The sequence below is a fragment of the Xanthomonas sp. DAR33341 genome, from assembly GCF_003992815.1.
Taxonomy (GTDB): Bacteria; Pseudomonadota; Gammaproteobacteria; order Xanthomonadales; family Xanthomonadaceae; genus Xanthomonas; species Xanthomonas cissicola.
The window spans coordinates 165,621-223,291 of the sequence record NZ_QEYV01000025.1; the positions used below are offsets into that span (position 1 = coordinate 165,621).

The 57,671-nt window shown below is 64.6% G+C and carries 41 protein-coding genes, 3 tRNA genes and 4 pseudogenes (2 of these 48 cut by a window edge); 28 read left to right on the forward strand and 20 right to left on the reverse strand.

All coding sequences use genetic code 11. From position 1 onward, the window contains the following. Nucleotides 1–158: the 3' end of a DedA family protein/thiosulfate sulfurtransferase GlpE gene (locus tag EO156_RS10790; RefSeq protein ID WP_016849894.1), read on the forward strand. The gene continues 835 nt to the left of window position 1, outside the view; only the last 158 of its 993 coding nucleotides appear in the window; the start codon falls outside the window, past its left edge; the stop codon is at nucleotides 156–158. A gap of 168 nt (nucleotides 159–326) precedes the next feature. Here EO156_RS10790 and EO156_RS10795 read toward each other — a convergent pair. The 10 genes and pseudogenes from EO156_RS10795 to EO156_RS10840 all read right to left on the reverse strand — a co-directional run bounded on the left by EO156_RS10795 (nucleotide 327) and on the right by EO156_RS10840 (nucleotide 6,487). Next, nucleotides 327–403 (reverse strand) — tRNA-Arg (locus tag EO156_RS10795). Between the two features lie 94 nt (nucleotides 404–497). After that, a tRNA-Arg gene (locus EO156_RS10800) sits at nucleotides 498–574 on the reverse strand. 40 nt (nucleotides 575–614) lie between these two features. Continuing rightward, a pseudogene (locus EO156_RS10805) lies at nucleotides 615–1,496 on the reverse strand (alpha/beta fold hydrolase). Continuing rightward, entirely contained in the window at nucleotides 1,493–2,302 is an 810-nt protein-coding gene (thiD, locus tag EO156_RS10810; protein WP_003481896.1) for a bifunctional hydroxymethylpyrimidine kinase/phosphomethylpyrimidine kinase, read from the reverse strand. The pseudogene EO156_RS10805 and the gene thiD overlap by 4 nt, the downstream one beginning before the upstream one ends. A 37-nt stretch (nucleotides 2,303–2,339) precedes the next feature. After that, the gene (locus tag EO156_RS10815; protein WP_016849893.1) at nucleotides 2,340–3,011 is read right to left on the reverse strand and encodes a YoaK family protein; all 672 of its coding nucleotides are present in this window, start codon (nucleotides 3,009–3,011) and stop codon (nucleotides 2,340–2,342) included. A 6-nt stretch (nucleotides 3,012–3,017) separates the two neighbouring features. Further along, the gene (locus EO156_RS10820) at nucleotides 3,018–3,500 is read right to left on the reverse strand and encodes a hypothetical protein (protein ID WP_016849892.1); all 483 of its coding nucleotides are present in this window, start codon (nucleotides 3,498–3,500) and stop codon (nucleotides 3,018–3,020) included. Continuing rightward, nucleotides 3,500–4,897: a PhoH family protein gene (locus EO156_RS10825; protein ID WP_003481904.1), complete on the reverse strand. Its 1,398-nt coding sequence runs from the start codon at nucleotides 4,895–4,897 to the stop codon at nucleotides 3,500–3,502. Before EO156_RS10825 ends, EO156_RS10820 begins: the two co-directional genes overlap by 1 nt. An 82-nt stretch (nucleotides 4,898–4,979) precedes the next feature. After that, a complete protein-coding gene (locus tag EO156_RS10830) occupies nucleotides 4,980–5,462 on the reverse strand; it encodes a peroxiredoxin (protein WP_005916564.1) in 483 nt (160 codons plus the stop codon). Nucleotides 5,463–5,499: 37 nt separating this feature from the next. After that, on the reverse strand, nucleotides 5,500–5,850 hold the full coding sequence (locus EO156_RS10835; RefSeq protein WP_016849891.1) for a ribonuclease E inhibitor RraB: 351 nt from the start codon (nucleotides 5,848–5,850) through the stop codon (nucleotides 5,500–5,502). Between the two features lie 10 nt (nucleotides 5,851–5,860). Then, nucleotides 5,861–6,487 (reverse strand): glycine cleavage system protein R, encoded by a 627-nt coding sequence (locus EO156_RS10840; protein WP_002813792.1) that lies wholly within the window; start codon nucleotides 6,485–6,487, stop codon nucleotides 5,861–5,863. Nucleotides 6,488–6,580: 93 nt separating this feature from the next. On the opposite strand from EO156_RS10840, the gene dapA reads away from it, so the two are divergent. Then, nucleotides 6,581–7,489, forward strand: coding sequence for a 4-hydroxy-tetrahydrodipicolinate synthase (gene dapA / locus EO156_RS10845; RefSeq protein WP_016849890.1), 909 nt, complete (start codon nucleotides 6,581–6,583; stop codon nucleotides 7,487–7,489). A gap of 16 nt (nucleotides 7,490–7,505) precedes the next feature. Continuing rightward, nucleotides 7,506–8,024 carry a hypothetical protein gene (locus EO156_RS10850; protein ID WP_005916570.1) on the forward strand — a complete coding sequence of 173 codons (519 nt, stop codon included), beginning with the start codon at nucleotides 7,506–7,508 and terminating at the stop codon, nucleotides 8,022–8,024. A 130-nt stretch (nucleotides 8,025–8,154) separates the two neighbouring features. On the opposite strand, the gene fdxA is transcribed toward EO156_RS10850, so the two are convergent. From fdxA to EO156_RS10875, 5 genes are all read right to left on the reverse strand, one after another. After that, on the reverse strand, nucleotides 8,155–8,478 hold the full coding sequence (fdxA, locus tag EO156_RS10855; protein ID WP_016849889.1) for a ferredoxin FdxA: 324 nt from the start codon (nucleotides 8,476–8,478) through the stop codon (nucleotides 8,155–8,157). An 83-nt stretch (nucleotides 8,479–8,561) separates the two neighbouring features. After that, on the reverse strand, nucleotides 8,562–9,440 hold the full coding sequence (locus EO156_RS10860) for a 2-dehydro-3-deoxygalactonokinase (RefSeq protein WP_016849888.1): 879 nt from the start codon (nucleotides 9,438–9,440) through the stop codon (nucleotides 8,562–8,564). Further along, entirely contained in the window at nucleotides 9,437–10,348 is a 912-nt protein-coding gene (locus tag EO156_RS10865; protein ID WP_033482654.1) for an SMP-30/gluconolactonase/LRE family protein, read from the reverse strand. Before EO156_RS10865 ends, EO156_RS10860 begins: the two co-directional genes overlap by 4 nt. Next, nucleotides 10,342–11,490: a galactonate dehydratase gene (gene dgoD, locus EO156_RS10870; protein WP_003481922.1), complete on the reverse strand. Its 1,149-nt coding sequence runs from the start codon at nucleotides 11,488–11,490 to the stop codon at nucleotides 10,342–10,344. The genes EO156_RS10865 and dgoD overlap by 7 nt, the downstream gene beginning before the upstream one ends. Next, a complete protein-coding gene (locus tag EO156_RS10875) occupies nucleotides 11,487–12,119 on the reverse strand; it encodes a 2-dehydro-3-deoxy-6-phosphogalactonate aldolase (protein WP_016849886.1) in 633 nt (210 codons plus the stop codon). Before EO156_RS10875 ends, dgoD begins: the two co-directional genes overlap by 4 nt. A 415-nt stretch (nucleotides 12,120–12,534) precedes the next feature. Here EO156_RS10875 and EO156_RS10885 point away from each other — a divergent pair, with 415 nt between their 5' ends. The 12 genes and pseudogenes from EO156_RS10885 (at nucleotide 12,535) to EO156_RS10940 (ending at nucleotide 36,923) form a co-directional block, all read left to right on the forward strand. Further along, nucleotides 12,535–13,506, forward strand: coding sequence for a LysR family transcriptional regulator (locus tag EO156_RS10885; RefSeq protein WP_003481928.1), 972 nt, complete (start codon nucleotides 12,535–12,537; stop codon nucleotides 13,504–13,506). Between the two features lie 253 nt (nucleotides 13,507–13,759). Continuing rightward, nucleotides 13,760–16,696 carry a TonB-dependent receptor gene (locus tag EO156_RS10890; RefSeq protein ID WP_016849743.1) on the forward strand — a complete coding sequence of 979 codons (2,937 nt, stop codon included), beginning with the start codon at nucleotides 13,760–13,762 and terminating at the stop codon, nucleotides 16,694–16,696. A gap of 338 nt (nucleotides 16,697–17,034) precedes the next feature. Further along, nucleotides 17,035–19,060, forward strand: a pseudogene (locus tag EO156_RS10895) (TonB-dependent receptor). Nucleotides 19,061–19,171: 111 nt separating this feature from the next. Further along, the gene (locus EO156_RS10900; RefSeq protein WP_016849742.1) at nucleotides 19,172–21,427 is read left to right on the forward strand and encodes a hypothetical protein; all 2,256 of its coding nucleotides are present in this window, start codon (nucleotides 19,172–19,174) and stop codon (nucleotides 21,425–21,427) included. Nucleotides 21,428–21,515: 88 nt separating this feature from the next. After that, nucleotides 21,516–23,432: a sialate O-acetylesterase gene (locus EO156_RS10905; RefSeq protein WP_026006959.1), complete on the forward strand. Its 1,917-nt coding sequence runs from the start codon at nucleotides 21,516–21,518 to the stop codon at nucleotides 23,430–23,432. 11 nt (nucleotides 23,433–23,443) lie between these two features. Then, nucleotides 23,444–25,186: a GH35 family beta-galactosidase GalD gene (gene galD / locus EO156_RS10910; RefSeq protein ID WP_016849740.1), complete on the forward strand. Its 1,743-nt coding sequence runs from the start codon at nucleotides 23,444–23,446 to the stop codon at nucleotides 25,184–25,186. Between the two features lie 104 nt (nucleotides 25,187–25,290). Next, a complete protein-coding gene (locus EO156_RS10915) occupies nucleotides 25,291–28,194 on the forward strand; it encodes a TIM-barrel domain-containing protein (RefSeq protein ID WP_016849739.1) in 2,904 nt (967 codons plus the stop codon). A 91-nt stretch (nucleotides 28,195–28,285) separates the two neighbouring features. Then, complete coding sequence (locus EO156_RS10920; RefSeq protein ID WP_016849738.1) at nucleotides 28,286–30,658, forward strand: glycoside hydrolase family 95 protein; 2,373 nt, start codon at nucleotides 28,286–28,288, stop codon at nucleotides 30,656–30,658. Continuing rightward, nucleotides 30,655–32,148, forward strand: coding sequence for a xylulokinase (xylB, locus tag EO156_RS10925; protein ID WP_016849737.1), 1,494 nt, complete (start codon nucleotides 30,655–30,657; stop codon nucleotides 32,146–32,148). Before EO156_RS10920 ends, xylB begins: the two co-directional genes overlap by 4 nt. Before the next feature lie 47 nt (nucleotides 32,149–32,195). Continuing rightward, a pseudogene (xylA, locus tag EO156_RS10930) lies at nucleotides 32,196–33,478 on the forward strand (xylose isomerase). Between the two features lie 85 nt (nucleotides 33,479–33,563). After that, the gene (locus tag EO156_RS10935; protein ID WP_005924402.1) at nucleotides 33,564–34,991 is read left to right on the forward strand and encodes a sugar porter family MFS transporter; all 1,428 of its coding nucleotides are present in this window, start codon (nucleotides 33,564–33,566) and stop codon (nucleotides 34,989–34,991) included. 393 nt (nucleotides 34,992–35,384) lie between these two features. Continuing rightward, nucleotides 35,385–36,923, forward strand: a complete 1,539-nt coding sequence (locus tag EO156_RS10940; RefSeq protein WP_005916219.1) for an MASE1 domain-containing protein — start codon at nucleotides 35,385–35,387, stop codon at nucleotides 36,921–36,923. Here the strand turns inward: EO156_RS10940 and EO156_RS10945 are convergent. Both EO156_RS10945 and EO156_RS10950 read right to left on the reverse strand, forming a co-directional pair. After that, a complete protein-coding gene (locus EO156_RS10945; RefSeq protein ID WP_078514877.1) occupies nucleotides 36,877–37,344 on the reverse strand; it encodes a hypothetical protein in 468 nt (155 codons plus the stop codon). The two genes, EO156_RS10940 and EO156_RS10945, sit on opposite strands and share 47 nt — an antisense overlap. A gap of 228 nt (nucleotides 37,345–37,572) precedes the next feature. Continuing rightward, nucleotides 37,573–37,766, reverse strand: a pseudogene (locus tag EO156_RS10950) (hypothetical protein); the annotation flags it as partial. A 222-nt stretch (nucleotides 37,767–37,988) separates the two neighbouring features. On the opposite strand from EO156_RS10950, the gene EO156_RS10955 reads away from it, so the two are divergent. Then, nucleotides 37,989–39,146 (forward strand): N-acetylmuramoyl-L-alanine amidase, encoded by a 1,158-nt coding sequence (locus EO156_RS10955; protein ID WP_016850395.1) that lies wholly within the window; start codon nucleotides 37,989–37,991, stop codon nucleotides 39,144–39,146. A 36-nt stretch (nucleotides 39,147–39,182) separates the two neighbouring features. After that, on the forward strand, nucleotides 39,183–40,100 hold the full coding sequence (gene folE2 / locus EO156_RS10960) for a GTP cyclohydrolase FolE2 (RefSeq protein WP_015472260.1): 918 nt from the start codon (nucleotides 39,183–39,185) through the stop codon (nucleotides 40,098–40,100). Nucleotides 40,101–40,584: 484 nt separating this feature from the next. Here the strand turns inward: folE2 and EO156_RS10965 are convergent. Beyond that, nucleotides 40,585–40,659, reverse strand: a tRNA-Glu gene (locus EO156_RS10965). Nucleotides 40,660–40,708: 49 nt separating this feature from the next. On the opposite strand from EO156_RS10965, the gene pcnB reads away from it, so the two are divergent. From pcnB to EO156_RS11005, 8 genes are all read left to right on the forward strand, one after another. After that, the gene (gene pcnB, locus EO156_RS10970) at nucleotides 40,709–42,076 is read left to right on the forward strand and encodes a polynucleotide adenylyltransferase PcnB (RefSeq protein ID WP_003481956.1); all 1,368 of its coding nucleotides are present in this window, start codon (nucleotides 40,709–40,711) and stop codon (nucleotides 42,074–42,076) included. Nucleotides 42,077–42,079: 3 nt separating this feature from the next. Continuing rightward, nucleotides 42,080–42,565: a 2-amino-4-hydroxy-6-hydroxymethyldihydropteridine diphosphokinase gene (folK, locus tag EO156_RS10975; protein WP_029828870.1), complete on the forward strand. Its 486-nt coding sequence runs from the start codon at nucleotides 42,080–42,082 to the stop codon at nucleotides 42,563–42,565. 35 nt (nucleotides 42,566–42,600) lie between these two features. After that, a complete protein-coding gene (gene panB / locus EO156_RS10980; protein WP_016850600.1) occupies nucleotides 42,601–43,416 on the forward strand; it encodes a 3-methyl-2-oxobutanoate hydroxymethyltransferase in 816 nt (271 codons plus the stop codon). Next, a complete protein-coding gene (gene panC, locus EO156_RS10985; RefSeq protein ID WP_016850599.1) occupies nucleotides 43,413–44,255 on the forward strand; it encodes a pantoate--beta-alanine ligase in 843 nt (280 codons plus the stop codon). Before panB ends, panC begins: the two co-directional genes overlap by 4 nt. Nucleotides 44,256–44,421: 166 nt before the next feature. Then, nucleotides 44,422–44,802, forward strand: coding sequence for an aspartate 1-decarboxylase (panD, locus tag EO156_RS10990; protein ID WP_016850598.1), 381 nt, complete (start codon nucleotides 44,422–44,424; stop codon nucleotides 44,800–44,802). Beyond that, entirely contained in the window at nucleotides 44,799–46,313 is a 1,515-nt protein-coding gene (gene pgi, locus EO156_RS10995; protein ID WP_003481972.1) for a glucose-6-phosphate isomerase, read from the forward strand. The genes panD and pgi overlap by 4 nt, the downstream gene beginning before the upstream one ends. A gap of 155 nt (nucleotides 46,314–46,468) precedes the next feature. After that, nucleotides 46,469–46,810, forward strand: a complete 342-nt coding sequence (locus tag EO156_RS11000; protein WP_003481973.1) for a type II toxin-antitoxin system prevent-host-death family antitoxin — start codon at nucleotides 46,469–46,471, stop codon at nucleotides 46,808–46,810. Between the two features lie 3 nt (nucleotides 46,811–46,813). Then, nucleotides 46,814–47,437 (forward strand): hypothetical protein, encoded by a 624-nt coding sequence (locus EO156_RS11005; RefSeq protein ID WP_016850597.1) that lies wholly within the window; start codon nucleotides 46,814–46,816, stop codon nucleotides 47,435–47,437. 560 nt (nucleotides 47,438–47,997) lie between these two features. Here EO156_RS11005 and EO156_RS11015 read toward each other — a convergent pair. Continuing rightward, a complete protein-coding gene (locus EO156_RS11015) occupies nucleotides 47,998–49,953 on the reverse strand; it encodes an alkaline phosphatase PhoX (protein WP_016851280.1) in 1,956 nt (651 codons plus the stop codon). Nucleotides 49,954–50,387: 434 nt separating this feature from the next. On the opposite strand from EO156_RS11015, the gene EO156_RS11020 reads away from it, so the two are divergent. After that, nucleotides 50,388–53,000, forward strand: coding sequence for an exo 1,3/1,4-beta-D-glucan glucohydrolase (locus tag EO156_RS11020; protein ID WP_016851279.1), 2,613 nt, complete (start codon nucleotides 50,388–50,390; stop codon nucleotides 52,998–53,000). 256 nt (nucleotides 53,001–53,256) lie between these two features. Beyond that, entirely contained in the window at nucleotides 53,257–54,819 is a 1,563-nt protein-coding gene (locus EO156_RS11030) for a sodium/sugar symporter (RefSeq protein WP_005923413.1), read from the forward strand. A gap of 141 nt (nucleotides 54,820–54,960) precedes the next feature. Here EO156_RS11030 and EO156_RS11035 read toward each other — a convergent pair whose 3' ends face one another. Then, nucleotides 54,961–56,817, reverse strand: a complete 1,857-nt coding sequence (locus tag EO156_RS11035; RefSeq protein ID WP_016851277.1) for an EAL domain-containing protein — start codon at nucleotides 56,815–56,817, stop codon at nucleotides 54,961–54,963. Between the two features lie 446 nt (nucleotides 56,818–57,263). Between EO156_RS11035 and EO156_RS11040 the strand changes: the two genes are divergently transcribed. Then, nucleotides 57,264–57,671, forward strand: partial view of a cellulase family glycosylhydrolase gene (locus tag EO156_RS11040; protein WP_003481985.1) — the start only. The gene runs 579 nt beyond the window's last position; 408 of the gene's 987 nt are visible here — the first part of the coding sequence; its start codon is at nucleotides 57,264–57,266; the stop codon falls past the right edge of the window.

Consider the following 57,671-nt stretch of genomic DNA (forward strand, 5'->3'; position numbering starts at 1 on the left):
CAGCATGGCTGGCTGCGCGGATGCGCGAGCGCGGGTACCGCGATGTGCGGCCACTGCTGGGTGGTCTGGACGCATGGCGCGATGCCGGGCACCCGGTGACATCGCTGGTGCCAGTGGCGGTGGTTGCCGACGCGAACGCTGCTGCTGCCACGGCCTGATTGCGCGTGAGGCGGTGCGTGCGGTGACGGCGGCGCGCGTTCTGCTGAGAGATCGGCATCGCCCGACGGAACGGCGCACTGCAATGCAACGCACTGCGCACCAGCGTTTGCTTCGGCAGAAACGACGGGTAAAAAAAAGACCAGCAAGCTGGTCGTTTTCTTCGAGATTGGTGCGCCCGGAGAGATTCGAACTCCCGACCGCCTGGTTCGTAGCCAGGTACTCTATCCAACTGAGCTACGGGCGCATATCTTGTTTTGACTTGCAGATCTGACGCGGGGCGATCGGATCTTTTAACTTAAAAACAGCGCGTGAGTGCTGTCTTCTTCTTGTTCTGAGGATGGTGCGCCCGGAGAGATTCGAACTCCCGACCGCCTGGTTCGTAGCCAGGTACTCTATCCAACTGAGCTACGGGCGCCTCGTCAGGAGCGGAATTATGCGGATGAGCGACGGGTCCGTCAATCCCTTTGTGAAATTCCAGCGTCGTTGCGGTCGTGGTCAGGCGCGCGACGCAGCGCAGCGACCACGGCCGCAGGCGTTTTCATCCAGGCGAAATGATCGCTGCGTGCGCCGAGTTGCACATCGTCCAATCGCACATGGTGTGGGTGTGTTTGCGGCATCTTGTCGAGTAATGCGCGCAGCGCATCTGCTGGGCCCCACGTGTCGCGCGCAAGGGTCACTGCGCGAATCGGCACGCGCAGTTGGCCCAGCGCCTGTTCCAGATCCCATGGCGCGCCTGCCGCGCGATAGCGATTGCTGCGGCCGACCTGTGCCCAATCGGCAATCAGACTGCGTGCTTCGGTGCCGCCAAAACCGAGCTTGCGCCCGTTCAGTACGCCCTGCCTGCGCGCCAGCCATGGCAACAACCGAAACGCCAAGGGCAGGCCGTAACGCATGGGGACGGGAAAATTGCGCCAGTACGGCGAGCCGCTGGCCACCAGCCAGAGCTGGGAGAATTGCACCGGATGCAGCGCGGCGTAGCAGCACGCGAGCTGACCGCCAAGGCTGTGTCCACCGATCATGCGCGGCAGCTGCGGGTCGTGGATATCGAGTAGGGCGTGGCTGGCGGGGAGATCGTCTGCAAGCAGCGTGCGATAGCCTCAATCGTGCTCACGCGACGGGCGCAGCGTGCTGCTGCCATTGCCGCGCCATTCGTGCACATACACCGCAACCCCGGTGGACGCGAGCGCTTGTGCGAACGGTTGGTAATGCCGCGCTGCCACGCCCAATGCCGGCAGCCACAGCAGCGTTGTGGTCGGGTGCGGCGGCGCGCAACGGATGATTTGCCAGCGGTGCCCATCTGCAGCGCTGGCGAGCAGGGTATCGGTCTGCACGCTCATGCGCCGGGCGCGGCGCCGAAGTGGTCGAGCACCAGCACATCGCTCTGGCCGGGGCGTTGGCCGATGCGAATGGCGCGGGCAACGTAATCGATCGCCGCTTCGCAGGCATTGAGCAGCGACAGGCCCTGGCACAGCTGCGCGGCGATGGCTGCCGACAGGCTGCAGCCGGTGCCGTGCGCATCGACCTGCAGGCGCGGATGCATGAACACGTCCTGGGTCACGCCGTCATCGAAGCGGTCGAGCACGCGTGCGCCCTCGTGCAGATGTCCGCCCTTGAGCAACACCGCGTTGGCCCCCAGGTCGAGCAAGGCGGCGGTGGCATGTTCGGCGGCGTCGGCGCTGTCGATGCGGCGGCCTGTCAGTAGCTCGGCTTCGGGCGTATTGGGGGTCACCAGGGTGGCCAGCGGCAGCAAGCGCGTGCGCAGCGCATCCAATGCCGCATCTTCGAGCAGGCGCGCGCCGCTGGTGGACACCATCACCGGGTCGAGCACCACGAACGGCGGGCGATACCGCTCAAGCAGGTCGGCCACGCAATGAATGATGTCGGCATTGGCCAGCATGCCGAGTTTGACCGCCTGGATCTCGAAATCGGCGAAGCATGCATCCACCTGCGCCTGCAGAAAGGGCAGTGGTGGAAGATGCACGGCGGTGACGGCGCGGGTGTGTTGCGCGGTCAATGCGGTAATCGCCGACAACCCGTGCACGCGGTGCGCGGCGAAGGTCTTGAGGTCGGCCTGGATGCCGGCGCCCCCGCCGGAGTCGGAGCCGGCGATGCTCAATGCAGACAGCGTACTGGGCGTAGTCATGTGGCGATTCTGCACTGCTGGCTGGAGGATGTGCGCATCATCCTGTGCGCCAGCGACGCCATTGCAGATAGGCGACATAGCCAGCGCCGGTCGATCCGGTGAGGCTGGCGGGCAGGTAGAGCGCGTCGTACTGCCAGCGCTGGAACAGCAAGGTACCGAGGATGCTGCCGCCCAGAAAGCCGCTGATGATCAGCGCGCTCAGCGTGAGGCGGCGCACCTGCAGCGGGCGCCCGCGCAGCAGGTGTCCCAGGCCGATGCCCAGGTCGGTGAACATGCCGCTCAGATGCGTGGTGCGGACCGCGGCGCCGCTGAGGCTGGTCGCCATCGCATTCTGCAGGCCGCAGGCGCCAGCGGCGCACAGGACGCCGCCGACATGATGCAACTTGAACAGCGCAGTCGCGCCCAGCAACAGCAGCGCCTCGATCATCAGCGCGGCGCCGTAGCGCTGTCCAAGCCGCAAGACATCGTCTTCGATGATCAGTCCGCTGAGCATGGCGCCTGCGCAGAAGGCGATGAGGACGCCGCAGAGAAAGCCGATGTCCGGTGCGGTGTTTTGCGCCAGGGCAACGCCAAGCAGACTGGTCGTGCCGGTGAGGTGGCTGACCACCTGGTGCTCGGAGCCCAGGTAGCCCACCACATTGACCATGCCGGCCACGGCCGACAATGCCACCGCGCCAATCCAGACCCAGCGCGGCAGCAGGATTCCCATCTCGGGTCAGGGGCTACCGTTGATTGCAATCTGCGAGAACGCGCCGGTCTGCGGGTCGTACAGCGCGCCCCAGAACATGCTGCCGCCGTCGCAGACCTGGATCGCTTCCCTCGCCGGTTTCACCGGCGGGTCGTTGGGGAGCTTGAACGCGTTGATGTAGATCAACTGCTGGCCCTGGATCACCACACCCACGTATTGGCGGTCGAACTCGCGCGGCTCGGCAATGGTGGGCGTCAACGCATCCTGCCGCGCTTCGAGCTGTTCGACCTGCTGATGGCTTGGCGCCCAATAGCCGCTGATCCGGCCTGGATGCCGCGCCGGGCTGTCGCGCGAGCAGGTCTGCAACACCTGTTCGGCCACGCTCTGCCGGGTGATGATCCAGGACTGTCCGTTCTTGAGATTGGTCGGCACGCTGGATGGCCCCTGCGTGCTGGCGCAACCGGCCAGCGCGATCGCGGCGAGCGCCGCCGCGCCGCGATATGCGCGCATCACAACACCTCCGAAGCGAAGTCGGCCAGACGCGAGCGCTCGCCGCGACGCAGCGTGATGTGCGCGCTATGCGGCCACGCCTTGAAGCGATCCACCGCGTAGGTCAGCCCCGAAGTGGTTTCGGTGAGGTAGGGGGTGTCGATCTGTTCGACGTTGCCGAGGCACACGATCTTGGTGCCGGGGCCGGCACGGGTGATCAGCGTCTTCATCTGCTTGGGCGTGAGGTTTTGCGCCTCGTCCAGGATCAGATACCGCGACAGGAAGGTGCGGCCGCGCATGAAGTTCATCGAGCGGATCTTGATGCGACTGGCGAGCAGGTCGTTGGTGGCCGCTCGGCCCCACGAGCCACCCTCCTGGTTGTGCGTGAGCACTTCCAGATTGTCGGTCAGTGCGCCCATCCACGGCGTCATCTTTTCTTCTTCGGTACCGGGCAGGAAGCCGATATCTTCGCCCACGCTGACGGTGGCGCGGGTCATGATGATTTCCCGGTAACGCTGCTGGTCCATGGTCTGCGCCAGGCCTGCAGCCAGTGCGAGCAAGGTCTTGCCGGTGCCGGCGGTACCGAGCAGGGTGACGAAGTCGATCTCCGGGTCCATCAGCGCGTTGAGCGCGAAATTCTGCTCGCGGTTGCGCGCCACGATGCCCCAGACCGCATGCTGACCGCTGCGGAAATCGTCGACCAGGCACAGGGTGGCCTTGCCGCCGCCAACCTTGGCCACGCGCAGCTCCACCTCGTCTTCGCCGGGCAGGTACAGGTACTGGTTCGGATACCAGTCTTCGTCCTCGGCCAGGACGATTTCGTAATGGGTGCGGCCGCGTTCGTTCCAGCTGCGCAGATCTTCGTTGTGCTTCTGCCAGAAATCTTCCGGCAGCTCGATGGCGCCGGTGAACAGCAGGCTGAAATCGTCCAGCGCACGGTCGTTTTGGTAGTCCTCGGCGACCAGGCCGCTGATGTAGGCCTTGATGCGCAGGTTGATGTCCTTGGACACCAGGATGACCGGCACATCCGGATTTTCTTCGCGCAGCGCCAGCACCGAGGCCAGGATCTTGTTGTCCGGCAGCATTTCGCCGAAGGTCCGGCCCGGATCGATCGGCTTGATCTGGAAAAACAGCCGGCCGATCGCGGCCTGGCCTTTAAGCTGGATGCCCTGCGGATGGCTGAGCAGGATGCCGGCCTGGATTTGCTCGGCGTTGGTGTTTTCCAGCAATTCGTCCAGGAAACGGCTGACCTGGCGTGCATTGCGGCTGACTTCGGAGGTGCCCTTCTTGGCGTTGTCGAGCTCCTCGATCACCTGCATCGGCAGGAACACATCGTGTTCCTCGAACTTGAACAGCGCGGTGGGATCGTGCATCAGCACGTTGGTGTCCAGCACGTAGATGCGCTTGCCTCGGGTCATTGGGTCTTCCAAGTGATGGAGCAGGGGCGAGCCATCACGCCTGCAGCTGCAGGGTGATGGAGGACGCGGGAAGCGAGGGATGTCACTGTTTGGCGTGCGCCTTTACTGCGGCCAGCACGGCCTCGGCATGGCCGGCGACCTTGACCTTGCGCCATTCCAGCACGACATGCCCTTCGGGCGACAGCAAGAAGGTGCTGCGCTCGATGCCGAGCACCTGTTTGCCGTACATGTTCTTTTCCTTGATCACGTCGAAGGCGCGGCACAGCGCTTCATCGCTGTCGCTGATCAACGGGAAGGTGAAGCCTTGCTTGGCGCAGAAGTTGTCGTGCGACTTCACCGAATCGCGCGAGACGCCCAGCACCATCGCACCTGCTTTTTTGAACTGCGGCAGCAAGGCGTTGAAGTCCAGGCCTTCGGTGGTGCAGCCGGGCGTGCTGTCTTTCGGATAGAAGTACAGCACCAGCCATTTGCCGGCATAGTCGCGCAGGGTGGTCTGGGTGCCGCCGGACAGCGCCAGCGGCAGGTCGAAGGTTGCAGCAGGGAGTTCGAATACAGCGTCGGTCATCGTTGCTCAGCCCAAAGTGGAGGGGCGTACGGCGCGGTCATGCCGGGCCGACGTCCATCCCATCATAAGCAGCCACATGGAAGCGTTTGGCAAGTGCGTCGAACTGCGCATTGCGCTGATTCAGCGGCTCGATGGTGTGGTGTTCTTTCTTGTCCACATGCAGGAAGTACGACTCTTCGTCGTCGCCATCGTCTTCGTCGCGTTCGCCGAGGAAGATGTCGATGACGCGATAGCCGTCCTGGGTCAGTTGCTCGGCGAGTTTCTGCAGCGGCTCCTGCGCGGGATCGGCGAAGAAGTACTCCCAGCGCAGCGGACCGTCGAGATTCCAATCGGTCTCCGAGCGGATGTGGTCGAACATCTGTTTTAGCGCAGAGATCGCGATGGCCATGGTTGGTGCCTTAGAACTTCATCGGGTCCATGATCGCGTCGAGATTGAGGTGATCACAGAATTCCAGGAAATCATCGCGCAAGGCGGCGATGTGCATGTTGGCCGGCACGCCGATCGTCACCTGCGCCGAAAACATCTCCGCGCCGGTCTGCATGGCGCGGTAGCGGGTGCTTTGCAGGTTTTCGATGGTGATGCCCTGGCGGTCGAAGAAATCGGCGAGCTGGAACAGGATGCCCGGCTTGTCGGCGGCGATCACTTCGACGATGTAGGGCAGTAGGTTGGACTGGGTCTGCTTGGGGCCGGTGCGATACCAGACCAGCTTGAGACCTTCCTCGCGTTCGAGCCGGGTCAGCATGGCTTCGAGCTTGGCGACCGAATCCCAGGAGCCGGTTGCCAGTGCGGTGACCGAGACGTCGCGCCCCACCGTGGCCAGACGGGCGTCCACGAGATTGCAGCCGCTGTCGGCGATGCGGCGAGTGACGGGCAACAGGGGGGACTCCGGATGCGTCGTGTAGGCGTTGATCAGGAGGTGATTTTCGGTCGGCGAAGGCCGGGGTGTAGAGTCGGTCAAAGGGGCTTCCGGCATTGCATCAGGCTGAATGGCCGCCCGGGCAGGCGCCCTGGCGGTGACCAGCATACTTGCCCGTGGTTTCGCGCCGCAAGTAACATGCAGGCGGTCGCAACCCGCGCGTGCGCGGGCCTTTTCCTGTCACGTAAGAGCAGCAGAATCTTGTCCCTTTCCGGCATCATCACCGCGCTGGCGACCCCCTTCGGTCCCGATGGCGCACTCGACCTGGATGCCTGGCGGCGGCTGCTGGAGCAGCAGTTGCACGGTGGCGTGCAGGGACTCGTGGTTGCCGGCTCCACCGGCGAAGCGGCGGCATTGAGCGACGACGAATACGACACCCTACTGCGCGCTGCCGCGGCGCAGGTGGCCGGTCGCGTGCCGGTGCTGGCCGGCACCGGCTTGTCCGGGACGGCAAAGACCATTGCGCAGACCCGTCGCGCTGCAGCGCTGGGCGCGCAGTACGCGCTGGTGGTGACGCCGCCCTACGTGCGTCCGACCCAGGCCGGGTTGAAGGCACACTTTCTGGCGGTGGCCGATGAAGGTGGCCTGCCGGTGGTGCTGTACAACGTGCCGGGCCGCACCGGCTGCGACCTGCTGCCGGAGACGGTGGCCGAGCTGGTGGGCCATCCGAACATCGTCGGTATCAAGGAAGCGCGTAGCGAACCCGAGCGCGTCGCCGCGTTGGTGGCCTTGCGCAGCGACAGTTTTGCGGTGCTCAGCGGCGACGACGGCAGCGCGGCGCACGCGATGCTGTCCGGCGCTGCCGGGCTGATCTCGGTCGCCTCCAACGCCTTGCCGGCGGCGTACCGGCGCCTGTGCGATCTGGCCCGCGATGGCCAGCGCGATGCTGCCGCTGCCTGGGACGCGCGGCTGAGGGAATACCACAGCTTCTGCGGAATCGAATCCAATCCCATCCCGGTCAAGGCGCTGCTGCAGCGCGCCGGGATCGGCCACGGCCTGCGCTTGCCGCTGCTGCCTCTTTCTGCGGCGCACCAGCCTGCCGCCGACCGCCTTGCCGCCGACGCCATTGCGTTGGAAGCGCTTTCCAGCCGCGAAATGCTCGCGGCCTGACCCAGGAGATCTATCGATGCGTCATTCCGTTTCCCCCGTCCGCGTGCTGTCGCTCGCGTTGCTGGCGACCGCCACCGTCGCTGCCACGAGCGGTTGCAGCTGGTTTCACAAGGGCGCGCGCGGCGACTATGCGCTGGCGCCGGAAGCCCGCCCACTGGAAGTCCCGCCGGATCTGAACCTGCCCGACACCTCCGGTGCGATGAAGGTGCCGACGCTGGCTTCGACCACCCAGCAGCAGACCAACACGCCGCCGTCGGCAAGCGCCAATAGCGGGTTTACCGTGCCGGGCGAGCGCGACGAGGTGTTCGGCAAGGTGGGCGCGGCATTGGCCGACATCCCCGGCCTGACCATCGCCAGCAAGGCGCAGATGCTCGGTTCCTATGACGTGAGCTACGAGGGTTCCAGCTTCCTGGTGCGCGTGGTCAAGGTCGACGCCGGCAGTTACGTGTCGGCCGTGGACCCACGTGGCATGCCGGCGACGGCGGCAGCGCCGGTGGCGGTGATCGCTGCGCTCAAGGGCAAGCTGGGCGGCTGAGGCCGGTGCGGTTTGCTGGATAGCAAAACGGGCGCCTTGGGCGCCCGTTTTGCGTTAGTGCGGAGTTGATGGCAACTGCATTGTGAGGTGCGGCAGCGGTGCGGCTCCGGGCCGCGCCCGGTCGTGCAGCTCAGCGCTGCAGCAGCGGCAATTTGTTGGGCTTGCCATCCCATTCGGCGGCATCCGGTGCCGGCTCCAGACGCACGGTCAGCACCGGCCAGGCCTTGGCGAGCTCGGCGTTGAGCGCCACGAAGGCTTCCTGGCCCGCTGGCACGTCGTCTTCGGGATAGATCGCGTTGGCCGGGCATTCCGGCTCGCACAGGGTGCAGTCGATGCACTCGTCCGGGTCGATGACCAGGAAGTTCGGCCCGACGTGGAAGCAATCCACCGGACAAACCTCGACGCAGTCGGTGTATTTGCACTTGATGCAGTTTTCGGTGACAACAAAAGGCATGGCGGAATCCGGCGTTTAGCCTTCCAATTCTAAAGCAGTCGCGTGATGGGTGTGGAGTTGTCGGCGTTTTTGCTGCTGGCCTGTCAGGCCAGCCCGCGCTGCCTGGCCAGCGCGAACAACCCTGCCGCAGCCAGATCTTCCGGATGCAGCCGGCTTTCGACGCCCAGGTGCTGCAGCGCCAGTGCGTAGCGCTGGGCCAGGGCGGGGCTGCCGACCAGATGCACGGTGGCGTGACCGCCGCGGTGCTCGCGAAGTTCGTGGCCGATCAGCACGCCCGAGAGGTAGGACGGCAGCGCCGCCGAGGACAGGCGTTCGAACAGGCCGAGCGTGCGGGTGCCGAACAGGTGGTGGCTGAGGCCGCCAGGGTCGTTGCTGCGATCGACACCTTGGAGGAATGCGTCAGCGTCCAGCGCAGCGTGGTCGTCATCCATCAGCTTGCCGAGGATGCTGTGCCGACGCAGCACGGCGTACAACTCGCCGGTCATGACCGTGGCGAAACCTGTGAGCTGGCCGTTGGCGATCCGCGCCCACTTGCTGTGCGTGCCGGGCAGGCAGGCGACATGCGCGCCGTCGCCGAGCGCGGCGATCAGCCCGACCAGTTGGGTTTCTTCGCCGCGCATCACATCGGGCACGCCGGTCTGTTCGCCGGTACTGACGCCAGGCACGAACCACAGCGCGCGGCCCGGCAACAGCGCGTCGTAGCAGCGTATCGCCTGGGCGAGCGCGGCGGTGTCGGCCGGGCAGGGGAGGTAGGGTTGCTCGACCCAGCCATTGCGGCTGCCGATCATGCCCGAGAGCAGCAGCGGGCCGTCCCAGCCATCGATCAGGCCAGCCAGCACTTCGTCGAAGCGGCCCTGGCAGGCCAGGATGCCGTCGCTACCGCGGCGCTGCGCACGGACCTTGCCGTCGGCACCGAGCAGATAGCCGCGCAGGCTACTGGTGCCCCAATCGATGGCGATCACGCGCTCGCCACCCGAGTTTCGGGTAGGCCGGCGATGGCGAGGTCGCAGACGAACAGGCTGCCGGCCTCGGGCATGCGGGCCAGCTCATCGGCGCTGTGGTCCAGACGCGAGGAGATCACGTGCAGTCTATCCAGCGCTGCACCGCCGAAGGCGCTGCAGGTAGGGTGCTTGACCGGCAGCTGCACGACGCGCTCCGCGCTGCCATCGGGGCGATAACGCACCACGCGCGACGCACGCCATTGTGCATTCCACAGGTAGCCTTCGCTGTCGATGATCGAGCCGTCCGGCTCGGCGTCATCGCGGTCCAGGCTGGTGAACACGCGCGTGTTGCTGGTTTGTGCAGTCTCCGGGTCGTAATCGCAGCACAGGATCTGCGGGCGCACCGAATCGCAGTAATACATGGTGCGGCCGTCGAGGCTGAAGCAGATCGAATTGGGAATGGACACACCCGGCAGCGGAAGGGCGCGCAAGCCGTGCTTCAGCGAAAATTGGTAGAACGCACCGCGCGCGGCCTTGCTGTCGTGTTCGTCCATGGTGCCGAACACCAGATTGCCATGCCGGTCGACGCGGCCATCGTTGCTGCGCGTAAGCGGGTTGTCCGCTTCCACGTCCGCCAGTTTTTCGAAGGGCAGCACGTCTTCTTCGATGGTGTCCGGATCGACAATGCCGATCGCCTTGGCCAGCGCGATCAGCACGCGGCCATCGTCCATCAAGCCGATGCATCCGGGGCGGTCGGGCAATGTCCAGTAGCGCATGTGCGCACTGGCCGGATGGTGCCGCCACAGGCGTTTTTCGCTGATGTCGACCCAGTACAGCGCCTGGCGTTGCTCGCACCACAGCACGCCTTCGCCATGTGTGCAGCGGCTGTCGACCGCCAGCACGGCGGTGTGTTCGGGCGTGCTTACCATTCGGCGATGCTGCCATCGCTGTGGCGCCATACCGGGTTGCGCCAGTCGGGCGGGTTTTCGTTTGCGCGCTTGAGCATCTCTTCGTCGATCTCCACACCGAGCCCGGGTTTGGGCAGTGCGGCAATGCTGCCATCCACGCAGTGAAAATCGTCTTTGTTGACGACGTAATCGAGCAGATCCGCGCCTTCGTTGTAGTGGATGCCGATGCTCTGTTCCTGCAGCACGGCGTTGTGCGAAACGAAGTCCACGTGCAGGCACGCGGCGAGTGCGATCGGGCCGAGCGGGCAGTGCGGGGCGAAGCCGACGTCGTAGGCTTCGGCCATCGCGGCGATCTTGACGCATTCGGTGATGCCGCCGGCATGCGACAGGTCCGGTTGCACCATGCCGATGCCGCCGGCGCACAGCACGTTCTTGAATTCGAAGCGCGAGAACATGCGTTCGCCGGCGGCGAGCGGAATCGAAGTGCTTGCGGCCAGACGCGGGTAATACTCGGCCTGTTCGGCCAGCACCGGCTCCTCGACGAACAGGGGCTTGAACGGTTCGAGCTCGCGCAACAACGCCTTGGCCATCGGCGCGCCGACGCGGCCATGGAAATCGATGCCGAAGTCGATGGTGTTGCCGAAGGCTTCGCGAATTTCAGCCACCTTGACCACCGCCGCATCGACTGCGCGCGCGCTGTCGATCAGCTTCATTTCTTCGGTACCATTGAACTTGAAGGTGTCGAAACCCAGCGCGCGGTAGTCGGTGATCTGCTGGATGATCGCGCCCGGGCGGTCGCCGCCGACCCAGCGATAGGTCTTCATGCGGTCGCGCACCAGCCCGCCCAGCAATTCGTACACCGGCACGCCCAGCGCCTTGCCTTTGATGTCCCACAGCGCCTGGTCGATACCGGCGATGGCGCTCATCAGGATGGCGCCGCCGCGATAAAAGCCGGCGCGGTACAGGGTTTGCCACAGGTCGTTGATGCGCGCCGGATCCTTGCCCACGACATAGCCGGCCAGTTCGTGCACGGCGGCCTCCACCGAACGCGCGCGGCCTTCGATGACCGGCTCTCCCCAGCCGGTGATGCCCTCGTCGGTCTCGACCTTGAGGAACAGCCAGCGCGGTGCGGCGTGGTAGGTGGTGAGGCGGGTGATCTTCATCCTTGCAGTTCCTGGTAGGCCTGCACAAAGGCGCGTGCATGCGTCTGGGTTGTTTCGAGCGATTGGCCGGGTTTGTACAGTTCGCCACCGATGCCGGCGCCGGCGGCGCCCTGGGCAACGAAGCCGGCCAGGGTCTGCGGGCTGACGCCGCCCACCACATAGACCGGGATGTGCGTGGGCAGCACCGAGCGCAGCGCGCGCACATGCGCGGCGCCATAGGTCGCTGCCGGAAATAGCTTGAGGATGGTTGCGCCGGCGTCGATGGCGTCGAACGCTTCGCTTGCGGTTGCGAAGCCGGCCACCACGGTCAGGCCGCGCGACACCGCATGACGGATCAGCGATGGCCGCGTGTTCGGCGTAACGATGAAGCGCGCACCGATCTCGGCCAGGGTGTCGACATCTTCGTTGCGCAACACCGTGCCCGCACCGATCCAGGCGCGCGCGCCGAAGGTCTGCTGCGCCAGCGCAATGCTCTGCTCCCAGCGCGGCGAATTGAGCGGGATTTCGATCGCATCGAAACCGGCGTCGATCAGTGAGCCGACATGGTCGAGCGTCTCTTCCGGCGTGATGCCGCGCAGGATGGCGACCAGGGGCAGGACGAACGGGCTGGCGGTGGTATCTGAAGTCATGCGGTTACTCGCGGTAGAGCGGAAAGCGGCGTTTGGCGGCCGGAGGGCCGGCAACGTCGGGGGAGGCTGCGCGACTGCGTGTCGTGGCATGGCGGCCGACGCGCAGCGTGGAAGGAGGACGTGTGGCGAACAAGGCGATGGATTCCGACCTTGAGGGAGCGTCACCTGGACACGCATGCGCCGTCCTACGGCCTGCAATCGGCGGGCATGATGCCGTCATCGTCGTCCACCTCCGCATATAGGGCGTGCGTGTTGCCGCCCGAGGAGGGGCAGGTCACGTCTGTTCTGACCGCGCCCGGGAGGTAGGGGCTCCTGCTGCGGCGTTCGATAGCCTCGCGCGGGGAGATATGTGCTGCAAATGAAATTTTCGGCATATTCTATTCCTCCGACGAATACACGGTCGCAACCGCACGCTATGGCAAATTCCGGTACTCCCTGGTTCAACGCAGCCCGGCTCAAGACGCGCCAGCTCCTGCTGCTGCTGCATTTGCACGAACAGCGCTCGGTGTTGCGCGCGGCTGAGGCCGCTAGCATGACGCAGCCGGCCGCGTCCAAGTTGCTGGCGGAAATGGAAGACATGCTGGGGGTGAAATTATTCGAGCGGCATGCCCGTGGCGTGGAGCCCACCTGGTATGGCCACGTGCTGATCCGGCGCGCACGCGCAGCGATGTCGGAGATCGGGCGGGCGCAGGAAGAAATCGCCGCGCTGCGCGCCGGCCGCATGGGCCAGGCTTCGATCGGCACGGTGGTCAATCCGGGCACCAACCTGGTGCCGCAGGCCATCGCCGAGGTCAAGCGCGAATTTCCGGACATCCTGGTGCGTGTGGAAATGGACTACAGCCGTCCGCTGGTGGCCAAGTTGCTGGACGGGCAGCTCGATATCGTGATCGGGCGCATCCTCGGGCCGGAAGGGGTGGGCGAGCTGGAGTTCGAGCCGCTGGCCGACGAGCCGCATTCGGTGATCGCGCGTGCCGGCCATCCGCTGGCCAGCCGCGCCGGCCTGCAGCACGCCGATCTGGTACGGCACGGCTGGATTCTGCCGCCGGCCGACAGCGTGTTGCGCGCGCGCCTGGATTCGATGTTCATGGAGCACGGCGTGCAGACGCCGACCAATGCCATCGAAACCTCATCGCTGCCGGTCACCTCGACCCTGCTGCGCGGCACCGACATGCTGACCGCCCTGCCGGTGGAATCGGTGGCGCCGTTGATCCAGGCGAAATTGCTTACCGTGCTGCCGATCGAACTGGGCGTGCGGATGGAATCGTTCGGCATCATCCGTCGACGCGATTACGTCCTGCCGCCCGGTGCCGAGCGCATTTTGCAGGCGTTGCGCACCACTGCACGACGTCTGTATCCCGCGCTGCGCGTGCCGGACTCCCTTGCCTGACCAGTGCGCTCATCGCTATTCCGCAGTGGAATAGCAGCCTGTGAAATTTTCATTGGCTGGCGCTGCGTGGTGCGCCTATACGTGTGAACCAGATCGCACGCTGAAGCGCACGTAACGTCGGGCACGCGATCGGCGGCCAGGCCGCCTGCTGGAGGGAATTGACGGGCGACATCGCCCGTTTTTTGCGTGATCACGCCGCGCGTCTGCGTTGCGACAACTTGTTCAATCGTCTTGCGTCCTGGGAGGGATTCAGATGTACCAGTGTTCCAGCCATGCCTCGGCAGGTACGGGCGTGCTCGCCCGTCGTTTGCCTTCGTTGCGCCGTTCCGCCATGGCCATCAGCATCGGGCTCTTGCTCGCTGCGCCGGTCTATGCGCAGCAGGCGCAGTCGTCCCAGAACGCCTCCTCGAGCACCGCGAGCAAGGCCACCGACCTGGATGCAGTGGAAGTGCGCGGTGTGCGCGCCAGCCTGATCAAGTCGCAGTCGATCAAGCACGATGCCGAACAGATCGTCGATTCGGTCAGCGCCGAGGATATCGGTGCCCTGCCGGATCGCAGCGTTACCGAAACCCTGCAACGGGTGAGCGGCGTGACCATCGATCACTTCATGGCGCGTAACGATCCGGACCACTTCTCTGCCGAAGGCAGCGGCGTGATGATTCGCGGCATGACCCAGGTGCGCGGCGAGCTCAATGGCCGCGACAGCTTCAGCGCGGCCAGCGGACGCGGCCTGAGCTTCGAAGATGTGCCGGCCGAACTGATGGCGGGCGTGGACGTCTACAAGAACCCGTCGGCCGAGATCATCGAAGGCGGTCTGGGCGGCACGGTCAACCTGCGCACGCGCATGCCGTTCGACCAGCCGGGCCGGATCATCGGTGCGACCGCCGACGTGAACTACGGCGATTTCAGCAAGACCTACAAACCATCGGGCTCGTTTCTCTTCAGCGATCGCTGGAATACCGGCCTCGGCGAGATGGGCTTGATGGTGGATGTGGCGCATTCGGAACTGGCCACGCGCAGCGATGGCATCCAGGTCGAGCCGTTCGTGCGCCGCACCGATGCGGCGCTGCTGGAAGGCACCAGCTTCGACAAAGTCTACGTGCCCGGCGGCGTCAATTGGCGGCAGCTCGATTTCGAGCGCAAGCGCAACGGCGTGGCTGGCGCGTTCCAGTGGCGGCCCAGCGACGACACGGAGATCTACGTGCAATACATGCGCTCCAGTTACGACATGAACTGGCAGGAGCGTGCGGCGTTCTTCAACGACGACACCAACGCGATTGGCCCGGCGCCCGGGACGCAGTTTACCTACGATGCCGACGGCCGCTTCGTCAGTGGCTCGCCGGCATCCAGTTCCTGGCGCGGCAACGTCACCGGCAACGATGGCGTGCGCTTCTACACCAATAACCGCTACGCGCAGCAGAGCACGACCACCTCGGATTTGTCCGGCGGCTTTACCCACAAGCTCACCAGCAACCTCACCGTGCGCGGCGATATGCAGCTGGTGCGCTCGGAGAGCGATTCGCTGGACTTCACCCTGTTCGATTCGATCTACCTGCCGGGCCTGACCTTCGATCTGAGCGGCAAATATCCATCGGTCGGGATTGCCGACAGCACCTACACCAGCAACCCCTCCAATTATTTCTGGAGTGCGGCCATGGACCATCTGGCGAAGAATCGCGGCCGCGAACTGGCCACGCGCTTCGACCTGGAATACGCATTCGACGACAGTGCCTGGCTGCGCACCTTCCGTGCCGGCATCCGCGCCACCGACCGCACCCAGATCAACAAGAACTCCGGCTACAACTGGGGTGTGATCAGCGATAACTGGGCGCAGATTCCCGGGACCGCCAATGGGACCGGACTGGCCGATCTGGCCACCTACATGACCGGCACCTCGCAGCTGTATTCGTATTCCAATCTGTTCCGCGGCAAGATCGATGTGCCCAACAGTCTGTATTTTCCGAGCAACGCCGCAGTCAAGGACTACGCAGGTACCTCGAAGATGATCGAGCAGATCGTGGCGCTGCGCGGCTCGGGCTGGGCGCCGGACCAGTACCAGCTGCAGGACATCAATCGCCAGTTCGAACGCACCCAGGCCGCCTACGCGGTGATGTACTTCGGCAACGACGAAGCATTGGGCGTGCCGGTGGACGGCAATATCGGCGTGCGCATCGTGCAGACCAAGACCGAAGCCAATGGCTACGGCCAGTTCCCGGACCTGTCGGGAAGCGCGGGTTCGGAAGCGCTGCGCGAACAGTACACCGGGCAGTACTTCGCCAACAATGCCAAGGGCAGCTATACCAACGTGCTGCCGAGCTTCAACATGCGCTTCAAGTTCTCCGACGCGCTGCAGTGGCGTATCGCCGCGTCCAAGGCGATGGCGCGCCCGGACTACACGCAGTTGCAGCCGTACCTGCTGCTCGCGGCAAACACCGAGTCCAATGGCACCGTTTCCAGATGGACCGGTACTGCCGGCAATCCGAATCTGCAGCCGATGAAGGCCAATCAGTACGACACCGCACTGGAGTGGTACTTCGACACCAGCGACATGATGTACCTGACGCTGTTCTACAAGAGCGTCAAGGATTACTTCTCCAACCAAACCGTCACCGAAAACTACGGTGGGCAGGACTGGCTGGTGACGCGCCCGTACAACATGGACAAGGGGCGCATCCGCGGCTTCGAATATGGCTACACGCAGTTCTTCGATTCGTGGCCGGGTTGGCTGAGCGGGTTCGGCGTCAATGCCAACTTCACCTTCGTCGACAGCAGCGGCGGCGTGAATACCGCCACCGACCCGTACACCCAGACCACCGTCACCGGTGTGAGCCTGCCGCTGGAAGGGCTGTCGCGGCGCAGCTACAACCTGGCCGGCATCTACGAGAAAGGACCGCTTTCGTTGCGCCTGGCCTACAACTGGCGTTCGCGCTACCTGCTCACCGCCAGCGACGTGTCGACCAAGTTGCCGACCTGGTCGGACGACTACGGCCAGCTCGACGCCTCGGCGTTCTACCGCTTCAACCCGCATGTCCAGCTCGGCATGCAGGCCAACAATCTGACCAACACGGTGACCAAGGTCTTGATGGGGCCGACGTCCTACACGGGCGGCGAGGTCGACTACCATTTGTATACGCGCAGCTGGTTCGTCAACGACCGGCGTTACTCGCTGGTGCTGCGCATGAACTGGTAAGTGCGGGCGATCACGCAGGTGACGTGGGCGGGCTCTCAGAGTTGAGCCCGCCACGTTCAAATCCGTGCCATGTCCCTACGATGCCAGAGTTGCCGGGTTTTCTGGGGTTGTTATAGGTTTAGCGAATACCTTTCCAGGAATATTTCATTGGTCTGGCATGACGGCCGCGCCCTATGCTCCGGCCGTAGCTATCAGGTAAGCCCGATCGGGTTTACACCGCATCTACCCAGCCACGGCACTTGCCGTCGGCAGATGCCAAGCCAGCACAACGACGGGCAGGGCGCTCGCGCACCGGCCCGCTAAAAACTAGAAGTACATGCGTCCTGGGAGGGAGCACCATGTCAGTGCAACATCGCCACGTTCCGGCAGGCCGGACTGTGGGTCAGCGTTCGATCCGTGATTTCCGCCGCTCCGTGATGGCCATCAGTGTGGCCACGCTGCTGAGCGCGCAGGCCTATGCGCAGGATGCGACCACCACTGCCGCGCCGGCATCGGATGCAACGACGCAACAGCTGGACACCGTGCAGGTCACCGGTACCCGCAGCAGCGTGACCAAGGCGCAGCTGGTCAAGCAGAACGCAGAGCAGATCGTCGATTCCATCGTTGCCGAAGACATCGGCAAGCTGCCCGACAACAACGTGGCCGAAGCGCTGCAGCGCATCTCCGGAATCCAGATTTCGCGCAACTACGGCGAAGGCAGCTCGATCGCCATCCGCGGCCTGACCCAGGTGCGTACCGAACTCAATGGTCGCGACATCTTTACCGCCAACGACGGCCGTGGCCTGAGCTTCGAAGACGTGTCTGCCGAATTGCTCGGTGGCGTCAACGTCTACAAGAATCCGTCTGCCGACATGATCGAAGGTGGCCTGGGCGGCACGGTCGACCTGCGCACGCGTCTGCCGTTCGACTACGACGGCCGCAAGATCGCCGGCAGCGTGCAGTACAACTATTACGACCTCGCCGACGACGGCAAGCCGGCGTTCTCGGGCCTGTTCAGCGATCGCTGGCAGACCGGTATCGGCGAGATCGGCATCCTGGTGAACTACTCGCAGCAGAAGAGCCCGTTCCGTCAGGACACCATCTCGATCGAGCCGTGGTACACCCAGACCGATCTGCCGGGCTACGAAGGCCAGGGCGTGTCGGTACCGCACGGCGCCGGCATCAACACCACCGTCGGCGAGCGCGAGCGCAAGACCGGCGCGTTTGCGATGCAGTGGCGTCCGAACGATGCAGTGGAGGTCTATACGCAGGTGCTGCGTTCGGACTACGACTTCAGCTGGCACGATTATTCGTTCTTCGCGCTGACCGGCGCCAACCCGATGCAGGGCTTGCCTGGCATCCAGGTCAATAACCGCAACGAGTTCGTCAACGGCTCGTTCCAGAATGTGCCGACCGAATCCAATACCAGCTTGACCGAGCGGCATTCGGTGACCACCGATTACTCGCTGGGCGCCAAGTGGACGGTCAACGAAAAGCTGACCCTGAGCACCGACTTCCAGTATGTCGATGCCACCACCACCGGCACGCGCTACATCCTGTCTACCGGTCAGGTCACCAGCCCGCAGTTCAACGTGGATTTCCGTGGCGATCTGCCGCGCTTGTCGGTGACCGATGCCAGCGGTGCGGAAGGCTACCTGGCCGACGTCAACAACTACAACGGTTGGCGCTATCACCTGGACAACAAGGACGACAACACCGGCACCGAATTCGCCTGGCGTTCGGATATGGATCTGGCCTTCGATAGCGACTTCGTGCGCAGCTTCAAGGCCGGTGTGCGTTACACCGACCGCGATGCCGAAACCAAGGGCAACATCTATCGCTAACGAGGTGTACGACGGCCAGGTGTGGCAGATCACCCGTCCGGTCAATGGCGATTCGGGCAAGATCCGCGGCGCCGAATTGGGTTACACGCAGTTCTTCGACTTCCTGCCGGGCTGGTTGAGCGGTTTCGGCCTGCAGACCAACTACACCTACGTCGACAGCGAAGCGCCGAGCCCGACCGCCACCGACACCAACGGCCAGTCGCTGACGGTGCCGCTGGAGGGCCTGTCCAAGAACAGCTACAACGCGATCCTCAGCTACGAAACGGCGCGCTTCCAGGGCCGTGTGGCCTACAACTGGCGCAGCGACTGGCTGGTGACCACTGCGGGCAACGGCACCGGCAACCTGCCGGTCTACAACAAGGGCTTCGGCCAGCTGGATGCCTCGCTGCGTTTCAACATCAATGATGTGTGGTCGATTTCGCTCGATGGCGTGAACCTGCTCGATACCCGTCGCGAAAGCTATCTGGGCACCGAGTCGCGCTACCGCGATTTCGTGATCAACGATCGTCGGTATGGCCTGACCTTGCGGGCCAGCCTGTAGAACGCGCCGTAGGAAGTGCGTCGCCGGTCCGGCGAGCTGTGCAGGCAGCTCGTTGGGCCGGTGTTTTTCCTATCGATGGCCAGGCCATCGATCGCGAGGGGAGCCGGAGGAATGATCGCCGTGATCGATCCGCCTACTAAGCGCCGTTTTTCTGCAGCACATGCGTGGCTGACTGCTGTCTGCCTGACGCTGGTGCTGCTCTTCATGACGTCCGAGGCATCCGCGGACGAGCCCGGTACGCCAGACCCGTATCAGTGGCACAGCGTGGCCATCGGGGGGGGCGGCTTTGTCACCGGTGTGCTGTTTCATCCCGCCGAACGCGATCTTGCCTATGCACGCACCGATGTCGGTGGTGCCTATCGCTGGGACGCGCAGGCGCAGCAGTGGGTCGCGCTGACCGATTGGTTGGGCGCCGACGATTGGAATCTGATGGGAATCGACGCTTTTGCGGTCGATCCTGCCGACCCGAACGCGTTGTACCTCGCTGCTGGCACCTACATGCACGAACGCGCCGGCAATGCCGCGGTGTTGCGTTCGTTCGATCGCGGTAAGCATTTCGAACGCGCCGACCTGCCGTTCAAGCTCGGTGGCAATCAATTGGGCCGCGCCAATGGCGAGCGGCTGGCCGTTGACCCGCACGACGGCCGTGTGCTGTTGCTTGGCTCACGCGATGCGGGCCTGTGGCGCAGCGACGATCGCGGCGCGCACTGGGCGCGGGTGGAAGGATTTCCTGCCGATGCATTGGCTGGCGCCACGGCGCGCAACCATGTCGGAAGCGAACAGGCGGTGGGAATCGCCTTCGTGGTGTTCGACGCCGCCAGCGGCCATGCTGGCGCTGCGACACCACGCATCTATGTGGGCGTTTCGACTGCGCAAACCAGCCTGTATGTCTCCGAAGATGCGGGGCGCACCTGGTCGGCCGTGGCCGGGCAACCCAAGGGGCTGCGCCCCAGCCACATGGTCGGTCACAACGCTGGGCAGTGGTACTTGAGCTATGGCGATCACCCCGGCCCGGATCTGATGGCCGGCGGCGCGCTGTGGAACTACGACGCGACGCAAGGCCGCTGGCGCGAGATCAGCCCGATTCCACAACCAGCCACTGGCGATGGTTTCGGCTGGGGCGCGGTGGCGGTGGATCCGCAACATCCGCAGGTGCTGCTGGCCAGCACGTTCCGCCGCCGCACGCCGCGCGATGAGGTGTTTCGCAGCGGCGATGGCGGACGCAGCTGGGTTCCGCTGTTGGCGGCTGCGCAGTTCGATCACAGCGCCGCGCCGTGGACCGCGCACGCAACACCGCACTGGATAGGCGCGCTGGCGATCGATCCGTTCGATAGTAACCACGCCATGTTCGTCACCGGCTACGGCATCTGGGCCTCGCGCAATCTGCAGACGTTTTCAGAGCAGCCGCCGCTGCAGTGGTGGTTCCAGGACCGTGGGCTGGAAGAAACCGTGCCGCTGGATCTGCTCAGCCCGATGGCCGGCGCGCATCTGCTCAGCGCGCTGGGCGATATCGATGGCTTCCGGCATGACGCGTTGGACACCGCACAGTTGCAGTATCTTGGTCCGCGCCTGACCAATGGCGAAAGCATCGATGGCGCCGGCCAGGCGCCGCAGTGGGTGGTGCGCAGCGGTACCGTGCGCGATCGTCGCAACAACGAGATTCGCGCGCTGTATTCGCAGGACGGGGGCACGCACTGGGCTGCATTCGCCAGCGAGCCGCCGCGCGGGCAGGGGGCCGGCACCATTGCCATTGCCGCCGATGCATCGCAGGTGGTGTGGGTGCCGGACCAAGGCGGGGTGTGGCGCACTGGCGATTTCGGCAAGCGCTGGCAGCGCGTGCAGGGCCTGCCCGATACCGCGGTGGTGGTGGCCGACCGCGTCGATGCGCAGCGCTGGTATGCGGCCGATCGGGTGAGCGGGCGCCTGTACGAAAGCAGCGATGGCGCGGCCAGCTTTCGCGATACCGGACAGCAGGTTGGCAGCCCGGCGCGCGATGAACGTGCGCGCCCGCAACTGCGTCCCGACCCCTGGCGTGCGGGCGTGGTGTATCTGGCCAGCCCGACGCTGGGCGTGATGCGTTGGCAGAACGGCCAGTTGCGCACGCTATCCAAACCAGATGAAGCGCGCTCGCTGGGCATCGGCAAGGCGCTACGTGCCGGCGCGCCGCCGGCCCTGTATCTGGCCGGGCGCGTGGCGGGCGTGGATGGCATCTTCCGCTCCGACGACGAGGGCGCCCATTGGCGACGCATCAACGACGATGCCCATCGCTTCGGCAAACCGTATAGCGTGACCGGCGACCCGCGGATTGCCGGCCGCGTGTACTTTGCCACCGGCGGCCGTGGCATCTTCTATGGCGATCCACGATGAGCGCGGCCTCGCTGCGCGCGTCATCGCGCTGTCTTACCTTGTACGGCGCTGCGCGCCGCCTGGCTGCGCCGACTTTGGAGATCACTGCATGACCGCTTCTTTCGTTCGTCGTGGCTGCCTGCTGGGCCTGGTGCTGGTCAGTCCGTGTGCCTGGGCGGTGCCGACGCTGCCGCTGCTATTCGCCGATGGCGCCGTGCTGCAGCGCGATCAGCCGATGCCCATCTGGGGCTGGTCTTCGCCCAACGCCGCGATCGCGGTCAGCTTCGACGGCAAGCGCGCCACCGCCAAGGCCGACGCAACAGGGCAATGGAAGGTCAGGCTGCCTGCGCATGCAGCCGGTGGTCCGTACGTGCTACGTGTGCAGGGCGACGGGGGCGAGCTGCAGGTGCGCGATGTGCTGGTCGGCGATGTGTGGCTGGCCGGCGGGCAATCGAACATGGAATGGCCGTTAGCCCAGGCCAGCGACGGCCCGCAAGCGGTGGCCGCTGCCAACGATGCGCAGCTACGGCAGTTCAAGGTGCCCAAATCGTGGTCGGTGCAGCCGCAGGCGCGCCTGACCGGTGGCGAGTGGAAGGCCGCAACGCCCGCCAATGCCGGTGAATTCACCGCGGTTGGCTATTTCTTCGCCAAGGAGCTGCGCGCCAGCACCGGCGTGCCGATCGGCATCGTCAACAGCACCTGGGGCGGGAGCGCGATCGAAGCGTGGATGGACGCCGCGTCGTTGGGCCTGAATGCCGATCAGAACCAGGGCGCGATCGAGGCGATCAAGCAACGCGACGCCGCAGCGCAGGCGGCCACCGGCAAGCGCATCGCGCGTTGGCCCAAGGTGGAGGACGAGATGCCGCAATGGCGCGAAGCGGCGTTCGACGACAGCGACTGGGACAGCATCCCGGTCACCAAGCAATGGGAATCCAGCGGCTACGACGGCATGGACGGCATCGCCTGGTATCGCACCACCATCACGCTCAGCGCTGCCGAGGCCAAGGCCGGCATCACCTTGGGCGTGGGCCAGATCGACGATTCGGATACCACCTACGTCAACGGCCAGCAGGTCGGCAGCACCGAAAAGCAATGGAACCTGCCACGCGTGTATCAGGTGCCGGCTGCGGCGCTCAAGGCCGGCGTCAACCACATTGCGGTCCGCGTGGAAGACCTCAGCGGCGGTGGCGGCATGCATGGCCCGGACGAGCAGCGCTTCGTGCAGACCAGCGCCGGTGCCAAACGCGCGTTGGACGGCTGGAAATTCCGCCCGGCCGCAGTGAGGGTGTCGTTGACCGACAACAAGAATCAGCTGCCCACGCTGCTCTATAACCAGATGATCCATCCGCTGCAGCCGTTCCCGGTCAAGGGCGTGATCTGGTACCAGGGCGAAACCAATGCCACCGACACCGGCGCGGTGAAATACCGCGAGCAGTTCGCAGCGATGATCCGGCAGTGGCGTGCCGAGCGTGGCAACAAAACGCTGCCGTTCCTGTGGGTGCAGCTGGCCAACTTCAAGGCCGGCGGCGACAAGGGCGAGCTGAGCCCGTGGGCGCTGTTGCGCGAATCGCAGTCCAAGACGCTGGCGCTGCCGGCGACCGGGCAGGCGGTGATCATCGATATCGGTAACCCCACCGACATCCATCCCACCAACAAGCGCGATGTGGGTCATCGCCTTGCGCTGGCAGCGCGGCATGTGGCCTATAGCGAAACGCTGGTGTACAGCGCGCCGGTGTTCAAGCGCGCAAGTTTTGACGGCGGCAAGGCGGTGCTGGGCTTTGATTTGCAGGGCAGTGCGCTGCAGGTGCGTGGCGGCGGTGCCGTACAGGGCTTTCGTATTGCCGGCGCCGATCAACGCTTCCACCCGGCCACCGCGCAGATCGATGGCGACCGCGTGATCGTGCGTAGCGATGCCGTCGCCGCACCGGTCGCCGTGCGCTACGGCTGGAGCGAAAACCCGGACGACGCCAATCTGATCAATCGCGACGCCCTTCCTGTTTCCCCTTTCCGCACCGATACCTGGTGACACGGAGCATTATGTCCATGCATTCCCCCGTTGCACGCGTGATCGCTTCTTCCCCTGCACGCCGTCGCCTGCGTCCGCTGCTGCTGTCCGCGCTGGCGCTGGCCCTGGCGGCGTGCCAATCCGGCGAACAGGACGACAAAGCCAAGCCGGTCGCAGTCGCACCGATTGCCGGTAGCGCAGCGACCACGCCTGCCACGGCAGCGGCGCCGGCGGCGCAGACGCCGATGCCGCAGTTCGTCAGCAAGGACGGCAAGCATGCGTTGATGGTCGATGGAGCGCCGTTCCTGATCCTGGGCGCGCAGGTCAACAACTCCAGCAACTATCCCGGCATCATGGACAAGGTGTGGCCGGCCATGCAGGTGCTCGGCCCCAACACCGTGCAGGTGCCGATCGCCTGGGAACAGGTGGAGCCGGAAGAAGGCAGGTTCGATTTTTCCTTCGTCGATACGCTGCTCAATCAGGCGCGCGAGCACAAGGTGCGACTGGTGCTGTTGTGGTTTGCGACCTGGAAGAACAACGGCCCGCAGTACGCGCCGCATTGGGTCAAGACCGACAACCAGCGCTTCCCGCGCGTGGTCACCCGCGAAGGCAAGTCGATCGGTTCGCTGTCGCCGCATGCGCAGGCCACCCTGGATGCCGACCGCAAGGCATTCGTCGCCTTCATGCAGCACCTGAAAAAAGTGGACCCGCAGCACACCGTGATCATGATCCAGCCGGAGAACGAGGCGGGCACCTACGGCAGCGTGCGCGACTTCTCGCCGATGGCGCAGAAGCTGTTCGACGGCCAGGTGCCGGACGAGCTGATCAAACGGATGAACAAGCAGCCGGGCACCTGGGCGCAGGTGTTCGGTGCCGATGCCGACGAGATCTTCCACGCGTGGTCGATCGGCCGCTACATCGACCAGATAGCGCAAGCCGGCAAGGCCGAGTATCCGTTGCCGATGTACGTCAATGCTGCGCTGCGTGGCCCGTTCAATCCGGGCCAGCCCGGCCAGTACGCCAGCGGTGGACCCACCGACAACGTGCTGGATGTGTGGAAGGCGGCCGGCCCGCACATCGACCTGCTGGCGCCGGACATCTACATGCCCGAATACCGCATGTACACCACGGTGCTGGAGCGTTATGCACGCCCGGACAACGCGCTGTTCGTGGCCGAAACCGGCAACCGCCCCGAATACGCGCGCTATCTGTATCCCACGCTGGGCCACAACGGCATCGGCTGGTCGGCCTTCGGCATCGACTACACCCGCTATTCCAACTATCCGCTCGGTGCCAAGCACGTCAACGAAGAAACGCTGGCGCCGTTCGCGCTCGGATTTCAGGCGGTCAGCATGGGGATGCGGCCGTTCGCCAAGGCCGCTTCCGAAGGCAAGCTGCATGGCACTGCCGAAGAACCCGGCCAGGCCGTGCAGGAGCTCAAGCTCAACGACCGTTGGAGCGCCACCATCACCTATGGCGTGCCGCAGTTCTGGTTCAAGGGCGAGCCGCCGGGCAATCCCGAACCGATCGGCGCCGCATTGATCGCCGAACTGAGCCCGGACGAATTCCTGGTCACCGGTTACCACGCGCGCGTGACCCTGCATCCGGCCAGCGACGCCACCGCCAACATGATCTACGACCGTGTCGAGGAAGGTGTGTACGAAGGCAACGAGTGGAAATTCCAGCGCAACTGGAATGGCGACCAGACCGATTACGGCGTCAATTTTTCCAGCGTGCCGCAGCTGCTCAAGATCAAGCTGGCAACCTACAAATAAGCGCGCCTGCCACCACGCCGCGACGCCGCCGCGACGGCATCGCCTCGCCTTACCCATGCGCTGCCGCCCCCGCGGCACCGTTTCGTCATTCAAAGGGAGTGATCATGCAAACCACCATCCGTTCCGCCGGCGCCATGCCTGCCAACCGACGTACGTCACTGGCCCAGTGCCTGGCGTTGTCGCTGGCCTTGCTGGCCAATGCCGCACACGCGCAGGAAGTGCGCAAGGCCGCCGATGGCGTCACCGTGGTGCCGAGCGCCAAGGGCGCCGCACCGGTGCGCCTGCAGGTGGTCGATAGCGGCATCATCCGCGTCAGCGCCGACCCGGACGGCGACTTCGCGCGCAGCCCCAGCCTGATGCGCGTGCCGGTGCAGGGCGACACCGCGTTCCAGATTGCCGAGCAGGGCGACAGCGTGCAGCTGAAGACCGGCAAGGTCACTGCCAGCATCTCCACCGTCGATGGCCATGTCAGCTTTGCCGATGCCAACGGCAAGCCGGTGCTGTCGGAAGTGGCCGGCGGGCGCAGCTTTGCGCCGCTGAACGTGGAGGGCAAGCAGTACCTGAGCGTGCGTCAGCGTTTCCAGTCGCCCGACGACGAAGCGCTGTACGGCTTCGGCCAGCACCAGCAGGGCTGGATGAACCAGAAGGGCCGTAATGTCGAGCTGCAGCAGAACAACATCGACATGGCGGTGCCGTACCTGGTGTCCAGCCGCAACTACGGCCTGCTGTGGGACAACAATTCGATCACCCGCCTGGGCGACCCGCGCGGCCTGCAGCCGCTGCCCAGGACGTTGACGTTGTACGACGCCAAGGGCAAGGCCGGTGCGCTGACCGCGCGTTATGCGATCAACGGCAAGCACATCCTCGAACGCCGCGAGAGCGAGGTGAACTACCAGTACCTCAGCGACCTGACCAAGTATCCCAAGAAGGCGATCACCAAGGACAAGAACAGCCGCATGCAAGTGACCTGGGAGGGCGAGATCGAAGCGCTCACCGGTGGCGAGCACACCTTCTCGCTGTATTCGAGCGAATACGCCAAGCTGTACGTGGACGGCAAGCTGGTCGTCGATCGCTGGCGCCAGAACTGGAATCCGTGGAATCACGAATTCAAGCTCGATCTTGAGCCGGGCCAGCGCCACACCGTCAAGGTCGAATGGGACCTGATCGACCCCAGCTACATCACGCTGCTGCACCGCGACCCGCTGCCGGCAGCCGAAGCGAAGGACCTGTCGCTGTGGTCCGAAGCCGGCCAGATGATCGACTACTACTTCGTCTCCGCCGATTCCTACGATCAGGCCGTTGCCGGCTACCGCGAGCTCACCGGCAAGTCGACGATGCTGCCCAAATGGGCCTACGGCTTCTGGCAGAGCCGCGAGCGTTACAAGAGCCAGGACGAGTTGGTCGGCGCAGTGGCCGAATACCGCAAGCGCAAGTTGTCGCTGGACAACATCGTGCTGGATTGGTCGTACTGGCCCGAGAATGCCTGGGGCTCGCACGATTTCGACCCGCAGCACTTCCCCGATCCGGACGGCATGGTCAAGGCGGTGCACGACATGCATGCGCAGATCATGATTTCGATCTGGCCCAAGTTCTATCCCACCACCGCCAACTACAAGGAACTGGACGCGGCCGGTTTCATGTTCAAGCGCAACGTGGAAGTGGGTGAGCTGGACTGGATCGGCAAGGGCTACAAGAACTCGTTCTACGACCCGTATTCGGAGAAGGCGCAGGCGATCTATTGGCGCCAGATCAACGAAAAGCTCAACAGCAAGGGCTTCGACGCCTGGTGGATGGACGCCGACGAGCCGGACGTGCACTCGAATCTGGACATCGCCGAGCGCAAGGCACGCACCACGCCCAACGCGTTGGGTTCGTCCACCGAATACTTCAACTCCTACCCGTTGCCGCACACGCATGGCGTGTACGTGGGCGACCGCGCGGCCGACGACAAGCGCGTGTTCATCCTTTCGCGCAAGGGCTATGCCGGCACCCAGCGCAATGCGGTGGCGGTGTGGAGCGGGGACATCGTCTCGCGCTGGGACGACATGCGCGACCAGATCTCCGGTGGCGTGAACATGGCGCTGTCGGGCCTGCCCAATTGGACCTTCGACATCGGCGGCTTTGCGGTGGAGAAGCGTTATGAAGACCAGGACCCGGCCCACCTGCCGGAATGGCGCGAGCTCAACACGCGCTGGTTCCAGTTCGGTGCGTTCGTGCCGATCTTCCGTTCGCACGGCCAGTTCCCGTATCGCGAGATCTGGAACATCGCACCGGAAGGTACGCCGTTCTACGAGAGCATGGCCTACTACAACCGTTTGCGTTATGCGTTGCTGCCGTACATCTACAGCCTGGCCGGCGACACCTACCAGCGCGATGGCGTGATCATGCGCGGCATGATGATGGACTTCCCGAACGACCCCAAGGTCCGCGACATCAACGACCAGTACCTGTTCGGGCCGGCGTTCCTGGTCGCACCGGTGACCCGCTTCGGCGCCACCTCGCGGCAGGTGTATCTGCCGGCCGGCAGCAGCTGGCTGGAGTTCGCCACCGGCAAGCGTTACGAGGGCGGCCAGAGCATCGCAGCTGCCGCGCCGATCGAGCGCATGCCGTTGTTCGTGCGTGCCGGTTCCATCGTGCCGACCGGCCCGGTGCAGGAATACGTCGACCAGGTGGCGGACGCACCGCTCACCGTGGTGGTCTACACCGGCGCCGATGGCCAGTTCTCGCTGTATGAAGACGATGGCAAAGGCTACGGCTACGAGAAGGGCGAGTTCAGCCGCATCCCACTGGTCTGGAACCAGGCCAAAGGCGAGTTGAGCATCGGCAAGCGCGAAGGCAGCTGGACCGGCATGCAGGCCAAACGCACCATCAACGTGCGCTTCGTGGACGGCCCGCGCGACGATGCCGGCGCGCTCGCGCCCAAGACCGACGCCAGCATCCAGTACGACGGCAAGCCGGTCAGCGTGTTGCAGCGCAAGATTGCGTCGGGCAAAGCGCGTCGTCGATGATCGCAGGCCGTCTTCAGTCGATGAGCACCCAGATGCCGGAACGCCGCAAGGCAGGCGCGCGCGGTTCCGGTCAGTCAGCACGGCGGTTGCCGTGCTGACCCGTCGTGAGCTGTGCAAGGCGACCGGGGCCGCCATCGCGGTCCTGGGCGCCGTGCCGGCAGCTGCACAGGCCACGCAGGCTTCGAAAACAACCGCGCTCCCGCCCGTCGCGGCTGCCGAGGCCCTGCAGCTGTGGTACCGCGAACCGGCCGGTGAATGGGTAGAAGCCTTGCCGGTCGGCAACGGGCGATTGGGCGCGATGGTGTGGGGCGGTATCGCCCATGAGCGCCTGCAGCTCAACGAAGACACGCTGTATGCAGGCGGACCCTACGATTCAACCAGCCCTGACGCGCTGGCGGCTTTGCCGCAGGTGCGTGCGCTGATCTTCGCCGGGCGTTACGCAGAAGCCGAAAAACTGGCCGATGCCAAGCTGCTTTCGCGTCCGCTCAAACAGATGCCGTATCAACCGTTGGGCGATCTGCTGCTGGATTTCGATCGCGCCGACGGCATCAGCGACTATCGCCGTCAGCTCGATCTGGACACAGCGGTGGCCACCACCACGTTCCGCTCCGGCGGCGCGGTGCATCGGCGCGAGGTATTCGTCTGCGCGCAGGCGCAATGCATCGTGGTGCGGCTGTCGTGCGACCGCCCCGGCGGTATCTCGCTGCGTGTGGGCATCGACAGCCCGCAAACCGGCGAGATCACCGCGGAGCCGGGCGGTTTGCTGTTCAGTGGTCGCAACGGCAGTTTTGCAGGTATCGAAGGCAGGTTGCGGTTTGCATTGCGGGTGCTGCCGCAGGTCAGTGGCGGCAAACTGAGCCAGGTGCGCGACCGTCTACGCATCGACGCGGCCGATGAAGTGGTGTTGCTGCTCAGCGCAGCAACCAGTTACCAACGCTTCGATGCGGTCGATGGCGATCCGCTCGCATTGACCGCCGCACGCCTGCGCAAGGCTGCCAAGCTGGATTTCCCCGCGCTGTTGCGTGCGCATCTGGCCGATCATCAACGCCTGTTCCGGCGCGTGGCGATCGACCTCGGCAGCAGCGATGCCATGCAGCTGCCTACCGACGAACGCGTGCAGCGGTTCGCCGAAGGCAATGATCCGGCACTGGCTGCGCTGTATCACCAATACGGACGTTACCTGCTGATCTGCAGCTCGCGGCCCGGCACCCAGCCGGCCAACCTGCAGGGTATCTGGAACGACCTGATGCAGCCGCCGTGGGAAAGCAAGTACACCATCAACATCAACACCGAGATGAACTACTGGCCAAGCGAGGCCAACGCATTGCACGAATGCGTTGAACCGCTGGAAGCCATGCTGTTCGATCTGGCCCAGACCGGTACGCACACCGCAAGGGCGATCTACGACGCGCCGGGTTGGGTGGTGCACAACAATACCGATCTGTGGCGCCAGGCCGGCCCGATCGACGGTGCGCAATGGAGCCTGTGGCCGATGGGCGGCGTGTGGCTGCTGCAGCAACTGTGGGATCGCTGGGATTACGGCCGCGACCGCGCGTACCTGAGCAAGGTCTACCCGTTGTTCAAGGGCGCCGCCGAATTCTTCGTTGCCACGTTGATGCGCGATCCGCAGACCGGCGCGATGGTGACCAATCCGTCGATGTCGCCGGAAAACCAGCACCCCTTCGGCGCGGCCGTGTGCGCCGGGCCCAGCATGGACGCGCAGCTGCTGCGCGATTTGTTCGCGCAATGCATCGCCATGAGCAAGTTGCTCGGCATCGATGCGCAGTTGGCCCAGCAATTGGCCGCCCTGCGCGAGCAATTGCCGCCCAACCGCATCGGCAAGGCGGGGCAGTTGCAGGAATGGCAGCAGGACTGGGACATGCAGGCGCCGGAGATCCACCACCGCCACGTCTCGCATCTGTACGCCTTGCATCCCTCGAGTCAGATCAATCTGCGCGATACCCCGGAACTGGCTGCGGCCGCACGCCGCTCGCTGGAAATCCGTGGCGACAACGCCACCGGCTGGGGCATCGGCTGGCGCTTGAACCTGTGGGCGCGGTTGGCCGACGGCGAGCATGCCTACCGCATCCTGCAACTGCTGATTTCGCCAGAACGCACCTATCCGAACCTGTTCGACGCACATCCGCCTTTCCAGATCGATGGCAACTTCGGCGGCACCGCCGGCATCACCGAGATGCTGCTGCAAAGCTGGGGCGGTAGCGTGTTCCTGCTGCCGGCCTTGCCCAAGGCCTGGCCACGCGGCAGCGTGCGCGGTTTGCGCGTGCGTGGCGGCGCCAGCGTGGATCTGGAATGGGAGGGCGGTCGCTTGCAGCAGGCACGCTTGCACAGCGATCGTGGCGGGCGCTATCAACTGTCCTACGCAGGGCAGACCCTGGACCTGGAACTGGGCGCAGGCCGCACCCAGCAGGTGGGACTCAACAACAACCGATTGGTGACGCAATGAGCTTGTATGTAGGACTGGATGTGGGCACGCAGAGCGTCAAGCTGGTGGCCTACGATCCGCAGGATCGCGCCGTGGTCGCCACCATCGCAGCGCCCATGGAGCTGATCAGCCGCGACGACGGCACCCGCGAACAACAGGCGCAGTGGTGGATCGACGGCATCGTGCATTGCTTCGCGCAGCTCGATGGCGAACAGCGTGCGCGCGTGCGCGGCATCTCCGTCTCCGGCCAGCAACACGGCTTCGTGCCGGTGGCCGCCGACGGCAGCGTCACCGCGCCGGTCAAGCTGTGGTGCGATACCAGCACCGCGCTGGAATGCGATGAAATCATGGCCGCCGTCGGCGGCGCCGCAGGCAGCGTGGCCGCGGCAGGCAACCCCATCATGGCCGGCTATACCGCGTCCAAATTGCCGTGGACGCGCAAGCATCGTCCCGATGCGTATGCCGCGATGACCACGGTGATGCTGCCGCACGACTACGTGAACTTCTGGCTCACCGGCGAGCGCTTTGCCGAAGTGGGCGATGCCTCCGGTACCGGCTGGCTGGACGTGCGCACGCGGCAGTGGTCCGGGCGCATGCTGAGTGCGGTCGACGCACAACGCGACCTGCGCGATGCGTTGCCGCCGCTGGTGGAGACCGGCGCGGTCTATGCCTTATCCGATGCAGCCGCCGATGCCTTGAATCTGCCGGCCGGCGTGCGCGTCACCACCGGCGGCGGCGACAACATGATGGCCGCCATCGGCACCGGCAACGTGGTGCCCGGACGTCTGACCATGAGCCTGGGCACCTCCGGCACCTTGTTCGCCTATGCCGATCACCCGGTGGTGGACGATGAGGCGCGCTGGGCCGCGTTCTGCTCATCCAGCGGCGGCTGGCTGCCCTTGATCTGCACGATGAATTGCACCGTCGCCACCGAGGCGGTGATGCGCATGTTCTCCATCACCCGCGACCAGACCGAAGCGATGATCGCCGACACCGCGCCGGGCGCCGACGGTCTGGTGCTGCTGCCGTTCTTCAACGGTGAGCGCACCCCGGATCTGCCGGCTGCGCGCGGCTGCCTGTTCGGGATGGATCTGCACAACACCACTGCCGCGCATTTCTATCGCGCCGCGATGGAAGGTGCGACCTACAGCCTGCGCAACGGCTTCGATGCCTTCGTTGCTGCGGGATTGCAGTTCGATACCATCCTGCTCACCGGCGGCGGCAGCAAGAGCGCGCAGTGGCGGCAGATGGTGGCCAACATCTTCAACCTGCAGGTCGTGGTGCCGACCCAGCCCGAAGGCGCTGCGTTCGGTGCCGCGCTGCAGGCATTGTGGGCCTGCGAGCGCGCCGATGGCGGCGACGCGGCATTGGCCGACGTGGTGCTGGAGCACCTGCAGGTGGACGATGCGCTTGCCGCACAGCCCAACCCGCAGCGTGTGGCCCAGTATCAGCAGCACTACCAGACCTTCCTCAAGCACCTGCATGTCGTCAGCCCGCTCTACGCCGGTTGATCGATAGTTTTTCTACAACTCCCCCAGCAGCAAGGACTTCACACCCCATGAGCAACACCGTGTACATCGGCGCGAAAGAATATTTCCCCGGCATCGGCAAGATCGGTTTCGAAGGCCGCGATTCGGACAACCCGCTCGCGTTCAAGGTCTACGACGCCAACAAGACCATCGGCGACAAGACCATGGCCGAGCACCTGCGCTTTGCCGTGGCCTACTGGCACAGCTTCTGCGGCAATGGCGCCGATCCGTTCGGCCCGGGCACGCGTGCGTATCCGTGGGATGTGGGCGATACCGCGTTGAACCGTGCCGAAGCCAAGGCCGATGCGGCGTTCGAGTTCTTCACCAAGCTCGGTGTGCCGTACTACTGCTTCCACGACATCGACCTGTCGCCGGATGCCGATGACATTGGCGAATACGAGAGCAACCTCAAGCACATGGTGGGCGTTGCCAAGCAGCGCCAGGCCGACACCGGCATCAAGCTGCTGTGGGGCACGGCCAACCTGTTCTCGCATCCGCGCTACATGAATGGTGCCTCGACCAACCCGGACTTCAATGTCGTGGCGCGTGCGGCGGTGCAGGTCAAGGCCGCGATCGATGCCACGGTGGCGCTGGGCGGCGAGAACTACGTGTTCTGGGGCGGGCGCGAAGGCTATGCCTGCCTGCACAACACGCAGATGAAGCGCGAGCAGGACAACATGGCGCGCTTCCTCACCCTGGCGCGCGACTACGGCCGCAGCATCGGCTTCAAAGGCAACTTCCTGATCGAGCCGAAACCCATGGAGCCGATGAAGCACCAGTACGATTTTGATAGCGCCACGGTGATCGGCTTCCTGCGTCAGCATGGCCTGGACCAGGACTTCAAGCTCAACATCGAGGCCAACCACGCCACCTTGTCGGGCCATAGCTTCGAGCACGACCTGCAGGTGGCATCCGACGCCGGCCTGCTCGGCAGCATCGATGCCAACCGCGGCAACCCGCAGAACGGCTGGGACACCGACCAGTTCCCGACCGATCTGTACGACACCGTCGGCGCCATGCTGGTGGTGCTGCGGCAGGGCGGGCTGGCACCGGGTTCCTGGCCCACATCGGCGGCATGGACGCGTTCGCCCGCGGGCTGGAAGTGGCCAACGCGCTGCTGACCGCCTCGCCGCTGGAACAGTGGCGCGCCGAGCGTTACGCCAGCTTCGACAGCGGCGCGGGCGCGGACTTTGCCGCAGGCAAGACCACGCTGGCGGATCTGGCCAAGCATGCGGCCGGCAATGCGCCCCAGCAGATCAGCGGCCGCCAGGAAGCGTATGAAAACCTGATCAATCAGTATCTGACGCGTTGATGTCCCGTGGCCGGCGGCGCATTGCGTCGCCGGCCGATGGCGGCCACCCCCGTGGACGCTCCCTTGCATGTTCCCAGGTGAACCCATGTCCAGTGTTTCCATTGACGGCGCCCCCGATGCCGGCGAGAACACCCGTTTCATCATCCTGATTAGTTGCGTGGCCACGATCGGTGGCTTCCTGTTCGGCTTCGATAGCGGCGTGATCAATGGCACCGTCGACGGCCTGAAACAGACCTTCCAGTCCACCGCTGCCGAGACCGGGTTCGAGGTCGCCTCGATGCTGCTGGGCTGCGCCATCGGCGCCTTCTTTGCCGGCCGCCTGGCCGACCGCTGGGGCCGCCGCGCGGTCCTGATCATTTCCGCGGCGCTGTTCCTGCTCTCGGCCATCGGGGCGGGCGCCTCGCACAGCTCTGCCTTTTTCATCTTTGCGCGCGTGATGGGCGGCTTTGCGGTGGGGGCGGCCAGCGTCATTTCGCCGGCCTACATCGCCGAGGTCGCCTCCGCGCGCTACCGCGGCCGGCTCGCCACGATGCAGCAGATCGCCATCATCAGCGGGTTGTTCTGCGCATTCCTGAGCAACTACCTGCTGGCCAACGCCGCCGGTGCCTCCACCGAGCCGCTCTGGGCCGGGCAGGCCGCCTGGCGCTGGATGTTCTGGATGCAGGCGGTTCCCTCCATCCTGTTCCTGTTGCTGCTGCTGGTCATCCCGGAAAGCCCGCGCTATCTGGTGGTCAAGGGTCGCCGCGAGCAGGCGCTGGTGGTGCTCAAGCGCCTGTACGGCAACGCCGCCGCGCAGACCAAGCTGGGCGAGATTTCCGCCTCGATGGCGGCCGACCAGCACAAGCCCAAGTTCTCCGACCTGATCAACAAGGCCACCGGCAAGATCCGCCCCATCGTCTGGATCGGCATTGGCCTGGCGGTGTTCCAGCAACTGGTCGGCATCAACGTGGTGTTCTACTACGGCGCGGTGTTGTGGCAGGCAGTGGGCTTCTCCGAGCAGGATGCGCTGTTGATCAACGTGCTTTCCGGCGGCCTCAGCATCGGTGCCTGCCTGGTCACGGTGATGCTGGTGGACAAGATCGGCCGCAAGCCGCTGCTGTGGATCGGCTCGGCCGGCATGGCCGTCTCGCTGGCCTTGGTGACTTACGCGTTCGCCACCGCCTCGCTGGATCCCAACGGCAAGCTTGCGATGTCCGATGCCATGGGCATGCTCGCGCTGGTGGCCGCCAACGTCTACGTGGTGTTCTTCAATGCCTCGTGGGGCCCGGTGATGTGGGTGATGCTGGGCGAAATGTTCCCCAACCAGATCCGCGGCTCGGGCCTGGCCATTGCCGGTGCCGCGCAGTGGACTTCCAACTTCGCCATCACCGTCAGCTTCCCGATCCTGCTCGGCAGTATCGGTCTGGCCGGTGCGTACGGCATCTACACCGTCGCTGCCTTCATCTCGGTGTTCTTCGTGCTCAAGTACGTCTACGAGACCAAGGGCAAGGAGTTGGAGCAGATGGAGGGCTGATGGCCCCGGTTGTGCCGATATCGGCATCGAAAACGAAAAAGGCCGCGCAGTGCGCGGCTTTTTTCTTGTGCAATTCCTCATAGCCAATCGTTTTGTCCGCGGATTTGAGCGTCATCAGCAAGCCGACTCACGTAACCGAGGCTACCCTTAATTGCATTGCATGCTTGTCGTACTTCGGCAAGGGAAGGCCAATCCAGCACTTACCGGCCGCCCTCGACCGCATCGTGCATCAACGGATGAAGCAAATGCACCAGCAAAGTGCAATGCGCGTCGTTAAACGCACATGCTGCAAGCCAAACCTGCAGCCTTTATCGCAATGTGTGCGCCATCGCTATACTCCATCCGGCAGTTCCCTCCAGACTAGGATGCATCGTGGAACCAAGGAGTGGTGGTATGGCGGTAGCGAAAGAGCTTGTCAGGGGCATGCTGATCAGCGTGTGCTACTGCTTGGTATTTTTGATGCTTTGGCGTTTTTCCCTTGACCAGTGGTACCTGCCAGTTGGACTGCGGGTTGTGACCTTGCTTTACCGACCTTATCGAGAGTGGCCGTTTCTGTTGGTAGGGGACGCTGCTGCGATGCTTTTCCTGCGAATTCCTCTGGGCGAGCTGCAGGGGTTCAGTCCGCTCTGGTCGTACTTGAGCCCTCTATTGCATGCGCCCTTGATCGCCTGTGCGATTGGAGTGCTGCGTTACCGTGCTCCTTACATTGTCAAGAGGGAGCAATGGCTCATCCCCGCTGCTCTCGCACTAGCACTTTGGAATGCGTTGTGCAGTCTGCTGTTGAATGGGTTGCTTGGTGGGCCGCAAATTTATCCTGTCATCGACCTGATGTTGCGATATGGGGCGGGCAGCTATCTCGGCGTGATTACCCTGTTGTTGCCGGTGATGTTGTGGGCCAATTGGAATGCCGGTCCGGTGCGCTCCAGTTTCCCGCGGGATGTTGCCGTCGCCGTGGTTGTCATCCTCGGTCTGTTCTTCATTCTTGGCGTTTTGAATGATCCATCGATTCGAAACGTTTTGATGGTTGCGATGCTCGTGCCGATGGTTATACTGACTTTCAGGCATGGGTGGAGAGGGACTGCTTTAGGGGCGCTGCTGGCGAGTTTTTCGCTTGAGTTCTCAATGCCTAAGGTGTATCAGGTCGGGTTCTTCGATCAAAATGTTTTTAATTTCCAACTGCTTTATGCGGTTGTAACGACGCTTCTGTTTATCTTCGATGCTCGTCTGCGTGAGCCTGTTCCCCACAGTAGATCGAATCAGTCCAACAATGATGTCTATGAATTTGCCCGTAAAAGCTACGCCAGCGCCGAGCGCTTGCTTCGAAATCGTGTGCTTGAATACACCGACATCAATGTGCAGATCAATAGAATGCGCAAAGATGTGGTGGCCGATTTAAGGGCAAAAGGGCAGCATTCGGTTGCAATGGAGATGACACGAGTGAGCGTCATCGAATCGCAACTACTGCAGCAATACGTCGCCGCGCTGTATCCGCTTGAAATAGAAACCCATGGCTTGTATCAAGCGTTACGTTCGCCGGCGCTTGAGCGCTTCTGCGGTTCTCAGTTTGAGTGTGTGTTTCGCGGCAACTGTCGTAACTTGTCTTTGGAGATGCAGCTGAGCGCCTATCGCTGCGTTCTCAATTGCGTCGAGATTTTGCCTCCAGCGGGCAGGCACTTTATCCAGGTGCGTGCATGGGCAGCAAGGGAGACTCGTGGTGTCGCGGTGCGTGTTATTGCTGATTCCTCATCGGCTGAAGCGGCTCGGCGCGACTTGAATGACGTCGAAGCTGAGCTAAAAGCAAGATTGAAAGCGCATGGCGGCATGTTTCATCGCCGCCATGCATTAGTTTTGACATTCCTGGTTACTGAGGCAAACCCCATGCAGGTCAGGGAGACACGATCCACTGATCCCCGGCTGCTTCGCGCCATGTGAGCACTGTGAAATTTCTTGTCTTATAGACAAGTTGCGCTTGGTTGCGCTTGGTTGCATCGCTTCCAGTCGGCTCGTTCAAGCGTGCATCTGAGGAAATTTTATTTTCCTTAGGCAACCTAACGCGGTCCACATCCTTCCCCATTGGTAGAGTCCACAACGCGTCATCCACTCTGGCAACAACAGCATGGACTACGCCGGTTACATCGTTGATTTGCAAGTATGTCACGCCATCACGATGGAACTCATAGATGGCAAGCGAGGAGTCCATGGCGAGGTTGGCTGCTTTGGGATTGCTATCGCCGAGTCCGATTGCAGGTGCGCCGACGCCACCACTGGGACAGCAGTCAGCCAGTGCCGCGCTCGATGCGAAGAGTCCGGCGATTAAACAAAAACCCTTAAGCGAATTAGCTATGTTTTTCATGATTTGCCTTCCCCTGCGAGGGGCAAGTCCGCCTGCGATTCAGGCCCTTGTACGGTACGTGCTGGCGAAGAATTTTTGTTGATTGTTTGTCACCAAAATCGTCGAGTAATGCCTGGTCGGTAAGACATTGATTACTCGATCGATTTAACGCGTTATTGGTCGCCTCTGGGCCTGTCTTCCTCGGTGTGGAGGGGGCTCCAACTCGCGGCTTGGCATCAACTCGTTGCCGGCACGCTCAAACCACCCAATTACCTGCCGGTGATGCGCTGGCCCCCAGCGACGCAGAAACTGTTGGGTGGGTGATCGGCAGGGTCATGGAGTGCGGCGAGACGCTGGGCGATGAAGGCCGTTGTCAGGGGGGCGCAGTCGACCTCGATGCAGTGATGCCAGGCGGCATAGCTCTCAGGGAAATGTTGGGACATAGGCGGCTTTGGGACGAGGAGATGAACGCGGCAGCGCAGGGCGAAAAATGACAATTTGCTTTCGCTGAATTGATGTTACTTTATAACACTTGTCCGTCGCCGCGCAGTCTTGCCTCCCGTGTCCCGCCTCCCCTTGTGTTGGATGTGCTGTCTGGAATCGCGCCGCATTCGGTGCTGCCGTCTGCTGTGTCGCGTCGACTGCTTGGGTTTTGAGGTCCAGGCATGAAGCGCCGTCAACTACTACAGGGAGGCGCTGCCGCGGTGATGCTTTTGCCGGCGTTGGGGGCTGCACAAGGACTTCCCGTCCTGCGGGGATGCAACGTGCAGCAGCAGGGCCAGTCGCTGCACCTGCGGCTGGAGCTGGGCGCACAGGTTGCCTATCGCAGTTTCCGGTTGACCGATCCCGAGCGGGTGGTCATCGACCTCTCTGGCGTGTCGTCGCAGTCGCCGCGCATCGATCCGATGCCTGCCGGTGTTGCGGTGGCCCGCATACGCAGCGCGCCACATCTGGATGGTCTGCGCGTCGTGCTCGACCTCCAGCAGCCATGTTCGACCAACATGCACTGGGAAGGTGGCGCGCTAGTGCTGGAGCTTGCCGCCGTGCCCGGCAGCGTCGCGTTGTCCACGAGCGACGCCGCTGCAGCGGCAGCGCCGACGGAGCCGACCCGCTCACGCCTGCATCCCTACGTGGTTGCGATCGATGCCGGCCACGGCGGCAAGGATCCGGGGGCGGTCAGTGTCGATGCGCGTTACGAAAAACATGTGGCCATGGCGGTCGCCGGGCGGCTGCATCGACGCCTGGCGGCCGATGCGCGCTACCGGCCGACCATGATCCGCAGCGATGACCGCTTCGTGCCGTTGCACGAGCGCGTGTTGATCGCGCATCGCCACAATGCGGACCTGTTCGTCTCCATCCATGCCGATGCCGCACCAACGCGCCAAGCGCGCGGCGCCTCGGTCTTTGCGCTGTCGCAGACTGGCGCCAGCTCCGCGCTGGCGCGCTGGATCGCCGATAGCGAAAACGCTGCCGACGACATGGGCGATACCGCGCGCCGGCTGCGGGTGCCGAGCAATCCGGTGTTGTCGCAGGTGCTGGCCGATCTGTCGCTGAGCGGCACCATCGCCAGCAGCCTGGCATTCGGCACGTTGATGTTGGAGCGCCTGCAGCAGGTGACGCGCCTGCATCAAAACCAGGTGGGGCAGGCCGGTTTTGCGGTGTTGAAGTCGCCGGACATTCCGTCGCTGCTGGTAGAAACCGGCTTCATGAGCAATCGCGACGATTGCAGCCGCCTGTGCAGCGATACGCATCAGGACGAACTCGCGCAGACATTGCATGCGGGAATCGACGACTACTTCGCTGCGTTTCCTGGCCGCGCCTGAGGCGCGGTCGTCACCTTTATCTTCGACGAGACCCCGATGTCCCCTACGCTTCCCGATGTTGCTGTGACCGAACCATCAACGCTGAGCGCGCCCCTGCGATGGGTGGGCATGCAGGACATCGCCATTCCCGTGCAGTTGGAGACCGGTAGCAGCCAGCTCGCCGCGCGCGCCAGCGTGCAGGTCGACCTGCCGCGGGCAGAGCTGAAAGGCATCCACATGTCGCGGCTGTACCGCCTGCTGGATACGCATCTGCAGCAGCCATTGTCGCCGGCCATGCTCTCGCAGTTATTGCAGGCGCTGATCGACAGCCATGCCGATTGCGCGAGCCGCGCCGCTCGGCTGACGCTCAGCTTCGAACTGATGTTACGCACTCCGGCACTGCGCAGTGAGGGACTGAGTGGCTGGCGTGCCTATCCGGTGCACATCGCCGCGCAATGCAGGGCAGGGCGCACAACGATCCAGCTCCAGATCGAGGTGTTGTACGCCTCCACCTGCCCCTGTTCGGCAGCCTTGTCGCGGCAGCTGCTGAGCGATGCATTCGTGCAGCAACATGCCGGGCGCGATACGCTGCCGCTGCGCGATGTTGTGCAATGGCTGCAGGACCACGGTACCTACGCCACGCCGCATAGCCAACGCAGCGTGGCGCAGGTACGCGTCGAGCTGCCCGCCGATGCGCAGCGCTTGGCCATCCAGCAACTGGTCGGTCTGTGCGAGCAGGCGTTGGCGACGCCGGTGCAGGCAGCAGTGCGGCGACCAGACGAACAGGCATTTGCGCGCCTGAATGGCGCAAACCTGATGTATGTCGAAGATGCGGCGCGACGCCTGCGCAAGCCGCTGGCAGAGCACTACGCGGCCTTTCATGTAGCGGTACGCCATCTGGAAAGCCTGCATGCCCACGACGCCGTCGCCGAAACCGGCAGCGACGACGCGGTGCTTGGCCCGACAACCATGTGAGCAGACGCGATGCACTGCAAATTCCCAAGGCGGTCGGCACGCATGGTGCACAGATACAGCACGTCGACTCACGTCGCCGCGCAGCGAACGCGCACCGCCGAGCGCGCCGCGATGAGGTCCGTTCTCCTTGTGCTGATGTGGCTGATCTGAGCCGCGTTCCTGAGATCGACACATCGTCGAACGCTTGCCGTGCGATGCCTGCGAATCTGCATGCGTTTGTCTGCGGCCAGGTGAGGGCATGGCCGTATCGCATCCCGATAAAGCGCTGCCGCATCGCGGGCGTGAGATGGAATCCCGCGCCGTGTGGGCGGCAACCAACCTCGACTACTTCCTGGGCCCGGCGGTCCTGACCAGGCCAGGATGTGAGACGGAGATGGTTGCGGCCCGCCCGATGCCACATAGACCAACGCATGTGCGCATGCCTGCGCTACAACGCAAAAGCCCCGCAATGCGGGGCTCTGGCGTTTTGCAGTGAGACGCATCGTGGTGCTCCCTAGGGGACTCGAACCCCTGTTTTAGCCTTGAGAGGGCCACGTCCTAACCATTAGACGAAGGGAGCGCTTTTGTCACGTCTTGTGCAGCGCGCTAGTATAGTGAGGTAATAGCCGTTGGGCAATCCTGCAACACAAGACGGAAGCGCCATCATCGAACCCTCAGTTACATCTCCGTTCACGCTGCGCGTCATTCCACGCGACCAGCACACCATCTCGCGCAAGGACATCAGCCCCAACGCGTTACGCGTGTTGTACCGCCTGCGCGAATCGGGCTTTGGCGCCTATCTGGTCGGCGGTGCGGTCCGCGACCTGCTGGTTGGCGGCCACCCGAAGGATTTCGACGTGGCCACCGACGCGACGCCGGAAGAGGTCAAGGCGCTGTTCCGCAACTGTCGCCTGATCGGCCGCCGCTTCCGTCTGGCACATGTGGTGTTCGGTCGCGAAATCATCGAAGTGGCCACCTTCCGCGCCAATGTCGACGATGGCAGCGGCGACCGCGAACTCGATAACGGCCGGCTGGTGCGCGACAACGTCTACGGCACCATCGAAGACGATGCGATCCGCCGCGATTTCACCTGCAATGCCTTGTATTACGCCATCGAGGATTTCTCGGTACGCGATTACTGCGGTGGCTTCGAAGACGTGCAGGCGCGCCTGATGAAGTTGATCGGCGACCCGCAGTTGCGTTACCAGGAAGACCCGGTGCGCATGCTGCGCGCGGTGCGTCTGGCTGCCAAGTTGAATTTCGACATCGAAGCCGGAACCGCCGAACCCATTCCGCGTCTGGCCGGGCTGCTGTCCGAAGCTGCGCCTGCGCGGTTGTTCGAAGAAATTCTCAAGCTGTTCCTGTCCGGGCATGGTGTGGCCAGCTTCGAAGGTCTGGAGCGTTACGGCCTGCTCGGTGCGCTGTTCCCGGAAAGCGCGGCGGCATTGAAGTCCAACCGCAGTGGTGCGTTGCGCGCGATGGTGCTGGAAGGCCTGCGCAATACCGATGCACGCGTGGCCAACGACGAGCCAGTGTCGCCGGCCTTCCTGTTTGCGTTGCTGCTGTGGCCTGCGTTCTGCCGCACCTTGATGGGGCTGCAGGCGCAAGGTGTGCAACCGGAGGATGCGCAGCGCCGCGCGGCCGATCGCGTCACCTTGCATCAGTTGGAGCGCGTCGCGTTGCCGCGCCGTTTCTCGCTGCCGATGCAGGAAATCTGGTTGCTGCAGACGCGTTTCTCCTCGCGTCAGCGCAAGCGGGTATTCCGCACCTTGTCGCATCCGCGCTTCCGCGCGGCATTCGATTTCCTGGTGTTGCGTCAGTTCGCGTCGCCCGATCACGCCGCCGATGTGGAGTTCTGGCGCGAGGCGCAGAAGTCGTCCGGCCAGGAACTGGTGGATGCGATCGAATCGGCGCAGGCCGACCACGAGAGCGATGAGGGCGCACCGCGCAAGCGTCGCCGACGCCGCCGTCGGACCGGCGCACCGGCCGGCGAGTAGGGCATGCAGACCGCCTTTGTCGGCCTGGGTGCCAACCTGGGCCCGGCCGAGGCCAGCGTGCGCGCGGCCATCGCCGCGCTGGGCGCCGTGCCGCAAACCACGCTGATCGCCGCATCGCGCTTGTATCGCACGCCGGCCTGGGGCCGCGAAGACCAGCCCGACTTCATCAATGCCGTGGCCCAGCTGCGTACCAAGCTTGCGCCGCTGCCGCTGCTGGAGGCCTTGCTCGGCATCGAACAGGCGTTCGGCCGCGAGCGTCGCGCCGGCGAGCGCTGGGGCCCGCGTACGCTCGACCTGGACCTGCTGCTGTACGCCGATCAGGTGATCGACCTGCCGCAGTTGCAGGTGCCGCATCCGCATTTGCACGCGCGCGCCTTCGCCCTGCTGCCGCTGTCGGAGCTGGCGCCGGAGGCGATCATTCCGGGCCATGGAACAGTGCGGCGCGCCCTGCACGCCATCGATACCTGCGGGCTAGAGCCGATTGGGTAGATAATGGCCGGCTTATCACCCCACGTAATGACTTCATGAGCAGCCACGCCGACAGCAAGCCCTGGACCGTGCCCGCCTTGGCGCAGGCCAAGCGCGAGGGTCGAAAACTGGTCATGTTGACCGCGTACGACGCCGGTTTCGCGCGCACCTTCGACGCCCATGGCGTGGACCTGATCCTGGTGGGCGATTCGCTCGGCATGGTGGTGCAGGGGCACGATTCCACCTTGCCGGTGACAACCGCCGACATGGTCTACCACACGGCTTCGGTTGCCCGTGCGCTCGATCGCGCCTTGCTGGTGGCGGACCTGTCGTTCCAGGCCGACGCCACGCCCGAGCGTGCATTGGACGCCGCCACCCAGCTGCTGCAGGCTGGCGCGGAGATGGTCAAGATCGAAGGCGCCGGGCACAAGCTGGAGGCCATCCGTTACCTGGTCGAGCGCGAGATCCCGGTCTGCTCGCACCTGGGCCTGACCCCGCAATCGGTGCTGCGGTTCGGTGGCTACAAGGTGCAGGGGCGCGGCGAGGCTGGCGAGCAGCTGCGTCGTGACGCACAGGCCGTGGTCGACGCCGGTGCCAGCCTGTTGGTGCTGGAATGCGTGCCGACGCCGATCGCCACGCAGATCAGTGCCGACCTCAGCGTGCCCACCGTCGGCATCGGTGCCGGCCCCGGTTGCGACGGCCAGGTGCTGGTGATGCACGACATGCTCGGGCTGGACAGTGGCCACCGCCGGCCCAAGTTCGTCAAGGATTTCCTGGCCGAAGGCGGCTCGGTTGCCGGCGCGGTGCGCGCCTATGCACAGGCGGTGCGCGACGGCAGTTTTCCCGATGCAGAGCACGCGTACGCCGCATGATCCAGACCCTGACCGATCTTTCCGCACTGCGCGCCCTGGTCAATGGCTGGAAGCGCGAGGGCTTGCGTGTGGCGCTGGTGCCTACCATGGGCAACCTGCACGCCGGGCATTATTCGTTGGTGATGCTGGCGCGCCAATACGTCGACCGCGTGGTGTCCAGCGTGTTCGTCAACCCGACCCAGTTCGGCCCGAATGAAGATTTTGCGCGCTACCCGCGCACGCCCGAGGCCGACCTGCGTGGCCTGGAAGACGCCGGTTGCGATGCGCTGTGGCTGCCGGACGTGGACACCATGTATCCGCTCGGCACCGCGCTGGCCACACCGATCCACGCGCCCGGCGTCAGCGATGTGCTGGAAGGCGAATGCCGGCCCGGGCATTTCGATGGCGTGTGCACCGTGGTGGCGCGATTGTTCAACCAGGTGCAGCCGGACGTGGCCGCCTTCGGCAAGAAGGATTACCAGCAGTTGGCGGTGATCCGGCAGATGGTGGCCGACCTGGCGTTTCCGATCGAAATTTTGGGCGGCAGCATCGTGCGCGAGGCCGATGGCCTGGCGATGAGCTCGCGCAACCAGTATCTGTCGGCGGAAGATCGCCCGATCTCGAGCACGATCCGCAAGGTGCTGCTGCAGATGCGCGACAGCTATGCCGCCGGCACGCCGCGTGCGCAGGTGGAAGATGCGGCCAGCCACACGCTGGAACAGGCCGGTTTCCGGGTCGATTACGCGGTGGTGCGGCTGCCTGATCTCAGCGAGCCGGGCGACAGCCACGCCGGCGCGCGCGTGGCCTTGATCGCGGCCCGGTTGGGCAACACGCGCTTGATCGACAACCTGGAATTCTGAGCAGGCCGACGCGCCGTCGGAGCCGTCCGGCAGCGCCAGCGAACGGGGCGCGCGTTTGCGCGCGCTGCGCAGGCCTGAAGCCCTCACCACCGGCCGCAGCGCAAACCGGTGGGGACGGGCGCTTTCCGCTAAAATGCCGGCTTTCCTTTTGTCGTTGCCTGCGTCCATGCATCTGTCCCTGCTGAAAGCCAAGATCCACCGCGCCACCGTCACCCACTCCGAGCTCAACTACGAAGGCTCGATCGCCATCGACGGCCTGCTGCTGGAAGCGACCGGCATCCGCGAGTTCGAACAGGTCCATGTCTGGGACGTCACCAACGGTGCGCGTTTCAGCACCTATGCCATCCGCGCCGAAGACGGCAGCGGCATCATGTCGCTCAACGGTGGCGCGGCGCGTCACGTGCAGGTGGGCGATCTGATCATCGTGGCGGCGTTCGCCAGCATGAGCGAAGACGAAGCCAAGACCTTCAAGCCCAATCTGGTATATGTGAACGCGCACAACGCGATCTCCCACACCAACCACAGCATCCCCACCCAGGCCGCATGACACAGACCAACGGATTCGACGCGCTTCACGCCCACGCCCAGCGCCTGCGCGGCGCTGCCATCCCCGCATTGCTTGCCGCCGAGCCGGAACGGCCGACGCAATACGCCAGGCAAGTCGGTCCGTTGTATTTCAACTTCGCGCGGCAAAAGTACGACCGCGCCGCGCTCGATGCGCTGTTCGCCATCGCGCGCGCGCGCGATCTTTCCGGCGCGTTCCAGCGCCTGTTCCGTGGCGAGCAGGTCAATGTCACCGAACAGCGCGCTGCATTGCACACCGCATTGCGCGGCGACCTGACCGATGCGCCGGTGGCCTCCGAAGCGTATGCCACCGCCGAGGAAGTCCGCCAACGCATGGGCGCGCTGATCCAGCAGCTGGAAGCCACCGACGTCACCGATATCGTCAGCGTCGGCATCGGCGGTTCGGACCTGGGGCCGCGGCTGGTGGCCGATGCCTTGCGGGCGCCGTCGGGCGCGCGTTTCCGCGTGCATTTCGTCTCCAACGTCGATGGCGCGGCGATGCAGCGCACGCTGGCCACGCTGGACCCGGCACGCACCGCCGGTATCCTGATCTCCAAGACCTTCGGCACCCAGGAAACCCTGCTCAACGGCAGCATCTTGCATGCCTGGCTCGGTGGCAGCGAGCGGCTGTACGCAGTCAGTGCCAACCCCGAGCGTGCCGCCAAGGCCTTCGATATCGCACCCGGCCGCGTGCTGCCGATGTGGGATTGGGTGGGCGGGCGCTACTCGCTGTGGTCGGCAGTGGGTTTCCCGATTGCATTGGCCATTGGTTTCGAGCGTTTCGAACAACTGCTGGAAGGCGCCGCGCAGTTCGATGCGCATGTGCTCAACACGCCGCTGGAAGAAAACGTTGCGGTGTTGCATGGCCTGACGGCAGTGTGGAACCGCAACCTGCTCGGTAGCGCCACGCACGCGGTGATGACCTACGACCAGCGCCTGGCACTGCTGCCGGCTTACCTGCAGCAGCTGGTGATGGAGAGCCTGGGCAAGCGCGTCAAGCTCGATGGCTCGGCGGTGGACAGCGACACCGTGTCGGTGTGGTGGGGCGGTGCCGGCACCGATGTGCAGCACAGCTTCTTCCAGGCGCTGCATCAGGGCACCAGCGTGGTGCCGGCCGATTTCATCGGCACCGTGCACAACGACGACCCGTACGCGGAAAACCATACTGCGCTGATGGCCAATGTGCTGGCGCAGACCGAGGCGCTGGCCAACGGCCAGGACAGCAGCGACCCGCACCGCAGCTACCCGGGCGGCCGCCCGAGCACGGTGATCCTGCTCGATGCGCTCACCCCGCAGGCGCTGGGTGCGCTGATCTCGATGTACGAGCACAGCGTCTACGTGCAATCGGTGATGTGGGGCATCAATGCGTTCGACCAGTTCGGCGTGGAGCTGGGCAAGCAGCTGGCCAGCCAGTTGCTGCCGGCGCTGAAGGGCGAATCGGCCGATGTGGCCGACCCGGTGACGCGCGAGCTGCTGAACAAGTTGCGCGGCTGAGCATTTGCGCATCGCGCTTAAAAAAACGGGGCCTGCGGGCCCCGTTTTGTTTTGGACGGCATGGTCGACCGCATTGTTTGGACAAAATGGACAAATTTCCTAAATTGGGAATTTGAGAGTAGGCTGATCGCCAGCACTCCGCCCCGGATTTCCCCATGTCGCGCTTCCAGGATCTGCCCGAGCTCGAAAAATCCCCCGCTGCCGACATCAAGGTGAAGGGCTGGCCCAGCCTGATGCGCAAGGTGCGCTCGCACGGGGCAGTGGTGATCACCAACCACAATCATCCCGAAGCGGTGGTGGTGGATGCCGAGGAGTATCGGCGCCTGGTCAATCAGGCCAGTGCGGCGGCCGCAACCTCGGCGCGCGCGCAGTCGCTGCAGGCACTGCAGGCGAAGTTCGACGCGCACCTTGCGGTGACTGAGGGTGCGGGCCTGGCCAAGGCGATCGCCACACCGGCACGCCGCGGCCGCAAGGTCGCCCTGGGCCCGTCGCTGTAAGCGATGGGCCATCTTCTGGTGCTGGCCGGCGTCAATGGCGCGGGCAAGAGTTCGTTACTGGGTCGTTTTCTGCTGGAGGACGGCGCCACCTGGTTCAATCCCGATGCCTTCACCAAGGAACTGGTGGAGCGGGGCTGGGCGGCTGCAGAGGCGAATGCGCAGGCCTGGCAGGAGGGCGTGCGGCGGCTGCGCCAGGCCATGGCCGATGGCAGCGATTTCGCCTTCGAAACCACGCTGGGCGCGACGACCATTCCGCGCCTGCTGCGCGAGGCTTGCGCGCAACAGACGGTAGCGGTCTGGTTTTGCGGGTTGGCGACGGTGGATCTGCACATCGAGCGCGTGGCGGCGCGGGTTGCGGCCGGCGGTCATGCCATTCCCGAACACAAGATCCGCGAGCGTTACGACGCCTCGCGTGCCAATCTGATTGCGTTGCTGCCGCATCTGGCCGTGCTGCATGTCTACGACAACAGCGCACCGGCCGACGCCGCGGGTCAGGCATCGCCCACGCTGGTACTGGAACTGGACCGCAGCGGCCTGCATTACCCGCAGACGCCGGACGAGCTGGCGCAGGTGCCTGACTGGGCCAAACCCATCGTGATGGCGGCGCTGGAGTTGCGGCAGTCTTGAGCCGCGCGTGCGGTCTGATCTGATTCTCACCGACGCGGCCAGACATCCATCGACCTCACCCGTAGGAGCGCACCCGGGCGCGACAGGCCATCCGGGCAACGCTCCTCGCGCCCAGGTGCGCTCCTACCGGCCTTGCGACAGCAGCGAGAACGCCACGCTGCACGGGTCAGCCTCACCCGTGGGAGCGCACCCGGGCGGGACAGGCCATACCGGCAACGCTCCTCGCGCCCAGGTGCGCTCCTACCGGCCTTGCGACAGCAGCGAGAACGCCACGCTGCACGGGTCAGCCTCACCCGTGGGAGCGCACCCGGGCGCGACAGGCCATATCGGCAACGCTGCTCGCGCCCAGGTGCGCTCCTACCGGCCTTGCGACAGCAGCGAGAACGCCACGCTGCACGGGTCAGCCTCACCCGTAGGAGCGCACCCGGGCGCGACAGGCCGTACCGGCAACGCTGCTCGCGCCCAGATGCGCTCCTACCGGGATGCGACAGCAGCCAGAATGCCCCGCTGCACGTGTCGGCTGTAGCGGCATGCAGCGCCGCAACGCAAAACGGCGGCGCTTACGCCTTGCTCAACTGCACGGCCACCGGGTCGCCGGTGAGATAACCCACCGCTCCACCGAAGCGGTCCTTGTAGTTGGCGCGGACCAGCGGATCGAGCGTGGCCTTGACGGTGTCGTGCAACGGGCTCTCCCAGTCGCCGGGATGCTGGAAGTTGCTCATCACATAGGTCCAGCCGTGGATCTCGTCGACCGCGTGCAGGCCGGTCGATTCGGCGCCCGCCGGCACCGACAGCACGCGCGTCAGCGTGCCGCTGTCCACGTTGTAGGCCCACAGGAAATTATTGACGTGCAGGCTGCTGTCTTCGCCGATGAACAAGGTGCGCAGCGATTCGGAGAACTTGAGGTTGTCCGGGTTGGCGATCCGTTCCGGGTCGGCCAGATTGCCGAGCGCATCGGCTTTGGCCAGGTTGTGTCCGGTGAGGGCAGCCGGGGCGGCCATGTCGATCGGCACCCAGTCGCTATGGATCGGGGCGCCTTGGCTGTCGCGCTGGCCGCCGCGCAGGTTCAAGGCATACACCGCGCCGGCTTCCGGACCCTCGACTTTCACATCGCCCGAGCCGTTGAGCATGCTGGTGACGATGTAGGACATCGCCATATAGGCGACCTTGTCGTGCGCGTTGACGGTGGTGCCTTCGAGCTTGGTGAAGCCCAGGCTGCCGCCGGCCAGCGCGGCATAGCGATGGGTTTCCAGGTACGTGGCGGCCTTCTCCATGCCGGGCTTGATGCGGATCCAGTTGAAGGTGCCGTTGAACGGGATCTTGGTGAACGAGGCATCGCCCGGGTCGCTCAGGTGCACGTCGAGGATGTCGGCAGCGGTGAGGCGGTCGGCCATGGCCTGGATCTCGGCACTGGTGGCATGGCCAAGCTTGATCCAGCGCAGCGTGGCCGCGCCCGGGCCGATGCCCGAGGTCTGGTGCCACTTGCCGACATACAGGGTGCCGGCGGAGAGGTCGGCCTTGCGGTCGGCAATGAACATGAAGAGCCCGCCGTTGGTCGCGTCGTCGCCCATCAGCACGGTGCGTTGGTCGGGCATGACCTGTACCAGCTCGTGCGAGATGCGGCCCAGGCAGTAATGCTTGCGCACGCTGCCGGTGCCGTCCGGGTGCACGGTGATTTCCGGCAGATGGCCGTAGTGGTACGGGTTGGCTTTATTCGGATCGCCGTACAGATGCGTGCTGTAGCTGCGGAACTGCGTGTTGCCGGCCAATGCCGCGGCATCGGGCTCGTACTCTTCGCTGGACAGGTGGGTATTCCACGGCGACAGGCTGGCGCCGCAGGTGGTCCACAACCCATGGACCGGTGCGGTGTCGACATTGTGGTACTTCACCAGCGACAGCTTGCCGGTGGCCGGGTCCTGATCCAGCGTCAACACGGCGATCGGCGCAGGCAGGTGACGGTTGGTGTCGTTGCCGGCCAGGTCGCGGGTGGTGTATTCGAACTGCACCACGGCGAACACGTGGTTGCCCTTGACGCCTGGCACCTTGGCATTGGGCAGGGTCAATAGCGAGGAGCCGTCCGGGCAATCGGAAAAGAACGGACGTTCGGAACCGGGTTTGGAGCGGTCGATGATCGGGCGATGCTGGATGTCGTAGTACCCGCCGGCCAGCACGGTGCCGCCGTTGCCGTCCGGCACCTGGTCGCCGGTGACGAAGAACCGGTGGTAGGCCAGCGCATAGCGCTGCGTGCTGCCGTCGCTGCGCGTCACGCTGAGTGCCGAACCGACCGTGGTGGTGGCCATTGCGGCCGGGTCGGCCAGGCTCGGCGCCGGCATGCCGTGGAAGGTGGCCGAGACCAGGCGGGTCGGGTTCTCCGATGGCCGCAGTGGGCGCGCGGCCCACGCCGCACCGCCAAGCTGTTGCAGGGCGGCAGCGCTGGCGTTGCCGAGCGGCAACAGGGGAACGGCCGCCAGCAATTGCATCAGGCGACGACGGGAGGGGTCGGGGGAGGGGGACATCGAAACTCCAGACAAAGGCAACGATCAACGATGGCAATGGCGCATCGGCAAGCCGGTCACGCTAGGCCGCTGGTATGACAGTTGTTTGACAGCAAGCTCACCCGTTGGCCTGCGTTCGAACGTGTCGTGGCAAGCGAGCGCTGCCAGAGACCCTCGGCATGCCGATACTGCGCACTAGCCTGAGCTGCAGGTGGTGCGATGCAGCAAAGTGGATCTGCTCGCGCTGTCAGACGCGGCAGCGGATTAGGTGGTTTTGCGCGGTTTCACAGGTGCTGCCGGTATTCCAATGCTATAGCCGCGGCCAATAAGTTGCCCGGTATTCGGCATACGGGCAGCCGTTGTTGACAGGGTAGGGGAATCACGCAAGCGTACGCCGCCTAATGGCCTGCGGCGCAACGCATCGCCGTGGGAGAACCACCCTGGAGAAACGAATCTTGGACAAGCTGCTCCGTCGTACCGCCGCGCCCGTCGCGCGTCGCGCCCTCTGCCTGGCCACCGCTGCGGCGGTGCTGATGTTGGCCGCCTGCCAAGGCAAGGACACTGCTGCCGAGGCGAGCAAGGCGGCTCCGGCCGCCGCACCTGCCGAGGCGTCGACCGCCATCCATCCGGACCAGTGGCCGTCGCCGAAGTGGCCATTCGCGCAGGACGCGGCGCTGGAGCAGCGCATCACCGATGTGATGGCCAAGATGAGCGTGGAAGAGAAGGTAGCCCAGACCATCCAGGGCGATATCGCCAGCATGACCCCGGACGACGTGCGCAAGTACCGTATCGGCTCGGTGCTGGCCGGCGGCAATTCCGATCCGGGCGGCAAGTACAACGCCAGCCCGGCCGAATGGTTGAAGCTGGCCGACGCGTTCTATGAGGCGTCGATGGACACCTCCAAGGGCGGCAACGCGATTCCGATCATCTTCGGCATCGATGCGGTGCACGGCCAGAGCAACATCGTCGGTGCCACGCTGTTTCCGCACAACATTGGCCTGGGCGCCACGCGCAACCCGGACCTGATCAAGAAGATCGGCGAAGTCACCGCTGCCGAAACCCGCGTCACCGGCATGGAGTGGACCTTCGCGCCGACCGTGGCCGTGCCGCAGGACGACCGCTGGGGCCGGACCTACGAAGGCTATTCCGAGTCGCCGGACGTGGTGGCCAGCTTTGCCGGCAAGATGGTCGAAGGCGTACAGGGCGTGCCGGGCACGCCGCAGTTCCTGGACGGCAGCCACGTCATTTCGTCGGTGAAGCATTTCGTCGGCGACGGCGGCACCACCGACGGCAAGGACCAGGGCGACACCAAGGTGTCCGAAGCTACCATGCGCGATATCCACGCCGCCGGTTATCCGCCTGCGATTGCCGCTGGCGCACAGAGCGTGATGGCCTCGTTCAACAGCTTCAACGGCGAAAAGATGCACGGCAACAAGGTCATGCTGACCGACGTGCTCAAGGGCCGCATGAATTTTGGCGGATTCGTGGTCGGCGACTGGAATGGCCACGGCCAGGTCAAGGGCTGCACCAACCAGAATTGCCCGGCCTCGTTCATCGCCGGTGTCGACATGGCGATGGCCGCCGACAGCTGGAAGGGCATCTACGAAACCGAACTGGCGGCGGTGAAGTCCGGCCAGATTTCGGTCGAGCGTCTGGACGATGCCGTGCGCCGCATCCTGCGCGTGAAGATGCGCCTGGGCCTGTTCGAGGCCGGCAAGCCGTCCAAGCGCCCACTCGGTGGCAAGTACGAATTGCTCGGCGCACCGGAACACCGTGCCATCGCCCGCCAGGCGGTACGTGAGTCGCTGGTGCTGCTGAAGAACCAGGCCGGCATCCTGCCGCTGAATCCGACCAAGCGCGTGCTGGTGGTCGGCGATGGCGCCAACGACATGGGCAAGCAGTCCGGCGGCTGGACCCTGAACTGGCAGGGTACCGGCACCAAGCGCAGCGACTACCCCAACGGCACCACCATCTGGGAAGGCCTGGACAAGCAGATCAAGGCCGCCGGCGGCAGCGCCGAGCTGGCCGTGGATGGCGCCTACAAGACCAAGCCGGACGTGGCCGTGGTGGTGTTCGGCGAAAATCCGTATGCCGAATTCCAGGGCGATATCGCCACCCTGCTGTACAAGCCGGGCGACGAAAGCGAACTGGCCCTGATCAAGAAACTCAAGGCCGAAGCCATCCCGGTGGTGGCGGTGTTCCTGAGCGGGCGTCCGCTGTGGATGAATCAGTACATCAACGCCTCCGACGCGTTCGTCGCTGCCTGGTTGCCGGGCTCCGAAGGCGAGGGCATTGCCGATGTGCTGCTGCGCAAGGCCGATGGCTCGGTGCAGAACGACTTCAAGGGCAAGCTCAGCTTCTCCTGGCCCAAGACCGCCGTGCAGTTCGCCAATAACGTCGGCCAGAAGGACTACGACCCGCAGTTCAAGTTCGGCTTCGGCCTGACCTACGCCGACAAGGGCGACCTGGCAGCACTGCCGGAAGAATCCGGCGTGTCCGGCGAGCAGTCGGTAGGCGGGATGTACTTCGTGCGCGGCAAGCCTGCGCTCGGCATCGCCATGCAGCTGTCCAACGCCGGCCAGGCCAACATGCCGGCAACCACGCTGCCGGTGGGCTTGTCCGATGGCAGCCTGAAGATGACCGCAGTCGACCACAAGGCGCAGGAAGATGCGCGCCGTCTGGTGTGGTCCGGCAGTACCGCCTCCAGCGTGTTGCTGGTGTCCGCCAAGCCGGTGGACGTCTCGCGTGAAAGCAACGGCGATGTGCAGTTGCAGCTGACCCTGCGCCGCGACAGCGCGGTGACCGCGCCGGTGTGGCTGGGCGTGGGCTGTGGCGACAAGTGCGGTGGTCGTGTCGACGTCCAGAAGACCCTGGCTACGCTGCCGCAAGGCCAGTGGAAAGTGGTCGGCGTGCCGTTGAAGTGCTTCGCAGTGGCCGGCGCGGATGTGACCAAGCTGACCCAGGTCGCCAGCATCGAAAGCGCTGCCGCGCTGGACCTGTCGGTGTCCAGGGTGTCGCTGGGCGCGCTCAACGAAGCCGAAGTCACCGTCGACTGCCCGGTCAAGTAAGCAGCATTCCCGCAGGCGTACGCCCGCCTGCAGGAGATCGGATGAAACAGGCGCGTCGCCAGTGCTGGCGGCGCGGTATAGCGGCCACCCTGATCGGTGGTGTCATCAGCCGCCGCGGGACGCGTGCGTCGATCGGCCGGGATGGCCTGCAGCTGCGGTTCGCCGCGTTGCCGTGGCGCATGCTGTGCGTTGCGGCGGCATTCTGCAGGCCTGTCTGGCGTTCGACGCACACCCCAAAGCCAGACAGGAGAGTGCAGTGGGTTTGGCGACGTTGGATATCGTGATCGTGCTGGTCTATCTGGCCGGCATCTTCGTGCTCGCGCAGTGGGTCTCGCGCGAGAAGGCAGGCCACAGCAAGAGCGCCGAGGATTACTTCCTGGCGAGCAAGTCGCTGCCGTGGTGGGCGATCGGCGCATCGCTGATCGCTGCGAACATCTCGGCCGAACAGATCATCGGCATGGCCGGTTCGGGCTATGCGATCGGTCTGGCGATCGCCTCCTACGAATGGATGGCGGCGCTGACCCTGCTGATCGTCGGCAAGTTCTTCCTGCCGATCTTCCTGCGCAACGGCATCTACACCATGCCGCAGTTTTTGGAGCAGCGTTACGGCACGTGGATCCGCACGCTGATGGCGGTGTTCTGGCTGCTGCTGTACGTGTTCGTCAATCTCACCTCGATCCTGTGGCTGGGATCGATCGCGGTCAGCCAGGTCACCGGCATGGACCAGACCCTGGCGCTGGCGTTGATCGGCGTGTTCGCGCTGGTCTACCAGCTGTATGGCGGATTGAAGGCGGTGGCGCTGACCGACATCGTGCAGGTCACCCTGCTGGTGCTGGGCGGCCTGCTGGTGGCGGGGCTGACCCTGGCGCGCATTGGCGACGGTGCCGGCGTGCTGGCCGGCTTCCAGCACCTGTGGACTGCGCACCCCGAGCACTTCCACATGATCCTGACCAGGGACAACCCGTTCTACAAGGATCTGCCGGGCCTGAGCGTGCTGCTCGGCGGGCTGTGGGTGATGAACATCAGCTACTGGGGTTTCAATCAGTACATCATCCAGCGCGCGCTGGCCGCCAAGAACATCGGCGAGGCGCAAAAGGGCATGGTGTTCGCCGCGTTCCTGAAGCTGCTGATGCCGTTGGTGATCGTGGTGCCGGGCATTGCCGCAGTGGTGCTGGCGCCGGATCTGGCCAAGCCCGACCAGGCCTACCCGACCATGATGCAGTTGTTGCCGACCGGCATCCTGGGCCTGGTGTTTGCCGCGTTGGTTGCGGCGATCGTGGCCTCGCTGGCCTCGAAGATCAATTCGGTGGCGACGATCTTCACCCTGGATTTCTACGCCAAGTTCCGTCCGCAGACCGAGCAGAAGCAGCTGGTGCGCGTGGGGCGTCTCGTGGCCGCCGCCTCGGTGCTGATCGGCATCCTCACTGCGCGGCCGTTGCTGGGCAACTTCGATCAGGGCTTTCAGTTCATCCAGGAATTCACCGGCTTCTTTACCCCAGGCGTGGTGGTGATCTTCATGCTTGGCCTGTTCTGGAAGCGGGCCAACGAAGCCGGCGCGCTGACCGCGGCGATCGGCTCGGTGGTGTTGTCGTTCGCGCTCAAGTTCGCCTGGCCCGAACTGCCGTTCATGGACCGCATCGGTGTGGTGTTCGTTGCCGCGCTGGTATTGGCGGTGGTGGTGTCGCTGCTGACGCCTGCCACGCAGGCACGCGATCTGATCCGTACCAACGACGTTGCCTACGGCACCACGCTCGGCTTCAAGATCGGCGCCGCCGGCGTGATCGCGATTCTGATCGTGCTGTACACCGTGTTCTGGTAAGCAGCGATGTCTTGAAACGCAGCGCGGCGTGGCACCTTGGTGTCGCGCCGCGCTGCGTTGACACTGCGCACGCGTGGGAGATGCCGCTCGAGTACCGCACGCGCCACCGAGTGGTGGACGCGGTTGGTTTGTTGGCTGCGCCTAGACGCGCGCCGCGGCCAAGCTGGCGGCAAGCAGGTTGACCGGCGCGGCATGTTGCTCGTGCCACGGCGTTTCTAGCCAGGTTTCCAGCGCGGCGGCCGGCATCGGTTTGGCGATCCAGTAGCCCTGGCCTTCGTCGCAGCCCCAGGCGCGCAATTGCGCGTACGCCTCCGCCGATTCGATGCCTTCGGCGACCACGCGCTGGCCCAGACTGTGGCCAAGCTGGATCATCGCCGGTACCAGGGTGCGATCGGTTCGGCTGTCCGGCAGCGAGCGGATGAAGGATTGATCGATCTTCAACGAACTGGCCGGCAGCTGCTTGAGATAGCTGAAATTGCTGTAGCCGGTGCCGAAGTCGTCGATGGCGATATGCACGCCCAGCGCCGCAATGGCGGCCAGTTGTTCGGCCAGGTGATCGGGGTGGCGGATCATCGCGCTTTCGGTGAATTCGATCTCCAGCCGGCGCGGGTCCAGCTTGTGACGATCCAGGCCGCGCCGCAACAGGCCGGCAAAACCGGGGCGATCCAGATCGGCAGCCGACACGTTCAAGGCCAGGTTGAAGTCCAGGCCTTGCTGCTGCCAGCGCGCTGCCTGCGCAATGCCGTTGTCGATGACCCAGGCGGTAATGCGGTTGATCAGCGCAGTTTTCTCGGCCATCGGAATGAAATCCGACGGCATCACTGGGCCGATCATCGGGTGCTGCCAGCGCAGCAAGGCTTCCACGCCTACGCAGCGGTGGTCGTGCAGATCCACGCGCGGTTGAAAGTGCAGGCGCAGCTGGCTGGCGCTGTCCAGGGCAGCGGGCAGGGCGGCGAGCAGGCGGAAGGTGTTGCGCTGGGCGACATCGTGCTTGCGCTCGTACATGCTCCACGGCAGGCAGCGCTCGCGCGCGATATCCACCGCGGTGGTCAGTGAGCGGATGGTATCGGCGGCGCCGTAGCTGGACTGCAGCGACACCGCGCCGATCGAAGCCACCGCGGTATGCGGAATGCCCTGGTGTTCCAATGGCTCGGTGAACGCCTTGGAGACCTTGGTGCATAGCGTGGCCAGACGCTGGCCTTCCGCCTGGGCCAGGAAGCCGAAGGTCGTCGGGTCCAGCCGATACAGCAGGGTGCCGCCGGGCAGATAGGCCGCAAGGCGACGCTGCGCCAGGGCGACGTAGCCGTCTGCGTATTCCCAGCCCAGCGCCTTGACCATATCGCGGAAGTAGTCGCTGCCGCAGACATCGATGGCCACCGCCGTGGTCGCCGGCGCAGTGTCGCGTTGCGACAGCCAGGTATCCAGGTCTTCGCTAAAGCGCGAGCGATTGGGCAGCCCGGTCGGACCATCGCGGTAGGTGGTACTGCGCAGGTTTTCCACGCGCAGCACGGCCAGGTCGCGCAGGCCTTCCAGCTGCGTGATCGCAGCTTGATCCAGCCCTGGGCGCGGGCTGGTGCCGATCACGCACAAGGTGCCGATGCGATGGCCGTCGCACAGCTTCAGCGGTGCGCCGGCATAGAAGCGAATGAACGGCGGGCCCAGCACCAGCGGGTTGTCGCAGAAGCGCGGATCCAGTTGCGCATCCGGCACCACCATCACCTCGTCCGAGCGGATCGCATGCGCGCAGAACGCCTGGCTACGCGGCGTTTCGCGCGCTTCCAGGCCGATGCGCGCCTTGAACCACTGGCGGTGCTCGTCCACCAGCGAGACCACCGCAATTTCCGCGTCCAGGCTGCACGCGGCCATCGCGGCCACGGTGTCGAACACCGGGTCTGGCGGCGAATCCAGCAGGCACAGGCCGCGCAGCACCTCGAGCCGGGTGGACTCGTCGAGCGTGGGCGGAAGAAGAGACTCGGCAGCGGCGGGCAGGGAAGGCATGTGCTCGTATCGGCCTGAAGCGTAATCCCTTGACCGGCGGTGGCTGGCTCCGTTCAGTTGCAGTACGGGACGCAGCACGCGTTGGAATTCATGAACGGTACCGTCGCCGCGTCAGCCGTGCGCCGCACGCGATTCGACTGCGATCTGCGCGGCGCTGTCGCGGCCATGCGGCGTCTGCCGGGGCTGGAATGCGTGCCCACACCAACGCGCGTGGCGCATGTGTCGTCCGGCGACAGCGCCTAAATATCTCGCGTGCGCTGCCGATCATCTTTTGACCACAGCAGTGTTGACGCAACCATCTGCATCGCACATGCGACCAATGATCTTTAACCGATGTTTGCTTTTGTGATGTGCATTCGACTCATGGGTGTCACGAATTGACACAGTCTTCACCCGTGCTGTGAATCTGGCCATCGCGGTTTTGTCACTTCTATTTTGGAATCATCGTGAATTCATTGCTGTCTTTTGCACAACGCACGCTCCTGGTCGTCGCCGGTCTGGCCGCGTCGTCTGCCGCCCATGCAGGGCTCACGGTGTCCGGCACGCAGTTACGCGAGTCCAATGGCAATGCATTGGTGCTGCGCGGCGTCAACCTGCCGCATGCCTGGTATGCGGGCCGCACCGATGCGGCGTTGGCAGCCATCGCGGCCACCGGCGCCAACAGCGTGCGCGTCGTGCTCAGTTCCGGCTACCGCTGGACGCGCACACCGGAGGCCGATGTGGCCCGCATCATCGCGCGCTGCAAAAGCCTGGGCTTGATCGCCGTGCTGGAGGTCCACGACACCACCGGCTATGGCGAAGACACCGCCGCTGCGAATCTGGTCAATGCGACCAATTACTGGGTCGGCATCCGC

Excerpts from the sequence above, each read along its gene's own strand:
- EO156_RS10865 (WP_033482654.1), bottom strand. The coding sequence starts at position 10,348 with ATGGTAAGCACGCCCGAACACACCGCCGTGCTGGCGGTCGACAGCCGC.
- EO156_RS10885 (WP_003481928.1), top strand. The coding sequence starts at position 12,535 with ATGGCAAATTCCGGTACTCCCTGGTTCAACGCAGCCCGGCTCAAGACG.
- EO156_RS10915 (WP_016849739.1), top strand. The coding sequence starts at position 25,291 with ATGCAAACCACCATCCGTTCCGCCGGCGCCATGCCTGCCAACCGACGT.
- EO156_RS10815 (WP_016849893.1), bottom strand. The coding sequence starts at position 3,011 with ATGGGAATCCTGCTGCCGCGCTGGGTCTGGATTGGCGCGGTGGCATTG.
- EO156_RS10905 (WP_026006959.1), top strand. The coding sequence starts at position 21,516 with ATGACCGCTTCTTTCGTTCGTCGTGGCTGCCTGCTGGGCCTGGTGCTG.
- folE2 (WP_015472260.1), top strand. The coding sequence starts at position 39,183 with ATGTCCCCTACGCTTCCCGATGTTGCTGTGACCGAACCATCAACGCTG.
- panB (WP_016850600.1), top strand. The coding sequence starts at position 42,601 with ATGAGCAGCCACGCCGACAGCAAGCCCTGGACCGTGCCCGCCTTGGCG.
- EO156_RS11015 (WP_016851280.1), bottom strand. The coding sequence starts at position 49,953 with ATGTCCCCCTCCCCCGACCCCTCCCGTCGTCGCCTGATGCAATTGCTG.
- dgoD (WP_003481922.1), bottom strand. The coding sequence starts at position 11,490 with ATGAAGATCACCCGCCTCACCACCTACCACGCCGCACCGCGCTGGCTG.
- EO156_RS10945 (WP_078514877.1), bottom strand. The coding sequence starts at position 37,344 with ATGAAAAACATAGCTAATTCGCTTAAGGGTTTTTGTTTAATCGCCGGA.
- EO156_RS10835 (WP_016849891.1), bottom strand. The coding sequence starts at position 5,850 with ATGGCCATCGCGATCTCTGCGCTAAAACAGATGTTCGACCACATCCGC.
- panD (WP_016850598.1), top strand. The coding sequence starts at position 44,422 with ATGCATCTGTCCCTGCTGAAAGCCAAGATCCACCGCGCCACCGTCACC.
- xylB (WP_016849737.1), top strand. The coding sequence starts at position 30,655 with ATGAGCTTGTATGTAGGACTGGATGTGGGCACGCAGAGCGTCAAGCTG.
- EO156_RS10900 (WP_016849742.1), top strand. The coding sequence starts at position 19,172 with ATGATCGCCGTGATCGATCCGCCTACTAAGCGCCGTTTTTCTGCAGCA.
- EO156_RS10875 (WP_016849886.1), bottom strand. The coding sequence starts at position 12,119 with ATGACTTCAGATACCACCGCCAGCCCGTTCGTCCTGCCCCTGGTCGCC.
- folK (WP_029828870.1), top strand. The coding sequence starts at position 42,080 with ATGCAGACCGCCTTTGTCGGCCTGGGTGCCAACCTGGGCCCGGCCGAG.
- thiD (WP_003481896.1), bottom strand. The coding sequence starts at position 2,302 with ATGACTACGCCCAGTACGCTGTCTGCATTGAGCATCGCCGGCTCCGAC.
- EO156_RS10820 (WP_016849892.1), bottom strand. The coding sequence starts at position 3,500 with ATGCGCGCATATCGCGGCGCGGCGGCGCTCGCCGCGATCGCGCTGGCC.
- EO156_RS10890 (WP_016849743.1), top strand. The coding sequence starts at position 13,760 with ATGTACCAGTGTTCCAGCCATGCCTCGGCAGGTACGGGCGTGCTCGCC.
- EO156_RS10830 (WP_005916564.1), bottom strand. The coding sequence starts at position 5,462 with ATGACCGACGCTGTATTCGAACTCCCTGCTGCAACCTTCGACCTGCCG.
- galD (WP_016849740.1), top strand. The coding sequence starts at position 23,444 with ATGTCCATGCATTCCCCCGTTGCACGCGTGATCGCTTCTTCCCCTGCA.
- EO156_RS10840 (WP_002813792.1), bottom strand. The coding sequence starts at position 6,487 with ATGCTGGTCACCGCCAGGGCGCCTGCCCGGGCGGCCATTCAGCCTGAT.
- fdxA (WP_016849889.1), bottom strand. The coding sequence starts at position 8,478 with ATGCCTTTTGTTGTCACCGAAAACTGCATCAAGTGCAAATACACCGAC.
- EO156_RS10940 (WP_005916219.1), top strand. The coding sequence starts at position 35,385 with ATGGCGGTAGCGAAAGAGCTTGTCAGGGGCATGCTGATCAGCGTGTGC.
- panC (WP_016850599.1), top strand. The coding sequence starts at position 43,413 with ATGATCCAGACCCTGACCGATCTTTCCGCACTGCGCGCCCTGGTCAAT.
- EO156_RS10955 (WP_016850395.1), top strand. The coding sequence starts at position 37,989 with ATGAAGCGCCGTCAACTACTACAGGGAGGCGCTGCCGCGGTGATGCTT.
- EO156_RS10850 (WP_005916570.1), top strand. The coding sequence starts at position 7,506 with ATGCGTCATTCCGTTTCCCCCGTCCGCGTGCTGTCGCTCGCGTTGCTG.
- EO156_RS10935 (WP_005924402.1), top strand. The coding sequence starts at position 33,564 with ATGTCCAGTGTTTCCATTGACGGCGCCCCCGATGCCGGCGAGAACACC.
- EO156_RS11000 (WP_003481973.1), top strand. The coding sequence starts at position 46,469 with ATGTCGCGCTTCCAGGATCTGCCCGAGCTCGAAAAATCCCCCGCTGCC.
- EO156_RS11005 (WP_016850597.1), top strand. The coding sequence starts at position 46,814 with ATGGGCCATCTTCTGGTGCTGGCCGGCGTCAATGGCGCGGGCAAGAGT.
- EO156_RS11035 (WP_016851277.1), bottom strand. The coding sequence starts at position 56,817 with ATGCCTTCCCTGCCCGCCGCTGCCGAGTCTCTTCTTCCGCCCACGCTC.
- EO156_RS10825 (WP_003481904.1), bottom strand. The coding sequence starts at position 4,897 with ATGACCCGAGGCAAGCGCATCTACGTGCTGGACACCAACGTGCTGATG.
- pgi (WP_003481972.1), top strand. The coding sequence starts at position 44,799 with ATGACACAGACCAACGGATTCGACGCGCTTCACGCCCACGCCCAGCGC.